52 protein-coding genes (1 of these 52 running past the window's edge) are annotated in these 56,936 nt (G+C 56.9%); 29 read left to right on the forward strand and 23 right to left on the reverse strand.

All coding sequences use genetic code 11. The features are described 5' to 3' along the window. Window positions 1-315: 315 nt before the first annotated feature. A complete protein-coding gene (locus tag AC6I8T_RS02020; protein WP_208724650.1) occupies window positions 316-1,587 on the forward strand; it encodes an MFS transporter in 1,272 nt (423 codons plus the stop codon). Between the two features lie 69 nt (window positions 1,588-1,656). On the opposite strand, the gene AC6I8T_RS02025 is transcribed toward AC6I8T_RS02020, so the two are convergent. Beyond that, complete coding sequence (locus tag AC6I8T_RS02025; protein ID WP_497833457.1) at window positions 1,657-2,817, reverse strand: Gfo/Idh/MocA family protein; 1,161 nt, start codon at window positions 2,815-2,817, stop codon at window positions 1,657-1,659. Between the two features lie 281 nt (window positions 2,818-3,098). On the opposite strand from AC6I8T_RS02025, the gene AC6I8T_RS02030 reads away from it, so the two are divergent. Next, window positions 3,099-3,965, forward strand: coding sequence for a glucosamine kinase nucleotide-binding domain-containing protein (locus AC6I8T_RS02030; RefSeq protein ID WP_437180275.1), 867 nt, complete (start codon window positions 3,099-3,101; stop codon window positions 3,963-3,965). Window positions 3,966-3,993: 28 nt separating this feature from the next. After that, window positions 3,994-5,115, forward strand: a complete 1,122-nt coding sequence (locus AC6I8T_RS02035) for an ROK family transcriptional regulator (protein ID WP_021184155.1) — start codon at window positions 3,994-3,996, stop codon at window positions 5,113-5,115. 378 nt (window positions 5,116-5,493) lie between these two features. Here the strand turns inward: AC6I8T_RS02035 and AC6I8T_RS02040 are convergent, their stop codons facing one another. Together AC6I8T_RS02040 and AC6I8T_RS02045 are read right to left on the reverse strand one after the other, a co-directional pair. Then, on the reverse strand, window positions 5,494-6,585 hold the full coding sequence (locus AC6I8T_RS02040; protein WP_021184157.1) for an ABC transporter ATP-binding protein: 1,092 nt from the start codon (window positions 6,583-6,585) through the stop codon (window positions 5,494-5,496). A 12-nt stretch (window positions 6,586-6,597) separates the two neighbouring features. Further along, on the reverse strand, window positions 6,598-7,197 hold the full coding sequence (locus AC6I8T_RS02045) for a GNAT family N-acetyltransferase (RefSeq protein ID WP_021184158.1): 600 nt from the start codon (window positions 7,195-7,197) through the stop codon (window positions 6,598-6,600). Between the two features lie 528 nt (window positions 7,198-7,725). Here AC6I8T_RS02045 and AC6I8T_RS02050 point away from each other — a divergent pair. From AC6I8T_RS02050 to AC6I8T_RS02065, 4 genes are all read left to right on the forward strand, one after another. Beyond that, entirely contained in the window at window positions 7,726-9,066 is a 1,341-nt protein-coding gene (locus AC6I8T_RS02050) for an ABC transporter substrate-binding protein (RefSeq protein WP_021184160.1), read from the forward strand. A 57-nt stretch (window positions 9,067-9,123) separates the two neighbouring features. Beyond that, a complete protein-coding gene (locus tag AC6I8T_RS02055; RefSeq protein WP_013507566.1) occupies window positions 9,124-9,996 on the forward strand; it encodes a carbohydrate ABC transporter permease in 873 nt (290 codons plus the stop codon). Beyond that, complete coding sequence (locus tag AC6I8T_RS02060; protein ID WP_497833458.1) at window positions 9,996-10,811, forward strand: carbohydrate ABC transporter permease; 816 nt, start codon at window positions 9,996-9,998, stop codon at window positions 10,809-10,811. The genes AC6I8T_RS02055 and AC6I8T_RS02060 overlap by 1 nt, the downstream gene beginning before the upstream one ends. A gap of 78 nt (window positions 10,812-10,889) precedes the next feature. Continuing rightward, window positions 10,890-12,215, forward strand: a complete 1,326-nt coding sequence (locus tag AC6I8T_RS02065; protein ID WP_497833459.1) for a glycoside hydrolase family 28 protein — start codon at window positions 10,890-10,892, stop codon at window positions 12,213-12,215. An 840-nt stretch (window positions 12,216-13,055) separates the two neighbouring features. Here AC6I8T_RS02065 and AC6I8T_RS02070 read toward each other — a convergent pair. Further along, a complete protein-coding gene (locus AC6I8T_RS02070) occupies window positions 13,056-14,126 on the reverse strand; it encodes a tartrate dehydrogenase (RefSeq protein ID WP_021184163.1) in 1,071 nt (356 codons plus the stop codon). An 85-nt stretch (window positions 14,127-14,211) separates the two neighbouring features. Between AC6I8T_RS02070 and AC6I8T_RS02075 the strand changes: the two genes are divergently transcribed. From AC6I8T_RS02075 to AC6I8T_RS02090, 4 genes are all read left to right on the forward strand, one after another. Beyond that, on the forward strand, window positions 14,212-15,117 hold the full coding sequence (locus AC6I8T_RS02075; protein WP_021184164.1) for a LysR family transcriptional regulator: 906 nt from the start codon (window positions 14,212-14,214) through the stop codon (window positions 15,115-15,117). Between the two features lie 344 nt (window positions 15,118-15,461). Beyond that, on the forward strand, window positions 15,462-16,883 hold the full coding sequence (locus tag AC6I8T_RS02080) for a sodium:solute symporter family protein (RefSeq protein WP_208725483.1): 1,422 nt from the start codon (window positions 15,462-15,464) through the stop codon (window positions 16,881-16,883). A gap of 1 nt (window position 16,884) precedes the next feature. Next, a complete protein-coding gene (locus AC6I8T_RS02085) occupies window positions 16,885-18,069 on the forward strand; it encodes a sialidase family protein (protein WP_497833460.1) in 1,185 nt (394 codons plus the stop codon). Further along, on the forward strand, window positions 18,066-18,746 hold the full coding sequence (locus AC6I8T_RS02090; protein ID WP_497833461.1) for an SDR family NAD(P)-dependent oxidoreductase: 681 nt from the start codon (window positions 18,066-18,068) through the stop codon (window positions 18,744-18,746). The genes AC6I8T_RS02085 and AC6I8T_RS02090 overlap by 4 nt, the downstream gene beginning before the upstream one ends. 75 nt (window positions 18,747-18,821) lie before the next feature. Here AC6I8T_RS02090 and AC6I8T_RS02095 read toward each other — a convergent pair whose 3' ends face one another. Beyond that, on the reverse strand, window positions 18,822-20,780 hold the full coding sequence (locus AC6I8T_RS02095) for a sigma-54-dependent Fis family transcriptional regulator (RefSeq protein WP_497829948.1): 1,959 nt from the start codon (window positions 20,778-20,780) through the stop codon (window positions 18,822-18,824). 196 nt (window positions 20,781-20,976) lie between these two features. Between AC6I8T_RS02095 and AC6I8T_RS02100 the strand changes: the two genes are divergently transcribed. The 4 genes from AC6I8T_RS02100 to AC6I8T_RS02115 all read left to right on the forward strand — a co-directional run bounded on the left by AC6I8T_RS02100 (window position 20,977) and on the right by AC6I8T_RS02115 (window position 25,010). Further along, window positions 20,977-21,996, forward strand: a complete 1,020-nt coding sequence (locus AC6I8T_RS02100; RefSeq protein WP_497833462.1) for a Gfo/Idh/MocA family oxidoreductase — start codon at window positions 20,977-20,979, stop codon at window positions 21,994-21,996. Next, a complete protein-coding gene (locus AC6I8T_RS02105) occupies window positions 21,996-22,775 on the forward strand; it encodes a TIM barrel protein (RefSeq protein WP_497833463.1) in 780 nt (259 codons plus the stop codon). Before AC6I8T_RS02100 ends, AC6I8T_RS02105 begins: the two co-directional genes overlap by 1 nt. A 78-nt stretch (window positions 22,776-22,853) precedes the next feature. Continuing rightward, window positions 22,854-23,771, forward strand: a complete 918-nt coding sequence (locus tag AC6I8T_RS02110) for a substrate-binding domain-containing protein (RefSeq protein ID WP_021184171.1) — start codon at window positions 22,854-22,856, stop codon at window positions 23,769-23,771. A 150-nt stretch (window positions 23,772-23,921) separates the two neighbouring features. After that, window positions 23,922-25,010, forward strand: coding sequence for a YncE family protein (locus AC6I8T_RS02115; RefSeq protein ID WP_497833464.1), 1,089 nt, complete (start codon window positions 23,922-23,924; stop codon window positions 25,008-25,010). 57 nt (window positions 25,011-25,067) lie between these two features. On the opposite strand, the gene AC6I8T_RS02120 is transcribed toward AC6I8T_RS02115, so the two are convergent. The 3 genes from AC6I8T_RS02120 to AC6I8T_RS02130 form a co-directional block, all read right to left on the reverse strand. Beyond that, window positions 25,068-25,361 (reverse strand): DUF1330 domain-containing protein, encoded by a 294-nt coding sequence (locus AC6I8T_RS02120; protein ID WP_208724661.1) that lies wholly within the window; start codon window positions 25,359-25,361, stop codon window positions 25,068-25,070. Window positions 25,362-25,363: 2 nt separating this feature from the next. Beyond that, complete coding sequence (gene yghU / locus AC6I8T_RS02125) at window positions 25,364-26,242, reverse strand: glutathione-dependent disulfide-bond oxidoreductase (protein WP_021184174.1); 879 nt, start codon at window positions 26,240-26,242, stop codon at window positions 25,364-25,366. A 449-nt stretch (window positions 26,243-26,691) separates the two neighbouring features. Next, window positions 26,692-27,570 (reverse strand): sugar phosphate isomerase/epimerase family protein, encoded by an 879-nt coding sequence (locus AC6I8T_RS02130; protein WP_021184175.1) that lies wholly within the window; start codon window positions 27,568-27,570, stop codon window positions 26,692-26,694. Window positions 27,571-27,847: 277 nt separating this feature from the next. Here AC6I8T_RS02130 and AC6I8T_RS02135 point away from each other — a divergent pair, with 277 nt between their 5' ends. The 3 genes from AC6I8T_RS02135 (at window position 27,848) to AC6I8T_RS02145 (ending at window position 31,160) form a co-directional block, all read left to right on the forward strand. Then, window positions 27,848-28,876, forward strand: coding sequence for a LacI family DNA-binding transcriptional regulator (locus tag AC6I8T_RS02135; RefSeq protein WP_208724663.1), 1,029 nt, complete (start codon window positions 27,848-27,850; stop codon window positions 28,874-28,876). Between the two features lie 180 nt (window positions 28,877-29,056). Next, window positions 29,057-29,980 carry a TIM barrel protein gene (locus AC6I8T_RS02140; protein WP_497833465.1) on the forward strand — a complete coding sequence of 308 codons (924 nt, stop codon included), beginning with the start codon at window positions 29,057-29,059 and terminating at the stop codon, window positions 29,978-29,980. Window positions 29,981-29,990: 10 nt separating this feature from the next. Then, window positions 29,991-31,160, forward strand: coding sequence for a Gfo/Idh/MocA family protein (locus AC6I8T_RS02145; protein ID WP_208724665.1), 1,170 nt, complete (start codon window positions 29,991-29,993; stop codon window positions 31,158-31,160). Between the two features lie 86 nt (window positions 31,161-31,246). On the opposite strand, the gene AC6I8T_RS02150 is transcribed toward AC6I8T_RS02145, so the two are convergent. From AC6I8T_RS02150 to nac, 6 genes are all read right to left on the reverse strand, one after another. Continuing rightward, window positions 31,247-31,984: an amino acid ABC transporter ATP-binding protein gene (locus tag AC6I8T_RS02150; RefSeq protein WP_021184179.1), complete on the reverse strand. Its 738-nt coding sequence runs from the start codon at window positions 31,982-31,984 to the stop codon at window positions 31,247-31,249. Between the two features lie 9 nt (window positions 31,985-31,993). Next, window positions 31,994-32,749, reverse strand: coding sequence for an amino acid ABC transporter permease (locus tag AC6I8T_RS02155; protein ID WP_021184180.1), 756 nt, complete (start codon window positions 32,747-32,749; stop codon window positions 31,994-31,996). Window positions 32,750-32,754: 5 nt separating this feature from the next. Then, the gene (locus AC6I8T_RS02160; RefSeq protein ID WP_021184181.1) at window positions 32,755-33,450 is read right to left on the reverse strand and encodes an amino acid ABC transporter permease; all 696 of its coding nucleotides are present in this window, start codon (window positions 33,448-33,450) and stop codon (window positions 32,755-32,757) included. A gap of 12 nt (window positions 33,451-33,462) precedes the next feature. Continuing rightward, window positions 33,463-34,215, reverse strand: a complete 753-nt coding sequence (locus AC6I8T_RS02165; RefSeq protein ID WP_013507592.1) for an SDR family oxidoreductase — start codon at window positions 34,213-34,215, stop codon at window positions 33,463-33,465. A gap of 130 nt (window positions 34,216-34,345) precedes the next feature. Further along, a complete protein-coding gene (locus tag AC6I8T_RS02170) occupies window positions 34,346-34,762 on the reverse strand; it encodes an acetyl-CoA carboxylase biotin carboxyl carrier protein (RefSeq protein WP_497833466.1) in 417 nt (138 codons plus the stop codon). A 109-nt stretch (window positions 34,763-34,871) separates the two neighbouring features. Then, window positions 34,872-35,795 carry a nitrogen assimilation transcriptional regulator NAC gene (nac, locus tag AC6I8T_RS02175; protein ID WP_013507594.1) on the reverse strand — a complete coding sequence of 308 codons (924 nt, stop codon included), beginning with the start codon at window positions 35,793-35,795 and terminating at the stop codon, window positions 34,872-34,874. A gap of 493 nt (window positions 35,796-36,288) precedes the next feature. Between nac and AC6I8T_RS02180 the strand changes: the two genes are divergently transcribed. After that, complete coding sequence (locus AC6I8T_RS02180; protein WP_208724667.1) at window positions 36,289-37,491, forward strand: pyridoxal phosphate-dependent aminotransferase; 1,203 nt, start codon at window positions 36,289-36,291, stop codon at window positions 37,489-37,491. 122 nt (window positions 37,492-37,613) lie between these two features. Here the strand turns inward: AC6I8T_RS02180 and AC6I8T_RS02185 are convergent, their stop codons facing one another. Genes AC6I8T_RS02185 through AC6I8T_RS02200 form a run of 4 tightly spaced genes read right to left on the reverse strand, consistent with a single transcriptional unit; the run spans window position 37,614 to window position 40,938 of the window. Next, window positions 37,614-38,381: a 5-oxoprolinase subunit PxpA gene (locus AC6I8T_RS02185; protein ID WP_021184185.1), complete on the reverse strand. Its 768-nt coding sequence runs from the start codon at window positions 38,379-38,381 to the stop codon at window positions 37,614-37,616. Window positions 38,382-38,402: 21 nt separating this feature from the next. Further along, window positions 38,403-39,389, reverse strand: coding sequence for a 5-oxoprolinase subunit C family protein (locus AC6I8T_RS02190; RefSeq protein WP_497833467.1), 987 nt, complete (start codon window positions 39,387-39,389; stop codon window positions 38,403-38,405). Beyond that, window positions 39,386-40,087: a 5-oxoprolinase subunit PxpB gene (pxpB, locus tag AC6I8T_RS02195; protein ID WP_415173156.1), complete on the reverse strand. Its 702-nt coding sequence runs from the start codon at window positions 40,085-40,087 to the stop codon at window positions 39,386-39,388. Before pxpB ends, AC6I8T_RS02190 begins: the two co-directional genes overlap by 4 nt. A gap of 11 nt (window positions 40,088-40,098) precedes the next feature. Then, window positions 40,099-40,938, reverse strand: a complete 840-nt coding sequence (locus tag AC6I8T_RS02200; RefSeq protein ID WP_021184188.1) for a transporter substrate-binding domain-containing protein — start codon at window positions 40,936-40,938, stop codon at window positions 40,099-40,101. A gap of 247 nt (window positions 40,939-41,185) precedes the next feature. Between AC6I8T_RS02200 and AC6I8T_RS02205 the strand changes: the two genes are divergently transcribed. Continuing rightward, complete coding sequence (locus tag AC6I8T_RS02205) at window positions 41,186-42,082, forward strand: DMT family transporter (RefSeq protein WP_021184189.1); 897 nt, start codon at window positions 41,186-41,188, stop codon at window positions 42,080-42,082. Between the two features lie 32 nt (window positions 42,083-42,114). Here the strand turns inward: AC6I8T_RS02205 and AC6I8T_RS02210 are convergent, their stop codons facing one another. After that, window positions 42,115-42,810, reverse strand: a complete 696-nt coding sequence (locus AC6I8T_RS02210; RefSeq protein ID WP_021184190.1) for an RraA family protein — start codon at window positions 42,808-42,810, stop codon at window positions 42,115-42,117. Between the two features lie 11 nt (window positions 42,811-42,821). After that, the gene (locus AC6I8T_RS02215; protein ID WP_021184191.1) at window positions 42,822-44,333 is read right to left on the reverse strand and encodes a sialate:H+ symport family MFS transporter; all 1,512 of its coding nucleotides are present in this window, start codon (window positions 44,331-44,333) and stop codon (window positions 42,822-42,824) included. Window positions 44,334-44,742: 409 nt separating this feature from the next. Here AC6I8T_RS02215 and licT point away from each other — a divergent pair, with 409 nt between their 5' ends. Then, window positions 44,743-45,606, forward strand: coding sequence for a BglG family transcription antiterminator LicT (gene licT / locus AC6I8T_RS02220; protein WP_021184192.1), 864 nt, complete (start codon window positions 44,743-44,745; stop codon window positions 45,604-45,606). Between the two features lie 70 nt (window positions 45,607-45,676). On the opposite strand, the gene AC6I8T_RS02225 is transcribed toward licT, so the two are convergent. The 3 genes from AC6I8T_RS02225 to AC6I8T_RS02235 all read right to left on the reverse strand — a co-directional run bounded on the left by AC6I8T_RS02225 (window position 45,677) and on the right by AC6I8T_RS02235 (window position 50,121). Beyond that, window positions 45,677-47,071 carry a glycoside hydrolase family 1 protein gene (locus tag AC6I8T_RS02225; RefSeq protein WP_021184193.1) on the reverse strand — a complete coding sequence of 465 codons (1,395 nt, stop codon included), beginning with the start codon at window positions 47,069-47,071 and terminating at the stop codon, window positions 45,677-45,679. A gap of 15 nt (window positions 47,072-47,086) precedes the next feature. Next, complete coding sequence (bglF, locus tag AC6I8T_RS02230) at window positions 47,087-48,952, reverse strand: PTS beta-glucoside transporter subunit IIABC (protein WP_497833468.1); 1,866 nt, start codon at window positions 48,950-48,952, stop codon at window positions 47,087-47,089. 218 nt (window positions 48,953-49,170) lie between these two features. Further along, window positions 49,171-50,121: a LysR family transcriptional regulator gene (locus AC6I8T_RS02235; RefSeq protein ID WP_021184195.1), complete on the reverse strand. Its 951-nt coding sequence runs from the start codon at window positions 50,119-50,121 to the stop codon at window positions 49,171-49,173. A 147-nt stretch (window positions 50,122-50,268) separates the two neighbouring features. Between AC6I8T_RS02235 and AC6I8T_RS02240 the strand changes: the two genes are divergently transcribed. The 8 genes in view from AC6I8T_RS02240 to AC6I8T_RS02275 are tightly spaced (at most 23 nt apart) and all read left to right on the forward strand, a layout consistent with a single transcriptional unit that may run on beyond the window. After that, window positions 50,269-51,225: a PDR/VanB family oxidoreductase gene (locus tag AC6I8T_RS02240; RefSeq protein WP_208724672.1), complete on the forward strand. Its 957-nt coding sequence runs from the start codon at window positions 50,269-50,271 to the stop codon at window positions 51,223-51,225. Continuing rightward, window positions 51,222-52,427, forward strand: a complete 1,206-nt coding sequence (locus tag AC6I8T_RS02245; RefSeq protein WP_208724673.1) for an amidohydrolase family protein — start codon at window positions 51,222-51,224, stop codon at window positions 52,425-52,427. Before AC6I8T_RS02240 ends, AC6I8T_RS02245 begins: the two co-directional genes overlap by 4 nt. After that, window positions 52,417-52,872, forward strand: a complete 456-nt coding sequence (locus AC6I8T_RS02250) for a RidA family protein (protein ID WP_021184198.1) — start codon at window positions 52,417-52,419, stop codon at window positions 52,870-52,872. The genes AC6I8T_RS02245 and AC6I8T_RS02250 overlap by 11 nt, the downstream gene beginning before the upstream one ends. A 14-nt stretch (window positions 52,873-52,886) precedes the next feature. After that, the gene (locus tag AC6I8T_RS02255) at window positions 52,887-53,765 is read left to right on the forward strand and encodes a creatininase family protein (RefSeq protein WP_208724674.1); all 879 of its coding nucleotides are present in this window, start codon (window positions 52,887-52,889) and stop codon (window positions 53,763-53,765) included. Window positions 53,766-53,779: 14 nt separating this feature from the next. Next, on the forward strand, window positions 53,780-54,751 hold the full coding sequence (locus AC6I8T_RS02260) for an ABC transporter substrate-binding protein (RefSeq protein WP_497833469.1): 972 nt from the start codon (window positions 53,780-53,782) through the stop codon (window positions 54,749-54,751). Then, window positions 54,748-55,581, forward strand: a complete 834-nt coding sequence (locus tag AC6I8T_RS02265; protein WP_497833470.1) for an ABC transporter ATP-binding protein — start codon at window positions 54,748-54,750, stop codon at window positions 55,579-55,581. The genes AC6I8T_RS02260 and AC6I8T_RS02265 overlap by 4 nt, the downstream gene beginning before the upstream one ends. Beyond that, complete coding sequence (locus AC6I8T_RS02270; protein ID WP_208724676.1) at window positions 55,581-56,381, forward strand: ABC transporter permease; 801 nt, start codon at window positions 55,581-55,583, stop codon at window positions 56,379-56,381. The genes AC6I8T_RS02265 and AC6I8T_RS02270 overlap by 1 nt, the downstream gene beginning before the upstream one ends. Before the next feature lie 23 nt (window positions 56,382-56,404). Continuing rightward, on the forward strand, window positions 56,405-56,936 hold the 5' end (the start) of the coding sequence (locus AC6I8T_RS02275) for an FAD-binding oxidoreductase (protein ID WP_497833471.1). It continues 860 nt past the right edge of the window; the window shows 532 of its 1,392 coding nt (coding positions 1-532); it begins with the start codon at window positions 56,405-56,407; its stop codon lies beyond the right edge, outside the window.

Below are 56,936 nucleotides of genomic sequence, written 5' to 3' on the forward strand. Positions count from 1 at the left end.
GAAGATCACCTTTTTTATCTGTCTCTGCTAAAGAGATATTAGGTATTATTAATACATTAATTAACGTCTTATTGCCCTTCTCTGGTGGTTTACGCTATTTCCTCAATAAAAAATAAGCCTGCTAATATTCAGAGCTCTATGCTTGGATTTTTTTTATATAACCAACTGTTTTTAAAGAGCACGCCTTGCCGTTGCCTGAGCCGCCAAAATCCCGCACTCTGTCGCCTGAAAAAGATAAGGAAAACCTCAGCGAGGTTTTTTCATAAGGCTTGTGCAACGACACTGGCCGGAACTGCAATTCAGGATGGGATAAATATGGGTTCTCTGACATCAGCAGCGGATGGCTCGCTGCTGCGGCACAGGTCGTTTGTTGCTTTCTGGCTGGCGCGCACCTGTTCCTCATTTGGTTTTCAGATGTTTTCCGTTGCCGTCAGCTGGCAAATCTACTCGCTGACCAACAGCGCGATGGCGTTGGGGATGATCGGCCTGATGCAGTTTCTGCCATCGGTGCTGTTGGCGTTACCAGCCGGACATCTGGCCGATCAGTTCGACCGGCGGCGAATTGTGCTGCTGGGACAACTGGTCGAGTGGGGAGCGCTGCTGGCGTTAGTGGCGCTGACGTTATTCAACTGGGCAGATAAAACCGCTATCTGGAGCCTGGTATTTCTGATTGCCGTCGCCAAGGCGCTGGAGTGGCCGGCATTATCCTCGATGCTGCCCGCGCTGGTGCCGCCACAGATTCTGGCTCGCGCAACGGCGGCTAACGCGGTCGGTGGACAGGCCGCGGTGATCATTGGGCCTACGCTCGGTGGGTTGCTGTACGTAGCCGGACCGGATGTGGTGTACGGTGTTTCGGCGTTGTTTTATTTGTTCTCACTGCTGCTGGTCAGCCGTATCCGCTATGAACGCCCGCCGCAAACGCGCCTGCCGATGAACCTCACCAACCTGTTTGCCGGTGTGCATTTCATCCGTGAACGCAAAGATGTGCTTGGGGTGATTTCACTCGATCTGTTTGCGGTGCTGCTGGGCGGGGCGACCGCGCTGCTGCCTATTTTCGCCAAAGACATTCTGCACACCGGACCCTGGGGGTTGGGGATGTTACGTGGCGCGCCGTCAGTCGGGGCGCTGGTGGTCGGTGTATGGCTCAGTCGTCACAAACTGGAAAAGCACGTCGGGATGATCATGTTTGGCGCGGTGGCCGGTTTTGGGGTGGCGACGCTTATCTTTGCGCTTTCCAGCCAGTTGTGGCTGTCGCTACTGGCGCTGGCCGCGCTTGGGGCGTTTGATATGGTCAGCATGGTGATTCGCGGCGCGTTGGTTCAGTTGGATACCCCGGACGATATGCGGGGGCGCGTCAACGCGGTGAACGCCATCTTTATTAATACCTCCAACCAGCTGGGTGAATTTGAGTCCGGGATGCTGGCGGCGTGGCTGGGTGCAGTGCCAGCTGCGGCGCTCGGCGGTATTGGTACGCTGGTGGTGGTGGCGCTCTGGATGACCCTTTTCCCGCATCTGCGGAAACGTCAGCGGCTGGAGAACGATCCGGTGGTGCCGCAGGCAACAAAAACCGGCCAACAGGCCGGTTAAGGGTATTGCCAGTCCGAACTGCCATGACAAAGCTCGCGATCAGGGGGCTGGGATCGCGAGCAGTGGCCGTCAGACGGCCGCTGTTTTCCCCAGGCTGGCATCAAATTTTTTCCAGCTTTCTGTCATATCCACCACGGTTTTCGATTTTCGCGCTTCGTCGATTTTTATCGCGGTGAGTCCCGCTTCCAGCGCGTCCACCACCGTGACCTTCAGCGGCGTTCCCTGTTTAATGTGTTTCACGATTTCTTCGGCCATCAGGGCATCAGCGCCATAGTGGCCATCGTAAGCGTTGCCGCTGTAGACGGTATCCACTTCACGTTCGCCAGTTCGGGCGTTGTGCACACGGAAGTAGTTACGTACAAAGTCGCCCTCAGCCATGCCATCGGTGCCCATGACGCAGAAACGACGGAACTCATCCGGCACGTTAAGGTTGGCGTGGAAGGCGAGGGTAGCGCCACCGGCGTATTCAATCAGCGCTGTCTGGTAGTCAACGATATCGGCGTCGCTGTCGAACACCGCATCGGTGCTTGACCAGCCGCTCGGCTTGACGTGATACAACTCGGAATCTGCCGTCACGGCACCTTGCGGCGCGTGTTGCGGGGTAAAGGATTTACGGCCACCAAAGCTGGCGACGCGCATTGGACGTTCACCCATCAATCCCTGATACAGATCGATATCGTGGCAGCATTTTTCCAGAATGTAGGGACCGGCGTATTTTTCCAGACGACGCCAGTCACGCTGGAAGAAGGCACCGTGGTACGGCTTGATATGTTCGGTGGCTTCGATGGAGGTGATTTCTCCGAGACGGTTGTCATCACGCGCTGAAAGCAGATCGTGGTACAGCGGCGAGTAACGCAGCACCAGGCCGACCAGAATGCGTTCATGCCCGTATTGCTGCACCAGCTGCGCCATCGCCATAGTCTGTTCTTCATTGATCACCACCGGCTTCTCAGTGAAGACGGTATAACCCGCGGCGAGTCCCTGACGGATATGCTCAAGATGCATAAAGTTCGGTGAACCGACCAGCAGCAGATCAAAGCCGCCATGACTCAGCAGGGCGTCGATGCTGTCGAATGCTTTGCCGGGATCGATGCCGAAGGTGTGAAGATTAGGTAAACCCGCCGGAGCCGGATCGACATAACCCACGACGGAGAACTCTGTATCGGCTTTGCTGAACTCTTTCACCACATGGGAAAGACGAAAGCCAAGACCAATAATGCCCACTTTCATGTTGTACCCCTGAAGCCCGTTGCCTGTTAGCCGCCCGACCCATCAGGCTGCTGATAATATGACCGCTAACTTATTACGGCAGAAAAACTAATGTCAATGGATATCCTGGTAAAAGAAATGCGTGTTTTTATTATTTATATGATTTTAATCATTTTTATTTGGTGTTGTGGCTTCCATATTTATTTGTTATTGCGATTTAAGTTTTTTTACCCTATCTTTCGCACATCTATATAGAGTCATTCCGTGCGGGGCAAAGCAGGAGGAAGCGCGTGCAGTCACTGATGCTGGGTATTGATGGTGGTGGTACGCACTGTCGTGGACGTCTCACCGACGCTCAGGGACAGCTGCTGGCGGAAGCGCGCGGTGGGCCTGCTAACGTCTGGTCGCAGTTTGAGGCGGCCATTGATGCGATTGATCGTGTGATTGACGATCTCTTCACCCAGGCGGCCTTACCGGCGACGGCGCGGGCGCAAACGGTGCTGGTGGCGGGGCTGGCGGGGGCCAATGTTGCCTCGGTGAAAGCCCGGCTGGAGAGCTGGCAGCCGGTTTGTCAGGCACGCTATCTCTTCACCGATGTCGAAATCGCCTGTGCCGGTGCGCATCATGGCGCGCCGGGTGCGGTGTTTATCACCGGCACCGGTAGCCAGGGGGCAGCCTGGGATGGCACGCAATTTACGCTGCTCGGCGGCTGGGGTTTTGCCCTGTCCGATGCCGGATCGGGCGCGGTGCTGGGCCAGCGCGCACTCAGGCTGGCGCTGTTGGCACACGAAGGCATTGTGCCACCTTCTGCGCTGACGCAACGCATCATGGCGCATTATCACGACAGCCCGGAACAGATGCTAATCTGGTCACGTCATGCCACTCCGGCTGACTGGGGCCGGGTGGTGCCGGACGTTTTCGCTGCCGCGCAGGCGGGAGATGTGCATGGCACGACGTTGATTCAGCAAACCGCAGCGGATATCGCGCAGATGGTGCAGCCGCTGCTGGCGCGTAGTCATGGTAATCTGGCGCTGATGGGAGGCTTAGCCGCCCCGATTCAGCCCTGGCTTCCGGCGGAGATCGCCGCGTTGCTGGTGCCGCCGCAGGGGGATGCGCTGAGTGGCGCGATCCGGCTTGCCACGCAGTTTAGCCTGAGCCAACCCGCATAACCTTTTCATTCTGCTGATAAAGAGAACCATGATCGCTCCGAACGTAACCGCCCGAATTCTGCGGCTGATTGTCGAAAATGCGCCGATCAGCCAGTCCGATCTGAAAGTGCGCAGCGGCTTGAGTATGTCAACGGTTTCGCAGGCCACCAATCGCCTGCTGACGCGGGGCATTGTGCAGGAGCTGGGGTTGCGACGCGTTTCGATGGGGCGTCCAAAAACCCTGCTCGGTCTTAATCCTGACCACGCCAGCGTGGTGGGTATCCAGCTCAACGCCGAACGCAATTTGATCGTGCTGACCGACCTTGGTGGCAACATTATTGGCGAGCAGCAGATGCCTTCCGGTGCGATGACGCCCAAGCAACTGGGCGATGCGCTGGCGAAGTTCTTGCGTGGCGTCGAGGGCAAGAAAGTGGGGGCGATTGGCCTGGCGCTTTCCGGATTGGTGGATGCCAGCAACGGATACTGCGTGCGCTCCCGCGTGCTGGACTGGGACAACGTGCCGATTGCTCGCCTGCTGGAAGAGCGTTTTTCGCTGCCGGTATTTATCGAAAACGACGCCAATGCGCTGGCGATGGCGGCGCTGGTTTTTGGTCAGCTCGGCCATGCTCAGTCGGCGATTATCGCCACCTTTGGCAAAGGCATTGGCGCAGGGATTCTGCTCGATCGCCAGCTATATCGGGGCCGCCACGGCAAAGCGGGGGAGATTGGCAATGCCCTGCTGGGCGACGGCTCCGAACGCCTGTTGGAGGATGTCGCCTCATCGCAGGCGATCCTGCAACGGGTGGCTGCCACGTTGAAAGATGAGGTGCCGCAGGCGTTGCGTGACCTCGATATGCGTCCGACTCCGGAGGTGCTGAGTGCGCTGGCGGAAGCCGGGCATCAGTTGGGGATGTCACTGGCGAACCTGTCAATTGCCTACGACCCGGATGTGGTTTATCTGGCGATGGAGCCGCAGATGGCGTCGCGTATCCTGCTGGACCATATCACCCAAAGCTTCCAGAACTATCGCCTGAAATTGACGCCGCATATGACGCCGTTGCAGTTCCTGACCGAGTCTAATCGGATGTGGGCGCAGGGCGCGGCGGGTTTTGCGGTGAATAAGTTGCTGGATTTGCTGGCCGCGCAGGCGGATGAAGAGATCGCGTCTTAAAACGGGTTTTGCTTGCATTGGCATCGGGGTGATTTCGTTCGCCACAGGCTGATGCAGTTTCAGCTCGCCGGTGCGGTGACCGAGCAAAGGGCGCCTGGCCGCGCCCTTTGCAATCCCGGGCCTCGCGCCAGCCTCTTTTTTGCGCGATTTATCGCGCCGCTACGGGTAACGTGCTGCCATTTATCGCGCAATGAAGAGAGCACCTGGCTTTCAGGCGGTGGGGTGGGCGGCATCCGCAGCGCCGAGCGCGGATTGTTAAGGCCCGCGCCTTCGGGCCTTAACCCGTCCGCCAGCACGGCGGTGCTGAAACTACCTGATGCCCGGCGGGCGGAATCTTCCCGGTGCCAGACCGCTGCTGGCCCGGCAGCCGAAACCTCCTCACCGCAACCGCATCCCCTGCTCATCAAACAACAAACAACTCCCCGCATCCAATTGATAACGCATCAGTTCGCCAATCTCATGATGAGTCGCATGGCGCTCCTCAATCACCAGCAGACGCTCCTGCCCGACATCCAGATAAAGATAATTGGTATGTCCCAGCATCTCGCTGAACGACAGCGGTGCACTAAAACTCAGCGGCGCGTTGGCATCCGGGGCGAGCTGAAAATGCTCAGGCCGCACCCCCAGCGTCACTTTCTGCCCTTCGTGGCAGGTCGCCGCCAGCTTCAGGGTTAACGCCTGAATCCCCAGCGATGGCACGCGTAGTTGCACCTGACCGGGGGCCAACGCCGCCACTTCGGCTGGCAAGAAGTTCATTTTCGGTGAGCCGATAAACCCGGCGACAAACAGGTTATCCGGGTCGCGGTACAACTCCAGGGGTGCGCCAACCTGCTCAATCTGCCCCTTACGCAGCACCACGATACGGTCAGCCAGCGTCATCGCTTCTAACTGGTCATGGGTAACGTAAATCATGGTATTGCCGAGTGAAGCGTGCAGGCGGGCGATCTCAATACGCATCTGCAAACGCAATTCGGCATCGAGGTTCGACAGCGGTTCATCAAACAGGAAAATGCGCGGATGGCGAATAATGGCGCGGCCTATCGCCACGCGTTGACGCTGCCCGCCGGACAGAGCACGCGGCAGCCGATCCAGCAATTCCGTTAAATGCAGACGCTCGGCGGTCTGGCGTATCGCCTGTTCAATCTCCGCTTTCGGGCGTTTCATCACCTCCAGCGGATAAGCGAGGTTGCCGCGTACCGTCATATTCGGGTAGAGCGCGTAGGACTGAAACACCATCGCAATACCACGCTCGGTGGCGGGTTGGTGCGTCATATCCGCCCCCTCAATCAGCAACTTGCCGTCGCTGATCTCCTCCAGCCCGGCAATCATGCGTAACAGCGTCGATTTACCGCAGCCGGAAGGGCCAACAAACACCACAAACTCGCCGCTGTTGATGGTGAGATCGATACCGTGAATCACGTTCACGTTCTCATAGGATTTCTTAACGCTTTGCAGATGCAGGCTGGTCATGCTGTGTCTCGCTTAAAGTAACTGGCCCATATAGATGGCGTTGCTGCGCACGATAGGCGTAAAGCCAAGGCGCTGATAAAAACCGCACACCTGCTCGTTTTGCAGGCTGACGCCAAGATGTACGCCGGAAACGCCGGCCTGACGCAGCAGCGTCAACAATTGCTCGATCAGCTTACGTCCCCAACCGCCTTGCTGTGCCACAGGCAACAGATTGATATGCAGATGCGCAGGCCACTGGCTTACCAGTTGCTCGGCGGCGGCATCCGGCTGACGGATGGCATCCAGCACTTTGCTGTCGAGTGGTGCGCTGGCGGGAGTGGCGCGATATTGCGTCTGCAACATCGGCCACCACTGTTGATTGAGGATGGCCTCAAACGTGCGGGTATCCGGCACCGCTACGGCGTAGCCCACCACCTCGCCGTGCTGCTCCAGCACCAGGGCAAACTCAGGGACGAAGCGCGCGTAAGGGATCACAAAGCGCAGGCCAGGCAGGGCGGGATCGGAATAAAGCGCCGTCGCATCCTTTCCCGCATTGGCGGTTTCTAAGCAAATACGCGAGAGCGCGGGAAAATCCGCCTCGGTGGCGTGACGAATAACACCTTCAGCCGTCATGGTGGAGCCTCTGTGGTCAGGAGATGAACAGTTTTTACGGTAATGAAAGCTGACTTAGTTTTCAAGGTGTAATAATTGCGTCATCCCGCAAAGCGGCACAGAAGCATAACCGCAGCGCATGACTGATGCGATGACAGTCGCGCTAAAATGCGCTGGCTGGTCCTTGCTGCGCGGGCCTTGTACCCATTCCCCTTCGTTTCTTCGTCATAACTATACGATTTTCATATGCTCTATCAGTGGCTTAATGGCTGGCAAAATCACGAGTGATTTATGCTGGTCATCATTGCTGACAGGCTGATTACCGCCAATTTTTGCTGAATTAAGCAGCATTCTCTGCTGATCGACGGGCCTTTCTTCTCACTTTTTGCACTGCATCACAGAGCAAAAATTCCGCGCCGCACAGGTTTGACTTTCTTTTGTTCATAAAGTAAGTATGGATAAGCGCGATATTTCTGCTGAATCAACCTGCGGGATCTGCGGGTGTCGAGATGAAGGGATGCCAGTCATCTGTTGGAGAAACCGAGCATTATGTGTGAGTCAACCGTACGTTCGCAGTACTTCCATCGCTCTCTGCGCACCCTGTCTCGTCTGGTTTCCGCTGGGGTACTGCTCGGCGCATCGATGGCGCAGGCCGCCAGCGTGACCCTTAACGAATGGGACATTTATAACTATCCACAGCAGACCGAAGCGGTGGATCAGGCGATTAAAGCGTTCCAGCAAAAAAATCCGGGCATTGTCATCCAGCGTTCCGTGCACTCCTTTGAAGATACCCGCATCCCGCTCAAACTGGCGCTGACCGCCGGTGATGGCCCGCAGATTGCGCAGGTCAACCAGGGCGGCGGCGATATGGGATCGCTGGTCAAAGACAAATTACTCTGGCCGCTGGATGATTACGCCAAAACCTACGGCTGGACCACGCGCTTCCCGGATTCGATTCTGAAACGCAACCGTTGGTCTGATACCCAAGATTTCGGTAGCGGCAAGTTGTACGGCGTTGCCAGCCTCGGTGAAATGGTCGGTCTGTACTACAACAAAGCGTTGCTGGATAAAGCCGGCATTGCGGTGCCAAAAACCCTGCCGGAGCTGGAACAGGCAATGGAAAAACTGAAAGCGCAGGGCACCGCGCCGATGATGCTGGGTTTGCTGGACGGCAATATGGGGCAGCAACTGCTCAGTACCCTTTGGGAAGCGCAGATCGAAAGCAGCGATCGCAAAAAACTGGATGACCTGATTTACGATGTCGGCGGCACCTTCAAAGATGACAAGTTAGTCAAAGCCGCCAACATGATGAAAAGCTGGAATGACAAAGGGTATTTCTTCCCAGGTTTCCAGGGGATTGGTCATGACGATGCTGCCACGCTGTTCCAGAACGGTCAGGCGGCCTTCCTGGTGAGCGGCACCTGGTATCTCGGTCAGTTCAAAGACAACAAAGATATTCACTTCGCGGCAATGCCGATGGGCGAGGGCGTGCAGCATGCGTTAATGGTCGGGGGCACTGACCTGGCGTTCTCCATCACCAGCACGGCGAAAAGCAAAGAACAGCAGGATGCCGCGGCGAAGTTTATCGACTACATCGTGTCGGATGAGATGGCTAACCGCTGGCTGAAAGTTGGCTTCCTGCCTGCCAGTGCCAGCAAAAATGCACAGATCCCGTCGGATAACCCGCTGCTGGCGGAAACGTATCAGGTGTGGGTGACGCTTAATGAACACGATGGCCTTGGTCACTACGTTGACTGGGCGACACCGACCATGAACGCCGAGCTGAACCAGAACGTGCAGCTGCTGCTGGCGGGACGTCAAACCGCTGACCAGATGGTCACCAACTTCGACAACAACTATCAACGTTACCTGAAAACCCTTAAGCACTGATAAATCCGGTCCGGCAGCGATGCCGGACCGCAGACAGGCCCGCAAGCGAGTACGGTTATGCTGAACAAATCTGCCTGGCGCAATGCGCTCTATCTCCTGCCCGCGGTGCTGGTGTACGCGGTCTTTCTGTTGCTGCCGCTGCTGGCGTCGCTGGGCATCAGTTTTACCGAGTGGGACGGTACCTCGATGCCGATCTTTACCGGCATCAGCAACTATATGCGTATGTTCAGCGACCCGGTGTTTTGGGTGGCGCTGGGCAACAACGCGCTGTTGATGTTGTTCTACACTCTGCTGCCGATTGGTGTTGGGCTGCTGCTGTGCAGCTTCCTGTATGAAACGCGCAGCAACAAGGAGCGCAGCCTGCTGCGTATCTTCTTCTTTCTGCCTTATATCATGCCGATGGCGGTACTCGGCGTGGTGTGGCGTTGGCTGTACAACCCGGCATTTGGTCCGATTGACCAGTTCCTGCGCGCCATCGGATTGCCGCAGTTGGCGATCTCCTGGCTAGGCGACTTCACCTGGGCGCTCCCCGCCGTCGGCTTTGTCGCCACCTGGTACTTCTTTGGTTTTTGTCTGGTGCTGTTTATGGCTGGCCTGCAACGGATGGATCCGTCATTGCTGGAAGCAGCGGATCTGGATGGCTCCTCGCGGCGGCAGAAATTTATGCGCATCACGCTGCCGTCACTGCGCCCGGAGCTGCGCATTGCCTTGCTGCTGACGGTGATCGCCAGCCTGAAAGCCTTCGACCTGGTCTATGTGATGACGCAGGGTGGGCCGGGCACCGCCACTATGGTGACCAACATCTTTATGTATAAGCAGGGCTTCGACCTGCACTACTTTGGCTATGCCTCGGCAGTGGCGGTATTCAGTATGATGATTGTGTTGTTGATCAACGCGTTAATTCACTTTGTTATTCGGGAGCGTCACTGATGCGTGGCACGCCAGTTGTTTCTCGTGCGCTTATCTGGATCGTCGCGCTGATGACCATCCTGCCATTTCTGATGGCGCTGATGACCTCATTCAAAACCCAGATGGAGCTGTTCCAGGGGGTGTTTACCCTGCCATCTTCGCTCAACTTTAAAAACTACGTCACCGCCTGGCAGCAGGGCCATTTCAGCGTTTACTTTATGAACTCGGTTTTGGTGGTGATCCCGGTGGTGATTAGCAGCATCCTGCTGGGCATTCTGGCCGGGTTTGGTTTCGCCTGGTTGAAGATTCCGGGCAAAAAAGTGGTGGCGGCGATGCTGGGTCTGGGGATGGTGCTGCCAAGTGAGGCCTTTATCATTCCGCTGTACCACGAGTTGCGCTGGATGGGGCTGACCAATACTTATCTGGCGCTGATCCTGCCGCAGATTGCGCTGTCGCTGCCGTTCACCACCCTGATGATCGCCACGGCGCTGCAACAGGTGCCGCGCGAGTTGGTGGAGGCTTCAGTCATGGATGGCGCGTCACGGCGCAAAATTTTGTGGGGCATTCTGGTGCCTGCCATCTGGCCGACGTTGTCCACCCTGGCGCTGCTGCTGTTTATCTGGACGTGGAACGAATTCCTGATCCCACTGATTCTGGTTAACAAAGACGAGCTGCGTACCCTGCCGATTGGCATGATGTTCTTCCAGAATAAAAACACCATCGATATCCCGGTATTGATGGCTGGCGCGATGATCGTGATCCTGCCGCTGGTGGCGGTGTTCCTCATCTTTCAGCGCAAATTTATCAGTGGCGTGACCGAAGGCGCGGTGAAATAAGCACCTTGTCCATCAGCGAAAGGTTTTCGCGCCATGTGCATGCTGCAATGGCCTTACGCTGCAACTCAGGAGAACCGCATGCACCTTTCACTGGCTGATTTTCACCCCGTCGCTGACGGCGAAACCCTCGATACTGATTGTTTTCAACGTGCGCTGGATCAGCTGGCGCAGCAGGGCGGCGGGACGCTGACGGTGCCAGCGGGCCGCTATCGCCTCGGCACCCTCACGCTGGGTTCCCATCTCAACCTGCATCTGGCGGCGGGTGCCACCTTGCTGGCAAGCCAAAGTGTCGAGGATTATCAACGCTGTCTGGCGCAGAGTCAGGCCGAGCTGTCACAGCATGTGCTGTTGTATGCGGTCGGCCAGCGCAATATCAGCATCAGCGGTAAAGGGGTGATTGATGGCGATGGTGAAGCCTGGTTTGCCGCCGAGAAGGATGAGCAGGGTTATCGACAGCCACGTCCTCAGCGCCCACGGATTATCGTGTTTGAAGATTGTGAGCAGGTGACGCTGCGGGAGTTCACCATTGTGCAGGCACCGATGTGGACGGTTCATCTGGTGAGCTGCCGCCATGTGCATATCGAACACCTGACGATTGATAACGCCATGACCATGCCCAATACCGATGCGCTGGATATTGATAGCTGCGAAGCGGTGTTTGTCAGCAACTGCTACCTGAGTGCGGCAGATGACGCCATTTGCATCAAAACCACGCAAAAACCCGCCCCTCTGCGGCGTGCAGCGCGGCAGATTATGATCAGCAATTGCCAACTGCGTTCTTACAGTTGTGCGTTCAAGATCGGCACGGAAACCTTTGATGATGTGGAAGATGTCACCGTCAGCGGCTGCACCATTTTCGACTCCAATCGGGCGATTGGCCTGTTGTCGCGCGATGGCGGCAGTTTCCGCCGCCTGTTATTCAGCAATCTGACGCTGGCCTGCTACCTTGCGCCACCCTGCCACTGGGGCAAAGCCGATGCGCTGTTTGTTTCGGTACGCGCCCGCGATCCGGCGATCGTGCCGGGCGTTATCGAACAACTGCAATTCAGCAACGTCAGTGGCGTGATGGAAGGGGCCATCAATCTGCATAGCGAGGTGGCAGGGCAGATCCGCGAGGTGATGCTGAGCAACGTGCAGTTGCGTCAGGTGGCCGCTGAAGGACAGGGATATTACGATGTGCGCCCGCCGTGTAATCCTGAATCACCAACGGGGATGGGACTGGATAATGCCTACAAGCTGGATAGCCAGACCGGGCAGGCGTTTGGGGTTGTGGCTTATCCACATGGTCTGCCGGGCCTGTATGCGCGCGGGGTGGAGAACCTGCAATTGCATAACGTCACCATTGTGCGCCCACAGCCATTGCCGACCGGCTGGCATAGCGAAACGGTACAGATTTTGCCGTAAGGCGATGGACACTTTGCGCGATAAATCACGCCGCGACGATAACATCGCGCCCTGCTGTAATGGCGCGATAAATCGCACCGCTACGTTAACATCATGAAATTACACCGCGACGATAACATCGCGCCCTGCTGTAATGGCGCGATAAATCGCACCGCTACGTTAACATCATGAAATTACACCGCGACGATAACATCGCGCCCTGCTGTAATGGCGCGATAAATCGCACCGCTACGTTAACATCATGAAATTACACCGCGACGATAACATCGCGCCCTGCTGTAATGGCGCGATAAATCGCACCGCTACGTTAACATCATGAAATTACACCGCGACGATAACATCGCGCCCTGCTGTAATGGCGCGATAAATCGCACCGCTACGTTAACATCATGAAATCACGCCGCGACGATAACATCGCGCCCTGCTGTAATGGCGCGATAAATCGCACCGCTACGTTAACATCATGAAATTACACCGCGACGATAACATCGCGCCCTGCTGTAATGGCGCGATAAATCGCACCGCTACGTTAACATCATGAAATCACGCCGCGACGATAACATCGCGCCCTGCTGTAATGGCGCGATAAATCGCACCGCTACGTTAACATCATGAAATTACACCGCGACGATAACATCGCGCCCTGCTGTAATGGCGCGATAAATCGCACCGCTACGTTAACATCATGAAATCACGCCGCGACGATAACATCGCGCCCTGCTGTAATGGCGCGATAAATCGCACCGCTACGTTAACATCATGAAATTACACCGCGACGATAACATCGCGCCCTGCTGTAGCGGCGCGATTTATCGCGCGGTTTTTGCTGACAACGCGTGATTACAGCGCGGCGGCAATCGCTGCGCCCAGCTCCTCGGTTGATGCCTTGCCGCCCAAATCGCGCGTCAGGCTGGTGCCCGCCGCCAGCGTGCGTTCAATGGCATCCAGCACCGCCGCACCGGCTTCGGCATAGCCCAAATGTTCCAGCATCATTGCACCACACCAAATCTGTCCAATCGGGTTGGCGACGCCTTTGCCTGCGATATCCGGCGCGGAGCCGTGTACCGGTTCGAACAGACTCGGGAATTTCCCTTCCGGGTTGATATTGGCTGAAGGCGCAATGCCGATGGTGCCGGTACAGGCCGGGCCGAGATCCGACAGGATATCGCCAAACAGGTTGCTCGCCACCACCACATCGAACCAGTCCGGGTGCAGCACGAAGTTAGCGGTCAGGATATCGATATGATATTTATCGACTTTAATCTCCGGGTAGCTGGCTGACATGGCTTCCACACGACTGTCCCAGTACGGCATGGTGATGGCGATACCGTTGGATTTTGTGGCCGAGGTCAGGTGTTTTTTCGGTCGTTTCTGCGCCAGCTCGTAGGCAAATTTTAGAATACGATCGACGCCGGTACGGGTCATCACCGTCTCCTGAATCACCACTTCACGCTCGGTGCCAGGGAACATGGTGCCGCCGACGCTGGAATATTCGCCTTCAGTGTTTTCACGCACCACGTAGAAATCGATATCGCCCGGTTGACGGTTTGCCAGCGGCGCTTTGACACCCGGCATCAGACGCACCGGACGCAGGTTGACGTATTGATCGAACTCGCGGCGGAACTGCAACAGCGATCCCCACAGCGAGACATGATCCGGTACCACATCCGGCCAGCCTACGGCACCGAAGTAGATCGCATCAAAGGTTTGCAGGGTAGCGAACCAGTCATCCGGCAACATCTTGCCATGCTGCTGCCAGTACTCGGCGCTGGCGAAATCAAACCATTGCCACTCCAGCGGAATATTGAATTTTTTTGCTGCCGCGTCCATGACGCGGATGCCTTCTGGCATCACTTCCTTACCAATGCCATCGCCAGGGATGACGGCGATTTTAAATGTTTTGCCGCTCATAGGGTCTCTCGCAGGTTGCTGTTGATGTTCTGCCCGCAGTATAACTTTGCATCATGGGGAAATAATTAGCCTGAGCAGCAAGCCAATGTTGAATAAAAGTAGAGAATCGCGCACCTCCACCGACGACCTGGCGTTTTTCGTGCGTATCGCCACCCTTGGCAGCCTGACGGCAGCAGCGCGTGAGCTGGGACTCTCGTTACCGGCGGTGAGCAAACGCCTGAGCCAGTTGGAGCAGCGGCTGGGGGTGCAGTTGCTACGTCGTACCACCCGACGGCTGGAACTGACGCCGGAAGGAAAACGCTACCTGGAGGGCGCGCGCCCACTGCTGGATCAACTGGCGGAGCTGGAGGAGTCGGTCAGCAGCCAGACGGCGGTGTTGCGCGGCTCATTGAATATCAATGCGTCATTCGGGTTCGGTCGCCGCCATGTTGCGCCGCTGGTGTCGCGCTTTGCGGCGTTGCACCCGGAATTGTCACTCAGCCTGCAACTCAGCAGCCAGCCGTTAAGTTTCCTTGATGCGCACATCGATATCGATATCCGTGTCGGTGAGCCGCCGGATGCTCGTTTGATGGCACGCAAGCTACGGACCAATCCGCGCGTGCTGTGCTGTGCCCCAGCTTACGCGGCGCGTTGTGGCCTGCCCGACAGCGTGGCGGCGCTGGCGCAGCATAACTGTATTTTGCTGCGTCAGTACGAAAGCGATTTTGCCCTGTGGCGGCTGACGGATGGCAGGCAGCAGCTGACGCAAAAGGTGCGCGGAACCCTGGTCACCAACGACGGTGAAGTGGCGATGCAACTGGCACAGGACGGGCATGGCATTCTGCTGCGTTCGTGGTGGGATGCGCAGCACAGCATTAACAGCGGCGAGCTGCTGCATGTATTGCCCGACTGGAGTGCGCCAGACGGCGATATCTTTGCCGTCTGGCAGCCGCAGCGCCAACTGCCTGCACGTATTAGCGCCTTTGTGGAGTTTTTGCAGCAGACGCTATAAAGGCTACATTCCGTAGCGGCGCGATTTATCGCGCTCTTTTGACCTTTGGTTATAAAAAACCGCGCGATAAATCGCGCCGCTACGTTGGATAATGCAAATCACCGATATGATTATTTCCAATCAATATTGAGTGTTTGTGAGCACGATCAAACAAATCATTGCCCTTATCGCCTATAAATTGCCACTTCGCTGCGTGATCTCATTCTTTGTTGACTGAAATGAATCACAATGCGCAATGGATGGCGTTCGGTGCAAAGACACCACAAAGAGAAAAATGCCATCGCTATAACGGCGTGCGTGAAGCCCAGCGCCTGCCACGACCCTACGTTATCGATGAGGCTGAAATGAAACAATTCTCTACAGAAGGGATGGTGATTATTGTCGGGATTGTGATCGCATATATCCTGTTTACCACCTGGCTGACCTGGCGTTTGCGCAGTAAAAACACCGGTGATTTTATGGCTGGCTCGCGCGCCATGCCGGCGTTTATCGTCGGGGTGATGCTGATGTCAGAATATATTGGTGCTAAATCCACCATCGGCACCGCCCAGGCCGCCTTTGAGGATGGTTTTGCTGCCTCCTGGTCGGTAATCGGTGCGGCGATAGGCTTCCCGCTGTTTGGTATGCTGCTGGTCAAACGTATTTATAACACCGGGAAAATCACCATTTCCGGGGCGATTGCCGAACGTTACGGTAACTCGACCAAAAACATCATCTCGCTGATCATGATTTACGCTCTGCTGCTGGTGAACGTGGGTAACTACGTCAGCGGCGCAGCGGCCATTTCCACGGTGCTGAACCTCAATCTCACTACCGCTGCGTTCATCACGGCGGTGGTCAGTACCTTCTATTTTGTCTTTGGCGGCATGAAAGGCATCGCCTGGGTGACGCTGCTGCATAGCGGCCTGAAATACATCGGTATTATGGTGATTCTCGGCGTGGCGCTGCATATGACCGGTGGTGTCAGCCCGATGATCAAACAGATGCCACATTTCTACTGGACCTGGGATGGTAACGTCGGGGCCAGCACCATTTTTGCCTGGCTGATCGGCACCATCGGTTCCATCTTCTGTACCCAGTTTGTGATTCAGGCGATTGCTTCCACCAAAAACGCCGCGTCGGCGAAGCGCGCCACCTGGGTTGCCTTCTTCTTTTGTATGCCGATTGCCATCGCCATCGCGCTGATCGGCGTGGCGGCAAAATTCCTGCATCCTGATATCAAGAGCCTGTATGCGCTGCCGGTGTTTTTACAGGATATGAGCCCGTGGCTGGCAGGCATTGTCACTACCTCGTTGGTGGCATCGATTTTCGTCAGTGTCAGTACCGTCGCGCTGGCGATTGCCTCGCTGGTGGTGAAAGATTTTTATGTTCCGTACCGCAATCCGACCCCGGAGCGTGAATTTCGTATGACGCGCTGGTTGTCGCTGGTGATTGGTTTCCTGCCGCTGATCTTCGTTTTGTTCGTGCCTGAAGTGCTGAAGCTGTCGTTCTTCACCCGTGCCATCCGTCTGTCGATCTCGGTGGTCGCTATCATCGCGTTCTACCTGCCATTCTTTAAAAGTACACGCGGGGCAAATGCCGGGCTGATTGCCGCCTGTGTGGTGACGTCGGTGTGGTATTTGTTGGGCGATCCATTTGGTATCAACAACATGTATGTAGCACTGCTGACCCCGGCGATTGTGATGGTAATTGACCGCCTGATCCCGTCGCGCCAGACGCAAGATAAAAATGCCCCGAAACGAACCATGCAAAACAGTGGAGCCTGATATGACCGACTTAACCCTTACCGTCGAACGTAACGGTAACCTTCATCCGCACGCGCAGGACGCGCAGCAGCTCACCGCGATGCTGCCTTCGGTCTGTCCACAGAACCATGCTGCTAATCTGCTGCCGCTGCCGAATGGCGACCTGCTGTGCGTCTGGTTTGGCGGCACGCAGGAAGGGGTCGCGGATATCTCGGTCTGGTGTTCACGGCTGGCGAAAGGCAGCGATCAATGGAGCGAGGCAGAGAAGTTGTCGGACGATCCGACGCGATCGGAACAAAATCCTGTGCTGTTTCTCGATCCGCAACAGGTGCTGTGGCTGTTGTGGACTGCACAGAAGTCCGGCAATCAGGACACCGCGATTGTGCGCTATCGCCAGTCACGCGATTTTGGCCGTAGCTGGAGCGCTATCGATACCTTGCTTGATCAACCTGGTACCTTTATCCGCCAGCCGATCGTGGTGCTGCCGAATGGCAACTGGCTGCTGCCGGTGTTCTATTGCCGCACCCAGCCGGGGGTGAAATGGGTCGGTAACGATGATGTCAGCGCGGTGAAAATCTCCAGCGATCAGGGCAAAAGCTGGCGCGATGTGGCGGTGCCGGACAGCCTCGGCTGCGTGCATATGAATATCACCCTGTTGCAGGATGGTAGCCTGCTGGCGTTGTATCGCAGCCGCTGGGCAGATCACATCTATCAAAGCCGTTCTCATGACGGTGGTGAAAGCTGGAGTGCGCCGCAGGCGACGGAACTGCCAAATAATAACTCCTCGATTCAGGTCACCACGCTGCACAACGGCCATCTGGCGCTGGTGTTTAACGCCATGAGCGCCAAAGACGCCAGCGAGCGCCGCCTGTCGTTGTATGACGAAATCGACGATGAGGAGGAGGGGGACGTCGCAGTGGCGGCGGAGCCGGTGGTGCACAGTGGCCGCACCGCATTCTGGGGTGCGCCGCGTGCGCCGATGACGCTGGCGATCTCGGCGGATGGCGGGCGGAGCTGGCCCTGGCTGCGCAACCTCGATGAGGGCGATGGCTACTGCATGACCAACAACTCCCAGCAGAAATTAAACCGTGAGTTCTCCTACCCCAGCATTAAGCAGAGCGAGGACGGTGCGCTGCATATTGCTTACACGTATTTCCGTCAGGCGATTAAGTACGTGCGCGTTGATGAATCCTGGGTTGTCTCATGAGCCGCCATGCGCTGGTGACCGGTATCAGTTCCGGGATAGGTGCGGCGATTGCCGACCATCTGTTGCAGCAGGGCTGGCAGGTGACCGGCTTCAGCCGCAGCGAGGTGAAAAAAGATCATCCGGCTTTTACCTCGGTCAGCGTCGATTTGTTTGACGCTGTGCGACTGAAGCAGGTGCTGGCGATGTTGCCCGGCGTTAATGCGCTGGTGCATGCCGCAGGGATGATGGCGGCTGCGCCCTTGGGCGCGCTGGATGAAGAAGCCAGCAGCAGGCTGTGGTATCTGCATGTGCAGGCGGCACAAATCATGGCTAATGCGTTGCAGCCCGGCATGCAACGGGGCGATCGTATCCTGCTGATTGGCAGTCGTACCTCACGCGGCGCAGCAGGGCGCAGCCAGTACGTCAGTACCAAGGCGGCGATGGTCGGTATGGCACGGAGCTGGGCCGCCGAGCTGGCGCCTCAGGGGATTACGGTGAATGTGATTGCGCCGGGTGCTACCGAGACGCCAATGCTGCTGCAACCTGGCCGCGCCAGCTCACCGCCAAAACTGCCGCCGATAGGGCGCTATATCAAGCCGGAGGAAGTGGCGGCGTTGGCCGGATTTGTGCTGTCGCCCGCCGCAGATGCCATCACCGGGCAGGAGCTGGTGATATGTGGCGGGGCGTCCCTGTCATAACCGAAACGTAGCGGCGCGATTTATCGCGCGCCTGTAATTTGATGCTGCGGCGGAAAAGCGCGATAAATCGTGCCGCTACAATCGCCGACGTAACGATGCCAGGTCCACCTGCCACTGATTCAGCTTGTTGTACAACGCGGTGCGCGAAATCCCCAGCAGTTGCGCCGACTGGCGCAGATTGCCCTGCTGCTCCGCCACTACCTGCAACACATGTTGGCGCTCATTTTCCTGCAATGAAGGCAATTGCACGGCTGGCTGATGGCGCTGTACCATTTCATCCGGCAGGTCTTGTCTGCCAATCTCCAGTCCCTCACACAGATTCACCATGCGTTCGACCAGATTCTCCAGTTCACGCACGTTGCCCGGCCAATGCCACGCCTGCAAGCAGCGCATTGCATCCGGCGACACCTGGGGCGCGATGCGTTTCAGGCGCGCGCACAGTGCCAGAATAAAGGTATTCACCAGGCCGGGAATGTCCTCCTGGCGCTCGCGCAACGGGGGGATCTCCAGTGACACCACGTTGAGGCGATAGTAGAGATCGCGGCGAAACGCGCCTTTTTCCACGGCATCCAGCAAATTGCAGTGGGTGGCGGCGATAATCCGCACATTGACCTTCAGCGGATTGGCAGCCCCGATACGCATCACCTCGCTCTCCTGCAATACGCGCAGCAGGCTGGTCTGCGCCTCCAGCGGCATCTCTCCAATCTCGTCCAGAAACAGCGTACCGCCATCGGCCAGCTCAAATTTGCCTGGCGATCCGCCGCGCCGTGAACCGGTAAAGGCACCATCGACATAACCAAACAGTTCGCTTTGCACCAGGTCTCGCGGTAGCGCACCGCAGTTAAGGGCGATGAACGCCTCCTGCTGGCGCGGGCTGGCGTTGTGAATCGCCTGCGCAAACAACTCTTTGCCGGTACCGCTCTCACCGGTCAACAACACGGTACTGTCGGTGCGGCTGCTGGCGCGTGCTTTCTGAATCGCCTGCATCACGCGTGGCGCATGGCCGCGAATCATCTCAAAGGTGTAACTGGCGCTGACTCCCATCACTCGGCGGGTAATGGCGCGGATACGCTGGTTCTCGCGCAGTGATAACACGCGTCCCCCATCCGGTGCGGGCATCAGCGAAATCAGGCAAGGGATCGACTGCACGCCATCGGGCATAAATTGCAGCTCGCGGTCGTTGCAGAATGGCATGGTCAGCAGCGATGCTCCCTGCGGCTGCAACAACACATCGATCGGCCCGGCATCAGGATCCAACCCGCTAAAGATCTGTCGGGCGTAACGGTTCAGGGTTTTGATCCGACCGTGGCGATCGCAGACGATCACCCCTTCATTCAGGGTTTCAAGGATCGACTGCTGCTCGGCCAGCAGACGGCGCAGCATCAACTGTTGCCCGACCGCTTCTGCCGCCGCCTGCACCGTACCCAGCGTGTGTGCATTGAAGTTATCGGGGGTGGCGGTCAGCGTCAGCACGCCAATCAACTGACCGCTGGCATCACGCACCGGAGCGGCAGCGCATTGTCGATGGCGTTTACGCAGATCGAATTTCCAGTTCTCACCGCTCAGTACATACACCAGCCGTTGTTCAATCAGGCAGCGAGCCGTGCAGTTGGTGCCCAGTACCTCTTCACGCAGAATGCTGCCGACAGGCGTCATATCCGCGCCACAGAAATGCAGCGTCACACCCTGCGCATCGGTCAGGTTGATATGCCCATCCGGGTTATAGGCCAGCAGGTTCTCCATAATGCTGCGCGCAACCAGGATCAACTCGGCGTTGTGTTCGAGAATCGCGGCCAGCTCCTCAGCGGGCGGGGCGATATAGGTAAAATCCTCCGGATCGGTACCGCGCTGCTGCGAGCGTTGCCACGACTGCAAAATGCTGCGCCGCATCCAGCCGGGTTGCTCACCGCGCTGAAAGCTGTGCCAGCCCTGCCACAACAAATTATCCCACTCGCCGACTTCCGCGCCGCCTGGCAGGCTGAAGATCGGATCGCTTTCATCTTTAAACGGCAAGCGGTCGCTCAGAGATCGCATAACGCACTCCGGTGATGGATGGAATGTCCATTTTATTTACATGTGAAGTTGACATGTAAATTTTGTTGCCAGTTTGTGAGCTGTATCTGTGTGGTGTCTCACACATTTCGCCGATTTCCACCTGGCATTGGCTTTGCAATAACCCCGGTACAGGCCGCATCCATTCGGGATGCCCCAAAATAACAAGGAGTTAGCAATGAGTTTTGATTCCAAACCTGTACGCGTTGGCTTGATTGGGGCCGGTCGCATGGGTAGCTTCCACGCGGAAAACCTGGCGTACCGGGTACCGGGAGCGACGCTGGCCGCCATCGCCGATCCCCAGCCTGGCGCGGCGGAACGGTTGGCGCAGCAACTGGGGGTGGCGAAAGCCTTTAGTGACCTGCACGCGTTGTTGCAAGACCCGGAGATTGATGCGGTGGCGATTGCCGCGCCAGCACGTACCCATGCCGAATGGGTGATTGCAGCGGCGCAGGCGGGTAAGCATGTGTTTTGCGAGAAACCGATGGCGGTGACGATGGATGAAGCCGACCGTGCCATTGCCGCAGCGAAAAGTGCCGGTGTGGTGTTGCAGGTGGGATTCAACCGTCGTTTTGACTCAGGGTTTGCGGCGGCCATCGCCGCGGTGGAAGCCGGAGAGAATGGCGTCACCCAACTCAGCCGTTCGGTGACGCGTGACCCGGCGTTGCGCGATCCTTCCCCGATCCCACCGTGGACCATCTTCCTCGAGACGTTGATTCACGATTTCGACACCCTGCTGCACTTCAATCCGCATGCAAAGCCGGTACAGGTCTATGCGTTGGCTGATGCGCTGGTGCGGCCGGATTTTAAAGATAAAGGGTTACTGGATACCTCAGTGGTGACGATTCGTTTCGACAATGGGGCGATTGCTACCGCCGAAGCCAACTTCCAGGCGGTATACGGCTATGACGTGCGGGGCGAAGTATTTGGCAGCAAAGGGATGTTGCAGGCCGGGCACATCAATGCCAACCACTGCGTGCGTTATCACGCGGGTGGCATCGCGATTGATACCTCACGGCTGGACTCCGACCTGCTGCGTGAAGCCTATGTGGCAGAGATGACGGAATTCGCGCGTTGCATTCGTACCGGCGCAACCCCGCGTGCCACCGGTGAAGATGCACGCAACGCACTGGAAATCGCGCTGGCCTGTATTGAGTCCGTGCAACGCAACCAACCGATCACGCTGGGAGGTCGCTAATGGCGAGCTATCAACTGTCTGTCTGCGCCGAGATGGTGTTTCTCGATCTGCCGTTTATTGAACGCGTTAAACGTATTCATGCGTTGGGTTTTGGCGTCGAAATCTGGGGCTGGGCCAATAAGGATATTGAAGCGCTGGCGGCTACCGGGGCGCGTTTTACTTCCATGACCGGCTATCTGACCGGCAACCTGACCGACGATGATGCCATCGCTGAGTTGTTACAAAGTGCCGAAGCCTCGCTGGCGGTGGCGGCGCGGCTTAACTGTCCGGGACTGAACCTGCACGGCACCGGGCTGGATGACCAGGGGCTGCCGGTCAAACCGGTAGAGGTGGTGACTGGCGCGATGTGGCTGAAAGCCGCTGACACGCTACGCAAAGTCGCCCAACTCGGCGAACGGGCAGGACGCGTGTTCACGCTGGAGAACCTTAATCTGCCGGTTGACCATCCCGGTACGCCGTTTGCCCTGGCCGCCGATACCCTGGCGCTGGTGGAGGCGGTGAACAGTCCGGCGTTGAAGATGAATCTCGACCTGTATCACGCGCAGATTGGCGAAGGCAACCTGATCGAACTGATCCGTCGCGCTGGCCCGGCGATTGGTGAGATCCAGGTGGCTGATGTGCCGGGGCGTCAGCAGCCGGGCACCGGGGAAATCAACTATCGCGCCATTGCCCGCACGTTGCACGAGATCGGCTATCAGGGCACGGTGGCGATGGAGGGATGGGCCAGTGGCGACAGCACTGCCGCGCTGACACAGTTCCGCGATCACTTCAGTTTATAAGAGTTACCCTGCCGGGTATTTGCCTGTTGCCCGGCGTTAAAACACAACAATAAAATCTCAACCCTACAGGAAACTATCATGAAAATCAGAAGCTTATTTATCCTGCTCTGTTCGTTGTTGTTCAGCCTGAGTGTTAGCGCAAAGACCTTCACCGTTGGTGTGGCCCTGGCTAACTTCGACCTCAATTTTGTGTCCATTTTACGCACCCAGATGGAAGCCGAACTGAAAGCTAATCAGCTCAAGGGTCAGTTTGTGGATGCCAAAGGCGATGTGGCGCTCCAGGTGCAGCAGGTGGACGATTTTATCAACCAGGGGGTGGACGCGATTATCCTCAATCCGGTGGATACCCAGGGGGTGCTGCCGATGATCACCGCCGCGAAGAATGCCGGTATTCCGCTGATCTTCGTTAACCGTAAGCCGGAGGTGAAGCTGCCTGCGGATATGGCCTACGTCGGTTCAGATTCTGCGTTGGGTGGAGAAATGCAGATGGAGGCGCTGGCGAAAAAGATGAATTACAAAGGCAACGTGGCGATTCTGATGGGCGCGCTGTCCAACGAGGAAGCGCGTGAGCGTACCAGGGCGGTAGAAGCGGTGATCGCCAAGTACAAAGATATGAAGGTGGTCGAGAAGCAAAGTGCGAAGTGGCAACGCAATGAAGCGGTGGATGTGGTGTCGAGTTGGCTGCTTAACCAGCGTCCGATTGATGCCATCGCTGCGAACAACGATGAGATGGCCATTGGCGCGATTATGGCGCTGAATCAGGCGAAGAATGAAAAGATCCTCGTTGCGGGTATTGATGGCACACCGGACGGGCAGCAGTTCGTGAAGAACGGCAAAATGGTGCTGACGATTTTCCAGGATGCTAAAGGGCAGGCAACGGGGGCGGTGCAGGTGACCAAAGCGTTGCTGGATAAGCAAAAAGTGCAGGTTTACAACTGGGTGCCTTATAAAACCATTACGCCGGAAAATTACACGCAGTTTGTGGCGGCGAATTAATATTGCGCGATAAATCGCGCCGCTACGGTTCTTGCTGGCTTGTAGCGGCGCAATTATTGCGCTGTGACGAATAATCAGCGTTACGTTTACTCGCCAATCGTTAATACGTATGATTCTCATTCTTTTTATAACTCCCTGATGGAGCTAAGAATGAAATCCTTGTTCAATCTGCGTATCGCGGGCGTGGCGCTGGCCGTGGTGACGGCGCTCAGTCTGACGGCCTGCCAGGCACCGGCAAAAAAAGCCGCTGCCCCGGTCGTCGCCCCACAACCGGTTGCCAGCAATGTGCAGCAGCGCGTACTGGCGGAAGGCCTGTATGAGATGGCGTATGTTCCTGGCAGCACAGCTTCGCTGTATGTCGCCAGTGCCCAGAGTTTTAAAGGCGTCAACGGTGGGGTGATCTACCGTCTTGATCCGGCCACGCTGAAAACCCTCGGCGAAACCCATACCGACCTGAAAAACTTCGGCATGACGATGGAGCCGGACGGCAGCCTGCTGTATGTCACCAATACGCTGGATGGCGGGATTTCAAAAGTTGATGCGCAAAGCGGCAAGGTGTTGCAGCGTCTGAAGTTTGGCCTGATCAATGACAAAGGCTTCCCGACGGGCGCGCGTGAAATCATGCTGCATGATGGCCTGCTGTATATCGGCGGAGTCGCCGATCCGGGCCTGATCTGGGTGGTGGATGCCAAAACCTTTAAGCTGAAAACCACCATTAAAAATGCCGGGAAGTGGGTCACCGGTCTGCTTTACTCCTCAGTGACCAATCGTATCTATGCGGCCAACGGCAGTGGCGAGATCCTGGTGATCAACCCGCGTAATCACAAGATCGAACAGCGCTGGACGCCGGGCGACGACAAAACCTACCTGCTGCTGAATCTGGCGGAAGATCCGGCCACCGGCCGCCTGTTTGTCACTGACAACTCCAAAGCGAAAACCACGCTGGTATTTGATGAGCATACTGGCAAGGTGATCAAGCGTATCGACGGGGACGCGCTGGGTATTAAGTTCAATACCAAACGCAATGAGATCTACATCAGCCAGCGTGAATCGGGCAAAGTGCTGCAACTCGATGCCACCAGCTATGCGGTGAAAAATAGCTGGACGCTGCCGACCCATCCCAACAGCTTGCTGGTGTCGCCGGATGGTCAGACGTTATTCGTGACGGTGAAGCAGGGATTCAACAAAGATCATTCTGCGAAAGGACCGGATAGCGTGGTGCGTATCCCGTTGAATTGACAGGTAAAGGGCGGTGGTGACACCGCCCTCAATGAATAAGCGCGATAAATCGCGCCGCTACGCTGTGACGCCCTGCACCAGCAACACGCGATAGTTCGCCCCTTTCAGACGATGTTCTTTCGCTTCCTGGTAGGCCGGGCTGTAATACCAGCCTTTTGCCGCATCAATATCCGGGAACTCCAGCACCACCACGCCCTCGGCTTGTGGACCTTCCAGCGTTTCCAGCGCGCCGTAAAAGGCGAGCGGATTAATCGGATGATCACCGCGTGCTTCCCCCGCTTTCTGCGCGTAGGTGGCCATTTCGCTGTCGTTCAGGGTTTCATCGCGGATAAAAATCACATATGCGCTCACTGTTACTCTCCTCGCGCCTGGCGTTTGTCTTCGGTGTTGGTATCAAAATCGGAGGCATCATGGCGTTCCAGCAACTGATCTTCCGGCGCGGCACCAAAGGCGCGGTTCACCTTACGGCCACGGATGACCGCCGGACGCTGCGCAATCTCTTTCGCCCAGCGCACCACATTTTTATATGACTGCACATCCAGGAACTCAGCGCCGTCGTATTGATTATTCAGTATCAGGTTGCCGTACCACGGCCAGGTGGCGATATCGGCGATGCTGTATTCGTCGCCGCCCAGATAGCGGTGATCCGCCAGTTGACGATCCAGCACGTCGAGCTGACGTTTCGCTTCGAGGGTAAAGCGGTTGATGGCGTATTCGATTTTTTCCGGCGCGTAGAAATAGAAATGGCCAAAACCGCCGCCAAGGTAGGGGGCTGAACCCTGCAACCAGAACAACCAGTTCAGCGCTTCGGTGCGGCCCGCCACATCTTTCGGCAGGAAGTGACCAAATTTATCCGCCAGATACAGCAGGATGTTGCCGGACTCAAACACGCGCAGCGGCGGGTTAACCGAGTGGTCGCGCAGTGCCGGGATTTTAGAGTTAGGGTTGACCTCAACGAAGCCGCTGGAGAATTGATCGCCCTCGCCGATGCGAATCAACCAGGCATCGTATTCGGCTTCTTTCACGCCGAGCGCCAACAGTTCTTCCAGCAGGATGGTAATTTTCTGGCCGTTTGGCGTGCCCAGCGAATAAAGCTGAAGCGGATGTTTGCCGACCGGCAGGGTCTTCTCATGCGTCGGCCCGGCAGTCGGACGGTTGGTTTTCGCGCCGTTGCCTTTGGCTTCCGGGTCCCAGGTCCAGACTTTTGCGGGCTGATACTGATGTTCCGACATAGTGATTTCGCCTTGTTGTGGTTGCATTTTTTGCTGCCACTGAGTGTAGCAGCCGCAGTCACAGGCGATTTAACCGCGCTGGCGGTGAGATGCAAAGTCCGGTGTTGAGGTGGGGTTGGTGCGTGCTGATACCCTCACCCCGGCCCTCTCCCATGAGGGAGAGGGAGATGTGCCATATGCTCGAACGGTTCCCATGAGGGAGAGGGAGATGTGCCATATGCTCGAACGGTTCCCATGAGGGAGAGGGAGATGTGCCATATGCTCGAACGGTTCCCATAAGGGAGAGGGAGATGTGCCATATGCTCGAACGGTTCCCATAAGGGAGAGGGAGAAGTGCCGTATGCTCGATCGGTTCCCATGAGGGAGAGGGAGAAGTGCCAAATGCTCGATCGGTTCCCTCTCCCGCTTGCGGGAGAGGGTTAGGGTGAGGGTAACAAAGCGCACCTAACTCAAAGCAACTCGCGTTCAATCAGCTCGCGGGTTTCCACCGCCTGGTACTTCATTTTTTCCGGATAACCAAACAACGCTGCCGAGATAATCGATTCGCCGCCGACCTTAAAAGTACGTTTGGCAAAATCCATCTCGCGTAACGCTTCGAACAGTGCATCGAAATTGACTTCACCTTCACCCACGCCGACATGCTGGTGGATGGTGGCATCAACCCCCGGCGGGTTGACGATATAGCGGCAATGTTTGGTGTGGTTCATGGTGTCGGCAATCAACATATGCGACAGATCGTCACCGGCATAATGCAGCATGCTTTTCACATCGCCTTTGCCTTTGTCGTAGAAAAAGGTGTGCGGCGCGCTGTAGATATACTTCACGTTATCGCTGCGGAAAGATTTCACGATATCAGCGGTTTCGTTGCTCTCCTCGCAGAAATCCCACGGGTGGGCCTGGATTTCCACGCGAATGCCTTCGCGTTCGATAATGGGCAGCAGATCCTCCATCGAACGGTAGAACATTTCTTCGCAAATCTCCGGTTCATTGGGATTGCCGGACAGCTCGGTATTGATCACCGGCACGCCCATTTCCACGGCGATCTCGATCATCCGCTTCCAGTTCTTCACCGCCGCCTGACGGCGGGCTTCGTCCGGGCCAGACCAGCGATACACCACGATAAACGAGGAGATCTCCACACCGGTGGAGCGCAGCGCGTTCTTATATTCGGTGATGATTTCGCGGCTGGCTTTCGGGTGTTTATAGAACGGGTTAATTTGTGGATGGGGCGACTGTTCGATGTATTTGTAGCCCCATTCCGCCACCTGCTGCACCATGCGGGTGATCCCCAGGTCGCGGATTACATCCACGTCAAAAGCGATTTTCATTGTTTTCTCCTGCGCGTTAAGCCGGTTGCTTTAACGCTTTGCTGAAGCAAATCCACCCCTCACCACAAGCGTTGTCAGGCAGAATAATTATCAAACATTTATTCCGAAAAGTAGGTTGTCTTGTAATTTTCGTTTCATTTTTGCGATGGTGGTCAAATTTATGAGGGATTCTCTATCAGAAATTACGATTATATGACGATTCCTGGCGCGAATTATTCGCACTTTTGATGTCATCCGGGTATTATTTTTTGATAATTTTCTATCACGGATATCTTGTATGAGTAAAATCACCATGAATGCGATTGCCGCCGCTGCGGGTGTCGGTGTTGCGACGGTTGATCGCGTGCTTAACCGTCGTGCGCCGGTGCGCGCTGCCACCGAGAAGAAGGTGCTGGAAGCGGCGGGGCGTCTGGGTTATCGCGCTGACCTGATGCCGTTACTCAGCAGCCGGGCTTTAACGCCTGCTGTCGCGTTGCGTATGGGGTTTATTCTGCTGGCAAAAAATTATTCGTTTTATCAGTCGCTCACTGACGCGTTACGTCAGCAGACACAGCCGTTACATCCCGCCGGTAGCGAAGCACAGTTTTGCTGGCACGATATTGACGATGTGGATGCGGTGGTGGCCTCGCTGCATACGCTGGCGCAACAGGTGGATGTCATCGGGCTGGTGGCGCTTGACCATCCGCTGATTCGCCGGGCGATCGAAACGGTATCGCGTCAGGGCGTGCGGGTATATGCGCTGTTTTCCAACTTCTCCCCCTGTGGTCATGCCGGTTATTTCGGGCTGGATAACCAGAAGGCCGGACGCACCGCAGGCTGGATGGCGACGCATCTGTTGCATCAGCCGGGACCGGTAGGGGTGCTGGTGGGGGACCACCGTTTTACCTGCCAGGAGAGTTGTGAAATCAGTTTCCGTTCTTACCTGCGCGAGCAGGACAACGCGCGTCAGGTGCTGGAACCACTCAAAACCCATGAGTCGATTGACGGGGGTTATCTGGCAACGCGTCGTTTGTTGGATGAACATGCCGATCTGGCGCTGATTTTTGCGCCGTGCGGCGGGATTGAAGGGGTCATTCGCGCGCTGCGCGAGCAACCGCAGCGTCGCGTGGCGCTGATTTGTCATGGCCCGGTCAGTGACGGCGATCTGGCATTGATTGATGGCACCATCACGGTGATGCTGCGTCATCGTATTGAGGGTCTGGCAACTACCCTGGTGCAAACCCTGCAACAGCATCAGGCGGATGGCAGCGAGCATTTTATGCAGGTCACACTGCCGTTCGATATTGTCACACGGGAGAATTTGTAAAAACGCGCGATAGCCGCTGCTTAGGCGTAGCGGCGCGATTTATCGCGCCAAATGATAGATAACCTATCATTTAAATGATAATTAATAACTTGATCGCTATCAAAAAATGAAAGTTTCATGCTTGTTGTGGATGAAATTTTTATTTGATACTTGCTGCATCAATCACAGCAAGGAACGATCATGACTATCCATATCGCCAATGCGCCCTGTAGCTGGGGCGTCGATGATCCGAAAAATCCTTACCTGCCGCCGTGGCAAAAAGTCCTGAGCGAAGCGGCACAAGCCGGGTATCGCAGCATTGAGCTGGGGCCGTGGAGCTATCTGCCGGTGGAGGCCAGCGAGCTACGCCAGCAACTGGAACATTACGGGCTGTCGCTGGTAGCGGGCACAATTTTCGACGATCTGGTCAGTGCAGCCAATTTCCCGGCGATGGTGGAACTGACCCACAATATCTGCCGCAATCTCTCCCAGGTGCCGACGGCTGAGAAAACCCATGCGCAGAACGCGCCGGCTCCCTATCTGGTGATAATCGATTTTGGTAATCCGCAGCGCGCGAAATATGCCGGTCAGTCGGATAAAGCGCCACGCCTGTCCCCGGAAGACTGGCAACGCATGATGCAGCACATCACCACCCTGAGTGAGATCGCCTGGAGTGAATATGGCGTACGCGCGGTGATCCATCCTCATGCCGGAGGCTGCATTGAATTCGCCGATGAACTGGAACAGTTGGTGCAGGATATCCCGCACGAGGTGGCGGGTTTGTGTCTCGATACTGGCCATCTGTACTACTCAGGCATGGACCCGATTCCCTACCTCAATCGCTACTGGGATCGCATCGATTATCTGCACTTCAAAGACGTGAACGAGGCGGTATGGCGCGATGTTATCGCTCGCGGCATCGACTTCTTTGCTGCCTGTGCCGAAGGGGTGATGTGTCCGATTGGCAAAGGGGCGATTGACTATCCGGCGGTGCGCGCCTTCCTTGCGGAACGCGATTATCAGGGCTGGATCACCATCGAACAGGAACGCGATCCGCGCCATGCTGACACCAGCCTGCGCGACGTCACAGCCAGCCTGCACTATCTGCAATCAGTCGGATTCTGAGGACAACATCATGATTAACGGTACAAAAGCTCTCGATCGTTCACTGCGCTGGGGTATGGTCGGCGGCGGTGGCACCAGCCAGATTGGTTACATTCACCGTTCTGCCGCGCTGCGCGACGGCAATTTTGTCTTACAGGCTGGGGCGTTTGATATCGACGCCGTGCGGGGCCGGGCCTTTGGCACAACGCTGGGGGTGGCGGAAGATCGCTGCTATGCCGATTACGAGACGATGTTTGCTGCTGAAGCGGCACGCGCCGACGGCATTGAAGCGGTGTCCATCGCCACGCCTAATAACACCCACTTTGCTATCTGCCGGGCGGCGCTCAATGCCGGGCTGCATGTGGTGTGTGAAAAGCCGCTGTGCTTCAGCGCTGCCGAGGCCGACGAGCTGGAAAGACTTTGCGCTGAGAAGAAAAAAATCATCGGTGTGACCTACGGTTACGCCGGACATCAGTTGATTCATCAGGCGCGGGAGATGATCGCCGAAGGGCTGCTGGGTGAGATTCGCATCATTAATATGCAGTTTGCTCACGGCTTTCATAACGAGGCCGTGGAGCTGCAAAATGCCAGCACCAAATGGCGCGTCGATCCTCGTTTTGTCGGCCCCAGCTATGTGCTGGGCGATTTGGCGACGCATCCGTTGTTTATCGCCGAAACTATGGTGCCGAAGCTGAAAGTTAAACGCCTGCTGTGTAGCCGCCAGAGTTTCGTCAAAAGTCGGGCACCGCTGGAAGATAACGCCTTTGTGATGATGGAGTATGACAACGGCGCGGTAGGCACCATGTGGGCGTCGGCAGTGAACTGTGGTTCGATGCACGGCCAGAAAGTGCGCGTGATTGGTGAAAAAGCCAGCCTCGAGTGGTGGGATGAACAGCCAAACCAGCTTCGTTATGAAGTGCAGGGGCAGCCGGTGCAGATCCTGGAGCGCGGTATGGGGTATCTGCACAGCCGCGCTTTAGAGGAAGATCGTATTGGCGGGGGGCATCCTGAAGGGCTGTTTGAAGCCTGGTCCAATCTCTATCGCCGTTTTGCGCTGGCGATGGATGCGACTGACCGGGATGACCAAACCTTCCTGCGCGATTTCTGGTATCCCGATGTGCATGCCGGGCTGATGGGGGTGCGCTGGGTGGAGCAGTGCGTGCAATCCGCCGATGCCGGTGCGGTGTGGGTTGATTGCTGAATCGAACCTTCGTACGCGCAATAAATTGCGCCGCTACAAACCGTGCATGCAGAACCGTAGTGGCGCGATTTATCGCGCCCTTTACATCAATGCGAGCGCAAATCGCTTAAGAAGCGTTGCGCGCGCGGGTGCTGCGGCTGGGTGAAGAACTTGTCCGGCGTGGCCTTTTCCAGAATCTGCCCCTGATCCATAAACCAGATGGTATCCGCCACTTCACGGGCAAAGTTCATCTCGTGGGTGACGCACATCATCGTCATCCCCTCCTGGGCCAGGCCGCGCATCACCGATAGCACCTCACCCACCATTTCGGGATCGAGTGCTGATGTCGGTTCATCAAACAGCATCACCGGTGGCTTCATCGCCAGCGCACGGGCAATCGCCACGCGTTGTTGCTGACCGCCGGAAAGCTGCGCCGGATAAGCATCCGCCTTGTGCGACAGGCCAACTCGTTCCAGCAGTTCCCCCGCTTGCTGACGTGCCTCTGAACGCTTCACGCCCAGTACCTTCATCGGTGACATCATAATGTTCTCGGCCACGGAAACGTGGGGGAACAGGTTGAAGCTCTGGAACACAAAACCGATACGGGTACGCAGCTGATTCAAACGCGTGCTGCTGCCGTGGATATCGATACCGTCAAACACAATCTGGCCACCTTCAATTGGCTCCAGGCGATTAACGGTGCGGATCAGTGTCGATTTACCGGAACCGGAGGGGCCACAGACCACCACCACTTCGCCGGGATTGATCTCGGCACTCAGGTCAGTCAGCGCCTGATACGCGCCGTACCATTTGTTGACCTGATTAAACAGAATCATCGGTCTCATAGCGGTTCCTTATTGCGATTGGGTTTTAGTCATCATCACCGCCGGTGCTACCGTGGGCGTCTCCACCGGTGACTGACGACGTTTCTGCGCAAGGCGCGCTTCGAGTTTGTTGGCGAGCCACGTCAGGCTGAAGCAGATGATGTAGTAGCTCAGCGCCACGATGGCGAACACCTGGAAAGGTTTGGTCAGTAACTGGTTGCTGACCTGGTTGGCCGCAAATGTCAGCTCCGGCACGTTAATCACGTAGCCGAGGGTGCTGTCCTTGATGATCGAAACCAGTTGGCTTACCAGACTTGGCAGGGTGTTAAACAACGCCTGCGGCAGGATCACCAGACGCAGGGTCTTGATGTGGCCCATGCCTAATGCACGCGCTGCTTCGTACTGCCCGTGCGGTAACGCCTGAATACCGCCACGCACGATCTCGGCGATATAGGCGCTCTCATAAATCACCAGCGTACACAGCATGGTGGAGAAGCCGCTGATGTTGTGACCAATCAACAGCGGTACGCAGAAGTAGGTCCAGAACACCACCATCATCAGCGGGATGCCGCGCAGCAGATAGACCCAGCAGGTGGCGGGCCAGCTCAGCCAGCGCCACGGCGACAGACGCGCCAACCCCAGCAACACGCCCACAGGGAAGGCCAGCAATACCGCCAGCAGCGAGATCACCAGGGTACAGAGCACCCCGCCCAGTGGCCCGTTCGGGTACTGGCCCATTAACAGCAGCATGCCGTTGTCATGCAAAATGGTGAACATCTCAAACATCGCCATTACCTCGCATAGACGCGTTGAAAGCGGCGGGCCAGTAGCGCGCCAAGGCCCATCAGCATCAGGGAGAAGAACAGATAGCCAACGGTTGCCACAAAATAGGACTCGAAGGTGCGGAAGGTCTGGTTCTCAATATCGCGGGTGACATAGGTCAGTTCCGCCACACCAATCACCATCGCCAGGCTGGTGTTTTTGAACAGCAGCACCGTATGGTTAATCAGCGCCGGTAGCGCGTTACGAATCCCCTGTGGCAGGATCACCGACCACATGGCGCGCACATAACCCATCCCCAGCGCACGCGCCGCTTCGTTCTGTCCATCCGGGATAGCGCGCAGACCGCTGCGAATATCTTCCGAGAAGTACGCCGCCTGACACAGCCCCAGCGCCACCAGTGAAAACAGAAATTCGGCGTTGAGGTTGTTAATCCACATTTGCAGCGCTTCCGGCAGCAGCGTCGGAATGGCGAAATACCACATCATTAACTGAATCAGCGTCGGGACATTGCGGTGATAAGAAACATAGGCCTTCACCAGTCCGACCGCGATGCGTTGATCGGTCAGGCGGATCACCACCAGCAGCATGGCGAGGATCATCGCCAGCAGCCAGGCACCCAACGCCAGTTCAAGAGTGACCACCGTTCCGTCAACGATCATCTGGCCGAAGTGGCCGGTTATCACACTGCTGAAATCGAGTGCCATAGTGTTACCTCATTACTCGGCGCGGTCGCCCGGTCGCATGGTGGAAAGGCCGCCCGGTACCTGCAACGTCGGGGTGATTTCGATATTGCCGATATTCACCGCCACTGGCGCAGAGAGGGCAAAGGCTACGCAGTCGGCGATATCTTTCGCCTGCGGCAGTTCAAAGCCATCGATAAAGCGACGGCGCGCTTCTTCGTGATCGCCAGAGACGTTGCCGAAAATATCGGTGGCGACGCGGCCCGGACAGATCTCGGTGATACGCACACGTTTGCCATAGCAGTCGACGCGCAGCTGACGCGACAGGGCATGGACCCCGGCTTTGGTGGCGTGGTACACCGAGTTGCCGCCAAAGTTGTAAATTGCGGCGATGGAGGTGATGTTGAACACATGACCACGGTCGCGTGCCACCATGCCCGGCACCAGCAGCCGGCACAGGTGCAGCACGGCGCGCAGGTTGACATCCACCTGGGTTTCAATCACGTTTTCGTCGGCATCCAGAATCGAACCCGGATGCGACAGCCCGGCGTTGTTCACCAGAATGTCGATTTGCAGGTCCTGGCACAGGGCGGTCAGTGCGCTGAGATCGCTGACATCCACCGCGTGTGGGATACAGCCGGTACGTTCGGCCAGCGCCGCCAGTTGTTCTTTGCGGCGTGCCACGGCATGAACGGTAATGCCTTCCTGGCACAGACGCTCAACAATGGCTTCACCCATCCCGGCGGATGCGCCAGTGACCAGTGCGGTTTTGTAATCTGAAAATGGCATTTGCCTCTCCTGTCATCGCCGGGCCTGGGGCAGCGGCGCGTTTCTGATCTTTTTCTGACTTTATGCAGTTATGTTCAATGGGGATAAGACATAAAAATTTTGAGGCAATAAGCGACCCTTATAACCGCGCTTATTCCTGGTTATGATCATGAATTATCAGTATTTCTTCTTCGTATTCTACCGGTGAGCCGTCGTTGATTACCACGTTTTGTACCGTGCCGTTTACCGGGCTGATGACCGGTAAATAGAGCGGGCCAACCTGCACCAGTGCGAGCACATCATCGGGTTTGACGACCTGTCCGGGCTGGACAAAATCCTGCTGACTTAGCGGATGGCGTAACCGCAGCGTACCGGGCATGGGGGCGCCGACCGGGCGCAGCGCGTTCGGCGGTGCGGGAATCGGTTGAGGCGCAGAGGGGGGCACAGCGGCAAAGGTCATTTTTACCGACCACGCCTTGCCGCCCAACGTGAGGTGGCTCAGCCCGGCGGTTTGCATTTTGCGCGCGACGGCACGCAGCGTCGGCAGCGGTATTGCAGTTTTTTCCATAGGGTTCCCGTCAAAGAAAGCCCGCCGGAGCGGGCAGCTAACGCAGTCAATCTAGCGCGTTCGTCAGACGGGCAGTAAGAGGGTTTCGCTTTGCGGTAATAAGCGAGGCTTATCCCACCAGCGTCAGGGGATGGTTTTCCACGTTGCGCCGTGACATCAGCGACAACAGAATCGATTTAACGGCTTCTGCCGGTTGCGACAGCGGCAGATGATCGGACATGCAGAACGACAACGAGGCTTGTACATCTGGCTCGACAATCTTCGCCATCCACGAGTCTGAGGTTTTCAACATCGCCCGCGCAGCGGATTCGGGCATGATGGTGGCACCCAGACCGGCAGTCAGTGCGGCGTTAAGCGTGGTTTGTGATTCGATCTCGCACTTAACACGATATTGCAGGTTATTCTGCACAAAGGCATCGTCCAGCACCTTACGCATGATGTTATAGATGCGCGGCAGGAACAGATCGTACTGCGCCACTTCTGCCAGACGGATCTCTTTCATCGGTTTCGCCAGGCTGAACGGACAGACGAAGCACAGATCTTCCTTCATCAGCGGCATAAAACGCAGGCCGTGGATATTGCGATGGTCATAGATCACCGCCATGTCCATGCGACCGTTCATGATCAGCTCGCTCAGCGTGGTGCCGAAGTTCTCGTTGAAATAAAGCACGATACCGGGATGCTGCTGCTGCACTTCCATCATCAGCGGCAGGGCGAGATTTTGCGCTGCCGTGCCGGGCGCAAGGCCGACTGAGACGCTGCCGCTGAGCGACGCCCCGACACGATCAATCGCACTTTGCGCCTGTTCGCACTGGCGCAAAATGGACTGGGCGTGAGAATAGAGCGTTTTACCCGCTTCGGTAGGGGTGACGCCGCGCTTGGTGCGGATCAGCAATTGTTGGTTCACTTCCCCTTCCAGCGTTGCCAGCTGCTGGCTCAGGGCGGGCTGGGCGATATGCAAAATATCGGCGGCCTGCGTCAGACTGCCGACATCGACAATCTTGACGAAGTATTTAAGACGGCGAAGATTCATGGTCACTCCCTCCAACGGAACGCATATCAGCATCAAGCAAAGTTGATGCCAGAATAAGGTTTAGTGATTGAACTCAGGCAGGAGGGTACGGCGCACATGCCTCCTAAGGCTTTTGCTGAGTTGACTTACTGCCTGCTCAACAAATGTTCAGACAGGATGTTTTGCACAATTTTGGTGCATTTTCCCATTAGCGTTACCAATGGCTGATGGGAGCAATGCGCCACGATGGCGCGCGTAGCGGCTTGAAAGTAACAGTTTTTTAACATATCTGGCGCGCGCGCTGCGTGACCCGCCGCGCATTTCCGGGCAATGCGCTGACTTTGCTGCAAAAGTGTGCAGCCGGTCCTGTCATCGTTTTGTGTTATATCACCACAACAAAGCACTATTAGCGGTGGTTGTGGGCGAAAACCTATGCTCAGAGAACTTTGCTGGCCGCGCGCGTTTTGGCGTGCCGCGCCGTTTCTGCTGACACTGAGAGAGGGAAGTGTTCCCCATGCCTGAGATAGCCGATCGACTAAAGAATGTGACTGTTTCCGCCTCCGTCGCCATGACCCAAAAAGCACGCGATCTCGCGGCGCAGGGCATTGATGTGGTGGCACTCTCCACCGGCGAACCCGATTTTCCAACGCCGGACCACGCCATTGAGGCGGCTTATGCGGCGGCGCGCGCGGGGGATACCCGTTATCCACCCACCGATGGCACGCCAGCCCTGCGTAAAGCGATCCAACTGAAATTTAAACGTGATAACCAGCTGGATTATGACGTCAGCCAGATCCTTACGGCTGGCGGTGCCAAGCAGATCATCTTCAACGCCATTCTGGCGACCATCAATCCGGGCGACGAAGTGGTGATCCCGACGCCGTCATGGATCAGCTATGCCGATATCGTGAAATTCGCCGGTGGTATCCCGGTGCCGCTGCCGTGCGCCCAGGAGAATGGTTTTAAACCGCTTCCGGCGCAGCTGGAAGCGGCGATCACCGATAAAACCAAATGGCTGCTGCTCAACTACCCCAGTAACCCGACCGGTTCAGTGGCGAGCAAAGCAGAGTTGCAGGCGTTGGGAGAAGTGCTGTTGCGTCACCCGCAGGTGTGGATCATGACGGATGATATCTACGAACATCTGATTTATGACGACGTGCGTTTTTATACCCTGGCGCAGGTTGAACCGCGTCTGTATGACCGGGTGCTGACGGTGAATGGTGTGTCAAAAGCGTACTCAATGACTGGCTGGCGTCTCGGCTTTTGCGGCGGCCCGGCTCCGTTGATCAAGGCGATGAGCAACGTTAATACCCAGAACAGTGGTGGCGTGACCACCCTGACTCAGGCCGCCGCAGTGGCGGTGCTGGAAGGCCCACAGGATCTGTTGCAGGAACGTGCACGTATCTACCGCGAACGTCGCGATTACGTGCTGGAACGTCTGACCTCAATTGATGGTCTGCGTTGCCATAAGCCACAAGGCGCGTTTTATCTGTTCGTTAATATCGCGGGTTATATCGGTAAAGTCAGCGCGGGTGGCCGTCAGATCAACAACGATGCCGATTTCGTACTGGCATTGATTGAGGAGCAACATGTGGTGACGGTGCAGGGGGCGGCTTACGGCATGAGTCCGTTTATCCGTCTGTCCTACGCCACCAGCATGGAACGTTTGCAGACAGGCTGTGATCGTATTGCGGCGTTTTGTGCCGGTTGCCGGTAAGGATTGCCTTAACCCTCACCCTAACCCTCTCCCGCAAGCGGGAGAGGGGACAGACCGAGCAAATCTTGCATCTCTCTCTCTTCTCCCTCTCCCGCTTGCGGGAGAGGGCCGGGGTGAGGGTATCAGGCCAGCACTTCAGTCGCCGGAGCCACCTGATGACCACTGGCTTCGATCTCGCTGCGCACGATGGTGGCGAGCGCCAGTGAACCGGGTGTATCGCTGTGGACCAGAATTGAGCGGGCGCGTACCGCGATCTCTTCACCTTCAAGGGTGGTGACGGTGCCGCGTTGCAGAAACTGGCGCACACGGGCGCGCAGCGCGCTTTCTTCTTTAATCACCGAGCCGGCGATACCACGCGGCACCAGACGCCCCTGGGCATCGTAAGCGCGGTCGGCGAGGAACAGCGTCAGGGTTTTCAGACCGGCGGCCTGCGCAGCGCGTTCAATAATGGTATCCGGCTGGGCGAAGATAATCAGCGAGCTATCAATACGCGCCACCAGCTCCATCACTTGCTGCGCCAGCGCGGCGTCACGGTTAACGATATTGCCCATCGCTGCGTGGAAGCTGAAATGGGCAACCTGAGTGCCTTCGGCACGGGCAATCGCCATCAATGCACCCAGCTGATACGCCACCTGCTGGCAAATTTCGTCAGCGGAAAAAGGCAGTTCACGGCGGCCAAACCCCTGGCGATCCGGCAGGCCCGGATGTGCACCAATCCCCACGCCATGCTGCTTCGCCAGACGGACCATGTTGGTCATGATCGTGGGATCACCGGCATGAAAACCGCAGGCAATATTGGCGGATGACACCACCTGCATCAGTGCGGCGTCATCACACAGTTGATAAACGCCGAAGCCTTCTCCCATATCGGAATTGACATCAATCTTCATCGTTTTGGTTCCTTGCCAGGGTTAAACGCCCACGGCCTTGCGCAGCGGCAGGCAGCTCAGACGCAGCCGGGTGAGCCAGCGCGTCACTTCTTGTTCGATGGCGATGGCTTCACGCGCATCACTTTTTACCAACTGAATGGACTGGCCGGGCAGTATCTGACCGAGTCGCCACAGATCCTGCTCGATCACCCCGGCGATCTTGGGATAACCACCGGCGGTATTGGCATCGCTTAACTGGATGATCGGCTCACCGGCCGGAGGCACCTGTACGATTCCGGGGATCAGGCCATAGGATCGCATCTCCACCGTGTGTGACGGGAAGATCGGATCTCCTGCCAGCCGGTAACCGGTACGGTTACTTTGGTTGGAAACTTGCCAGGATTGCTGCCAGAAACGCGCGGCGTCTTCAGCAAACAATGCGTACTCGCCGGAGGGAATGGCGCGTAACTGGATCTCACCGGCGTTATTACGCGGGAACCAGGTACCCAACGCGCTTTCCGGAGGTTCGATACCGATACCCGCCTGCGGTAATGCCGGGCCGGTTGTCGCGCCAAGGGGTAACTGGTCGCCACGCTGCAATGCCCGGCCATGATGACCACCGAAGGCACCGCGCAGCGCGGTACTGCGCGAATCCAGCACCACGGGCACATCGATACCACCGGCAATGCACAGATATCCACGGGCGCCGCTGCGCGGGTAGCGTAGCTCCAGCACCTGACCGGCGCGAACGCCGCAACCCCACCAGGGCGGCAGAGGGTTGCCATCCAGCGTGGCGCGACAGTCAGCGCCGGTCACGGCGATGTTGGTATCCTGCAAAAAGCGCACGCGAAATGGAAACAGTTGCACTTCAATCGCGGCGGCATTTTCCTCGTTACCGAGCAGCAGGTTGCCTGCCCGCAACGCCAGTGGGTCCATCACACCGCTCACCGACACGCCCATATGGCGATAGTTGAAACGGCCTAAGTCCTGCACCGTATTGAGCGCACCGCTTTGTTCAATCTCAATCACAGTTCAATCCTCTGCGGCAGAAAGCGAATGCGATCGCCGGGGGCCATCAACGCCGGTGAGTCCGCCAGGGGATCAAACACCTCCAGTTCGGCATAGCCAATCGCGTTCCAGCCATTCGGGCCGGTCAGCGCCGAGACGCCTGCCTGCGCGCCGCCAATGGTGACGGTGCCTTTCAGCATGCTGAGCGACGGTACTTTTTTGCGTGGCGTTGCCAGCTGCGGGTCCAGTCCATGCAGATACCCAAAGCCCGGCGCGCTGCCGAGGGCGAATACCGTGTATTCGCTTTGATGATGACGACGTACCACTTCGCGCGCGCTGAAACCGGTATGTCGGCAAACGGCATCGAGATCGATCGCGTGTTCGCCACCGTAATCCACCGGAATCTCAATCAGTTTGCCCTGCGGATGGATGGCCTGCGCCTGTTCCCAGGCGGCATGCAGTCGGGCGCGCACCGCAGTCTCATCGGGGGGAATCTGGCGAAACAGCACCAGCAGATTGGTGACCCCAGGGATCAGTGATTCAACGTCTTCGCCACTGGCGAGCAATCGTGCCAGCGACCAGACGCGACGTTGTGAGGGCAAATCAAAACCGCCCGGTGCTTCCACCAGCCAGGCGCGTGCGCCAATGGTGGAGAGGGTAATGGTAGAGGAGCAAGCCAGCGCGGGAGCGCTGGCGGGCTTGATATCAGATGGCGACATCACGGGCATGGTTATTCCAGCGGTTCAAATTTCAGACTGGAGAGCGGCTGAACGCGCTCCTCACGCACCATTTTGTATTCGGTCTTTGGCCCAATCCAGGTGTCCCAGATTTTGTCGATGGTGCCGTCATCGTCCATCGCTTTCAGGCCGCTGTTGACGCTGGCTAACAACGCTGGCTCGTCACGTTTCATGCCGACACCAATCGGTTCCAGCGCCATCGGTTCTTTGATCATCGCCAGATCGATACCGTCTTTTTTCGCCTGGGTGATCATCTTGATACCGGTCATGGTGTTGGTGACAAAGCCCAATGCTTTGTTCTGTTCCACCGCGAGGAAAGCCGAGGCGGTGTCCTGGAAGGTCACTGCTCGTGCGCCTTTCAGGTGGATAGATTGTTCTGAGGTGGTGCCTTTGGTGGCGCTGATGCGCTTACCTTTAAAGTAACTCAGCGGCTTGTCGGCCAGCGGCGCTTTCACCAGCAGCATCTCTTTGGCGACATAGTACGGGTCGCTGAACTGGATCTGGTTGCCACGGGTTTTGGTGTAGGCAAGGTTAGCGATCAGGACATCGGCGCGGCCAGTGGCGATCACTGCGATACGCGCTTCCACGGAAGTCGGCACCAGGGTGACTTTGACCCCCATCTGTTTTGCCAGCGCGTTGCACAGGTCAACGTCCATGCCAGCCAACTGGCGAGTTTGCGGATCCGGCGAGGAGAAGGGTGGCACGTCGGAATAGACTGCGCACTTAAGTTCGCCGCTCGACTTAATGTTTGCCATCAGGTCAGCATGGGCGGAAGAGATAGCCAGCAGCGGCAGCAGCGCCAGCCCGATGGTGGTACGTCTTTTCATGGTCATGTGATTCCCCTCGGTAATCCGTCAATATTCGCGTTTCCTGGACTATATCGGCTTTGTTTTGCGGCGAATAAGAGGGAAACCCTGTCGCGCGATAGCGAAATGCTATGACGGTGGACGATAAGTTATTGCTATTCAGGCAGAGCAAAATAGTGTTATCGCGGCCCGCAGTCTCTCCATATGGTATGCGCGTTGTCCTCTCGGCAATCAAGTCGGTTGCGAGTGGTAGAGAGAGAATAGGGTCAAAGCAATGAATGCCAGATTAGGCGTAGTACTGAAGATAATGGCGGCGCTGTGTTCAACGCTGATGTTGGCGTGTGTGAAAGGGTTGAACGGCACCATACCCACCGGGGAAGTGATTTTTTTCCGCAGTTTTGTCGCGCTGTTTCCACTGCTGATATGGTTGAAAATTCAGGGGAACGTGCTGGAAAACCTGAAAACCCGCAATCTGTTCGGTCATCTGATTCGGGGTTTTTCCGGCACTGGTGGCATGTACTTTAACTATCTGGCGCTGGTGTATATCTCGCTGGCGGATGCCACTGCACTGAGCTACGCCGCGCCGCTGTTTACCGTGATCATGGCGGCGGTGCTGCTGAAAGAGCGGGTCAGGGCATCGCGCTGGCTGGCGGTGATGGTCGGCCTGTCCGGCATTTTGATCATGCTGTCGTCCAAACTGACGCTGTTCTCCGCCAGTGCCGCTCATGCCAGCGCGGGTATCGGCGTGTTGTGCGCGCTGGTGGCTGCGGTCTGCACCGCCACCTCCAACGTGCAAATTCGTTTTCTGAATGGCATCGAAAAACCCGGCGCGATTGTGTTCTATTTTTCACTGATGACCACGGTGATCGGCCTTGCCACTATCGTGTTTGGCTGGACCATACCCAGTGGCACGCAACTGCTGCTGCTGGTTGGTTGCGGGCTGTTTGGCGGTCTGGCACAGATTCTGGTCACGCTCAGCCTGCGTTACGCGGATGCTTCGCTGCTGGCCCCGTTTGATTACACCACCCTGGTATGGTCGATGGTGGTAGGTTACCTGTTCCTTAATAGCCTGCCAGGTCCCACCACGCTGTTTGGCGCATCGATTGTGGCGCTGGCCGGGATTTTTGCCGTGTGGCGTGAGCAACGGCAGCGGAAGTTGGCGCTGGTGTAAAAACGCGCCGCATCCTCGCGGCGCGATTCCTGTTAACGATAAATATCGTCAATAATCTCCACCTTCTTACTGCGCAGCGTCTCATCCAGCCAACCGCGCTCCAGTGAGCCGGTTTTCGCCAGCTCAAAGTTGCGCTCATCCACCTGTAAATACGCCAGCGCATCTTCCAGGATACGTGCTGCATCCTGGCGTGGGATCACAATCACGCCATCAGCATCACCGAGGATGATATCGCCAGGAGAGACATGGATTTTGCCGCAGGCGATAGGCACGTTGATCTCACCCGGTCCGTCTTTAAAGGGGCCACCCGGCGTGACTCCGGCTGCGTAGATCGGGAAATCCATGCGTGATAATCCGTCGATGTCGCGCACCGGGCCATCCAGCACAATCCCTTCCATGCCGCGCTGCTTTGCATAGGTCGCCATGACTTCACCCATCAGCGACTGGCTGCGATCACCTTCGTTCGACAGAATAATCACATCGTTGCGCCCGGCGATATCCAGCGCTTTGTGTAGCATCAGGTTGTCGCCTGAACGGGCTTTTACCGTCACTGCCAGACCACACATAATCGGTTGTTGTGGGGCCGTTTTCAGGCTGATCTCCGCTGACAGGGCGGGCAGGCGGCTCATACAATCTGCGACCACGGCAGCTGGCAGGGTGCGGAAGGTTTCCAGTAGCGGTTCAGCATCAGCCGGGCGACGTAAATAAATGCGGTTTCCTGCGGTCATGTTCTCTCCTTTCAGGGTTTGCCTGAGTTAAGCGGGGTAAGATGCTGGGCGGCACGTTCTTCACGGGTGAACGCGCCAGCAAGTGGGGTGCCATCGACGGTGTCGTAGTGACGCAGCGCCTGCGGTTTTAACCAGCGCTGCACGCGCGACGGCATATCAAAGCCAATCAACAACATCACGACGAAGGTCAGGCCAAACGACAGGCCGCCAAGCGCGCTACCCAGTGAGGCGTGCTGCGCGATGAGCGCACCCAGCACCGGCGCGAGTGCACCGCCGAGTGAGCCGATGTTGTAGATAAAGCTGAGGTTGGCTGCGCGCTGCTCGGTATCGAAGTAGCCGCTGATCATCTTCGCCAGCAGGCCGCCGACGCCCTGGCTGAACAGTTGTTGCAGGAAGATCAGCAGACACAGTAACCAGACGCTGGAGCCGTTGAGCATAAATACCGGGATGATGATCATCTGGGCGATCAGCAGACTCAGTACATAGGTTTTGCGCGTACCGATGCGATCGGCGGCGATCCCCGCCACGCAGCAGCCAAGGCCCATGCCGAAGCGGCTAAAGGAGAACACCAGCGCGACCACTTCTGGCGAGTAGTGCAACTCGGTTTTCAGGTAAGTAGGCAGCAGCGCGTGGATCGGCCAGCCGTAAAGAAACACGCAGACGATAGTGACGGTGAGCATCAGGCTGGTGGGCCAGCGCTCGCCGCCGCTCTGCACCAGAAAACGGATAAAGATTGCCGCGATGATCACCGCCAGCACGCCGGTCACCACCCCGGAGGTCTGGTGGTCGAAGCAGAAGTAGAGCGACACGGCGGCGGCCAATCCCAGCAGCAGGTTGAGGGTGTTACGTAAGCGGTTTGGCCCACGAAACAGCGTGTCGATCATGGTTTCCGCGGGTTTGGCAGCTTTGGCTTTGGCCGCCGCCCACTCTTCGGCTTCCGGAATGGCGCGGCGCAGCCACAGGGCATAAAACACCGGGATAATGCCGAGGTAAAACAGCGAGCGCCAACCCCACAGCGGAACCACCCAGCTATACGCCAGCACCGACAAAATAGCCCCCGCAGAAAAGCCGGAATTGAGGAAGGCGCTGGCTTTATTGCGCATATCTTTCGGCCAGGTTTCGATGGCATAGGCAGAACTGGTGCCATATTCACCGGCCATGCCGATTCCGACCAACACGCGTGCAATAAACATCCAGGTATAATTGGGTGCGATACCGCAGGCGAACGTGCCACCGGCAAATAATATAATGCTGGTGATCATCGCACTTTTACGGCCATATTTATCGCCCATAGCACCGAGTGCCAATCCACCAAACCAACGCAAAATAAATGCGGCAGAAATTAACGCCGCCGCTTCCGCCGTGGTGACATTAAATTCCGCCATTATTTCGGTCAGGACTAAGGTAATAATGACGAAGTCAAAACCGTCCAGCATATAACCCATCCATGCGGCCCAGAATGCCTTCCATTGCTGGCGATTCAGCCGTTTATACCAGGGTAATAGCGTCGTTTCTTCAGGCATGGCTGACTCCTGATGTTATTTATAGGGTAAGGGAAATAAGGGGCGTGCGGGCACGTCCGGTTCAGGGTGTTTATTTTTCTGTTTGATGAAGCCTACCGGATAAATAGCGTGTTACGGATGTTGTGTTACGGCTAACGGTGGAGTGATCACGAAATAAAAATCAGGGTTGATTTAACTCAATGATAAATAAATTTATTGAATTTTATTATGGGGGAATAAATTTATTGTATGGCCCTCTGCTATCATCAGTGAAAAGAAACGGAGCCGGGTCACATTTATCCCGATTTCAGCTTGCCGTGTGATGCCAGGCATTTATGATGGAGCGGATTGTTACTGTGTTCCTCCACACAGGCAAAACCTGACAGCTCGCTTCGCGGGAGGTCAGGTTTTTTCGTTTTCAGGGTGCCAAATGAAGATTGCGAAAATACTTAATAATAATGTGGCCATCGTGCTGGGCGAGCAGGGCCAGGAACAGGTGGTGATGGGACGCGGGTTAGCGTTCAACAAGCGCATTGGCGATCCGTTGGATGCGCAGTTGATCGAAAAAGTGTTTGCGTTGCAAAACCATACGCTGACCAATCGCCTGAGCGAGCTGCTGTCGGAGATCCCGATCGAGGTGATCACCACCACCGAATTGATCATCGCGCGTGCCAGGGAGCAACTGGGATCGAAATTGCATGAAAGTCTGTCGATCGCGCTATGCGATCACTGCAACTTTGCGATTGAACGACATCGGCAAAATTTGCCGATCCGCAATGTGTTGATCTGGGAGATCAAAACGCTCTATCCCAACGAGTACGCGCTGGGGCTGGAGGCACTGGCGATCATTGAGAAACGCCTCGGTGAACGTCTGCCAGAGGATGAGGCCGGTTTTATCGCCATGCATCTGGTGAATGCCCAGCTTGATAACGATATGTCAGATGTCGCGCATATCACGCGGTTTATGCAGGATATTTTGCAGATTGTGAAGTATCGCCTGCAACTCGATTATCGCGTTGAAAGCCTGAGCTATAACCGCTTTGTTAACCATCTGAAATTTTTCGCGCAACGTATGCTGGGTAAACGCGGCGTGTGCAGCGAGGATGAATCGCTCCATGATGTGGTGCGCGACAAGTACCCGGAAGCGTACCAGTGCACCATCAAGGTTGATCAGCATATTCAGCAGAAATACCACTATGCCTTGTCGAATGAGGAGCGGATGTTTCTCACCATCCATATCGAGCGGGTGCGTAAAGAGACGCGGGCGTTGCAAATCGGGGACGATGAAGCCTGATTCGTAGCGGCGCGATTTATCGCGCGTCTTTTAAAACAGGCGCGATAAATCGCACCGCTACGTGTTTGTGTTACTTCAGTGAGGCACCGTGGCTGCCAATCACTTCCTGATACCAGAAGAAACTTTTCTTACGTGAGCGCACCAGCGTACCGTTGCCGTTATCATCGCGATCGACGTAGATAAAGCCGTAGCGTTTGGAGAACTCTGCTTTTGAAGCGCTGACCAGATCGATCGGTCCCCAACAGGTGTAGCCCATCACTTCCACGCCGTCCTCAATCGCTTCACGCACCTGCACCAGATGGTCATTGAGATACTGAATGCGGTAGTCGTCGTTGATGCTGCCATCGGCTTCGACCTTGTCTTTCGCGCCAAGACCGTTCTCCACGATAAACAGGGGTTTCTGGTAGCGGTCGTACAGCAGGTTCATCAGGATACGCAGCCCTTCCGGGTCAATCTGCCATCCCCAGTCGGAACTGGCGAGATGCGGGTTTGGCACCATCGACAGAATGTTGCCGCGCGCTTTCTGATTCTCTTCTTCATTGGTGGTGACGCAACCGGTCATGTAGTAGCTGAAGGAGATGTAATCGATGGTGTTTTGCAGGTCGCGTTTGTCCTGATCGGTAATGTTGATCTGGATCTGACGGTCGGCAAAGAAGCGTTTCATATAGGCCGGATAGTAGCCACGTACCTGCACATCACCGAAGAAAAGCCATTCACGGTTCTGCTGCATGGTTTCCATCACGTCCGCCGGGCGGCAGCTGAGCGGGTAGAGCAGTGCGCCGAGCAGCATGTTACCGATTTTGCCGTCTTTAACGATTTCATGGCAGGCTTTGACCGCACGGCCACTGGCGACCAGTTGATGATGGATGGCCTGATAAATCGCCTGCTGGTCACTCTCTTCCGGCAGACCGACGCCGGTAAAGGGCGCGTGCAGCGACATATTGATTTCATTGAACGTCAGCCACAGTTTCACCTTGTGCTGGAAACGGGTGAATACCGCGCGCGCGTAACGCTCGAAGCAGTCGATAGTGGTGCGGCTGCCCCAGCCGCCGTATTTTTTGATCAGCCCATACGGCATTTCATAATGCGACAGCGTGACCAGCGGCTGAATGTTGTATTTCGCCATCTCGTCGAACAGGCGATCGTAAAAGGCCAGCCCTTCTTCGTTTGGCTCGGCTTCGTCGCCCTGTGGGAAGATGCGCGTCCAGGCAATTGAAGTACGCAGCACGGTGAAGCCCATTTCGGCGAACAGTTTGATGTCTTCCGGGAAGCGGTGGTAGAAATCAATCGCGGTGTCTTTGATACCGAAATCACCGGCGTGGCGTTCAACGCGATCGCCAAAAATGCCTTTCGGTTGCAGATCGGAGGTGGATAAGCCTTTGCCACCGGTCTGATACGCGCCTTCTACCTGGTTGGCGGCTACGGCACCGCCCCATAAAAATCCATCCGGGAAACGTAAGGTCATCTTGTAACTCCTCAATTATTTCACCGCACTGAGCAACGGCGCACAGGCCGTTACCGTTGACGGTTGCAGGGATAAAACATCAATAAATTCATCGCTGTTACTGACCACCACCGGGGTGGTGAGATCGTATCCGGCCGCCTGAATGGCGCTCAGGTCGAACTCCAGCAGCAGATCGCCCACTTTCACCACATCATCGACGGCGACGTGTGGAGTGAAAAATTTGCCGTCCAGTTTGACGGTGTCGAGACCGACATGAATCAAGACTTCCGCACCGTCGTCTGCGGTCAATCCAATGGCGTGGTGGGTGCGGAAAAATGATGACACCACACCATCAATCGGCGACACCACGCGGCCATTATCCGGCACAATTGCCACACCTTTGCCCAGCAGGCCGCTGGCGAAGGTTTCATCTTTGATCGAATCCAGCGCCATTACCTTGCCCGAGATCGGGCTAAACACGGTTTGCATGCGTACCGGCGAGGCGTCGCCTGCCGGAGTCGGGGCGGTTTCCACTACCGGGGCGGGAGTGGGCAGGCCAAACAGCCAGGTGGCGACGGTGGCGAACAGCAATGCCACGATGGCACCGGCAAAAGAGGCGTAGACGCTGGCGTCGATGCCGCTGGGCGGCACCACCTGAATAAAGGTGAAGATGCTGGGGAAACCAAACGAATAAATGGTGGTATGCCAGAAACCAAGGATTGCGGCACCCAGTGCGCCACCGATGCAGCCAAAGATAAAGGGACGACGGTTGGGCAGGGTGATGCCGTACACCGCCGGTTCGGTGATGCCGAAGATGCTGGCGCTAAAGGCAGAACCGGCCATCGCCTTCACTTTGGCTTCATGGGTACGCAGCATCACGCCGAGGGTGGCGCCAGCCTGGCCGAGCACTGCTGGCATCAGCAGCGGCAGCAGGGTGTCGTGGCCGAAGTTAGTGAGGTTATTCAGCATGATCGGTACCAGCCCCCAGTGCAGACCGAAGATCACGCACACCTGCCAGATGGCCCCCATCACCGCACCGGCGATGGTCGGGCTGAGGCTGTAAATCCACAGATACCCCTCCGCCAGCATGCGGCTCAGCCAGGTGGCAGCCGGACCGATGGCGAGGAAGGTCAGGGGCACGGTGATAATCAGGCACAGCAGCGGGGTGGTGAAGTTACGCACCGCGCCAGGGGAACGCGGATGTACCACCCGTTCAACCAGGCTGGCAACCCAGGAGGCAAAGATAATCGGGATCACGGATGAGCTGTAGTTGATGATCTCCAGCGGGATGCCGAAAAAGCGTAGATTCTCGCCCTGCTGCTGCTGTTCCAGCGCGGTGAGGATCAGCGGATGGACCAGCGCAGCGGCGATAGCCATGCCGACAAACGGGTTGCCGCCAAATTTTTTGCTGGCGCTGTAGCCAAGCAGGATCGGCAGGAAATAAAACAGGCCATCGCTGGCGACAAACAGCAGCTTGTAGCTGCCGCTCTCCTGATGCATGACACCCAGCACCAGCGCCAGGGCCAGCAGTCCTTTGATAATACCGGAGGCGATCATTACCCCGATAAACGGGGTGAAGATGCCGGAAACCAGATCGATAAAGCGGGCGAACAGCGTTTGTTTGGGGGCATCGGCACGGTCGCTGTTGTCGTTTTCCAACCCGTGACGACTGGCTACCTGCTGATATACCTCGCCAACGTGGTTGCCAATCACCACCTGATACTGGCCGCCGCTCTCCACCACCATGATGATGCCGGGATTATTCTTCAACGCCGCGGTCTGGGCTTTACCCGGCTGCTTGAGTTTAAAGCGTAAGCGTGTGGCGCAGTGGATCACGCTGATGATGTTGGCTTTACCGCCGACACCTTCGACAATTTCGTCGGCCAGTTCCTGATATGGCATACCTACTCCCGCTGATAATCGCTGTTGTTCTCGGGTTGTCCCGGATTGGAGGCAAAAAAAAACCTAAATCGCACCGCGCTCGAAAACTGAATGCGGTGCGATTTAGGTTTTGCCTGATTTGCAGTAACAATCCTGAATCGCGCCCATCTTCAGCAATCAACGGCAGGCTGGCAAGAGGGGAAAGGGAGAAAGTGTGAGCCGAGTCAAAAATCCCGCTGTTACGGGGCGGGCGGAGGGGCAGTGGTTTGCCCCGCCAGGGCTTCTTCGTTCTGCATCAGGGCGAAAAACGACTCCAGTTCACGCAGCATCATTGAGGCGGCAATCGATAGCTGACGCTGCGGGGCGACGCACAGCGACAGGGTAAACGGCTTCAGCATGCCATCTATCAGCGGGATAAATTTCAGTTCACCACGGCGGTATTCATCCACAATATCCAGCCAACACATCAGGCTGATGCCCACGTCATCGCGAACCAGCGAACGCAGCATATGGATATTGTTGGTGCGGCCTACCTCATTCAGGGTGATGCCGGAGCTGTTGATCAGGGCCTCAAGCGGCTCTGCCAGCATCAGGGGGGCGGCGGGAACGATAAACGGCCAGGATTCACAATGGCTGAAGCGGATAGTTTCCAGCTTGGCCAGCGGGTGTTGGCTGCTGACCACAATACCCAGGCGTAAATCCGCAAACGACTTCACCAGCAGCTCGCGCGAGCTTTGTGGATTGAGCATGATGCCAAAATCGGCGTCGCCATTGGTCAGCGCGTTAGCGATATGGATGTTGCTCATGGTGGTGAGCGTAAAGGAGATACCGGGATACTCGGTGCGAATGCGTTGCAGAATGGCCGAGAAAAAGCCGCGGTTGATGGCATCAATGGTGGCGATATGCACATGACCGTGACGCAGGCCGCGCAGATCATCGAGCTGGGTACAGACGCGACCAAACTCTCGCTGCCAGTTCCTGGCAGCATTCAGCAAAATTTCCCCGGCTGCGGTCATACGTAATCCTGATGGATGACGTTCAAACAGCGGCATATCCAGCTGCTGTTCCACCCGCAAAATCTGTCGATCGATGGAGGATGCCGAGACATGCAGCGTCTCGGAAGCCTTGCGCAGTGAACCCTGGCGGGCCACCTCGGTGAAGTAGATCAGAAACCGGGAGAAGGCGAACATAGCGGGTGCTCTCTTTTTTGCAACGCATCGTGCGAATTAAACAGATGGACGCTTACACACAGGCAAAATAATAATCGCAATCACGATAAAAACAAGACTACGCGCGGCCTCCCGGCTGATGACGTGTCCGTCGTATGCAGGATTATTATGAAGCAGGCAGAGAATCTGGCTGTCACCGTCATCGCAAAGCAGTTCAACGGTGCTGGCAATGTATTACTGACCCTGGCGTCTGCCAGCGGCCACCCACTACCGGTGTTTACCCCCGGTGCCCATATTGATGTGACCATTCCCGACTGTGGCAAGCGGCAGTATTCGCTGTGCTCGGCCGCCGGGGAGGCACACTATCAAGTTTGCGTCCGTCTCGATCAGGCATCGGGCGGCGGCTCTCGCTGGCTGCACCATCAGGTGCAGACGGGGACGCGTTTAACCATCTCCGCACCACGCAACCATTTTCCGCTGCCGGAAGCGCCGCGTACATTGCTGTTTGCGGCGGGTATCGGCCTGACACCGTTGCTGGTGATGGCTGAGCACCTGGCGGCGCAGAATGCCGAGTTCACGCTGCATCTGTTTCTTAAACGTCACGATGAGCTACCGTTTAGTGCGCGTCTGGACCAGCTTGGCTCGCGGGTGGTGCTGCATTACAGCAGCGAGGGCGATAGCCTGCGCCAGCGAGTACCAGAAGACCTCAAAGTAGCGCACAACAGCGTGCTGGTGAGCTGTGGACCGGCGGGTTTTATGGAGCATCTGCATCAACTGGCGCAGCAACATGGCTGGCGTGACGATCAACTGCATAGCGAAAAATTCAAACCTGATGTCACCACGCAATCGATTGCTGGCGACGTGTTCACGGTAGAAATCGCCTCCAGCGGTGCGCGTCACACCATCAATGCCGATGAAAGCATTGCTGAAGTGCTGGAGCGTGCAGGGATCGACATCGAACTCTCCTGCGAGCAGGGCATGTGCGGAGCCTGTATTACCGGCGTGCTGAGCGGTGAGCCGGATCATCGCGATGAAGTGTTGAGTAAGAAAGAGCGCGCGGCGAATGACTGCATCGTGCTGTGCTGCTCACGCGCCCGTACCCCGTTACTGGTACTTGACCTGTGAACGCGTATCCAGGCGCGACAGGCGCGCGTTTACCCCGCTGGCTGCTCCCGCAGGACTGGCCGATGCATGGCGATCATCCAGTGCTGGCGACACTACATTTTCGCGAAGATGGCACCCATATCGAGCCAGATCGTGACGTTAGCGGCTATCTGGCGCTGAACGGCGCGCTGGTGCTGCCGCCGTTGATTGAACCTCACGCCCATCTCGATAAAACCTTCACCGTGCAGCGCAGCCCGGCGTTGCAACCGGGCCTGCTGGCGGCGATTGCTGCGATGCATCAGGACCGGGCGCGCTGGAGCGCGGACGATCTGCGCCAACGCGCCCGCCAGGCGCTGAACTGGGCGGTGGAGGCTGGCGTGGGCCTGCTGCGTACCCATATCGACTGGTTCTCAGCCGATGCGCCTCTGGCGTGGCAGATCGTGGGCGAAATGCAGCATCCGCTGTGCACCCTCGAACGCGTGGCGTTGGCCCCGCTGACCTTTTTTGCCGATGCCGACCAGGCGGAACATATAGCCGCACAGGTTGCTGCCAGCGGTGCGCTGCTTGGCGGTTTTATTCACAGCAGCAACTGGGATGCGCAGGCATTTACCCATCTGTTGCAGGCGGCAGAACGCTGGCGGCTGGATATTGATCTGCATATCGACGAAGAACTGAGCCACGACGCGCAAGGGTTGCGCTGGCTGGCGCGTTATTTGCAACACCATCCGTTTAGCGGACGTATTACCTGTAGCCACGGTTGTGCACTGGCGCAGCAGGAGGACGGCGAGGCGATCCTCGATGTGCTGGCGCAACACCGCGTCACCCTGATTGCGCTGCCGCTGACCAACCTGTTGTTACAGGACGCGGTGCCGGGACGCACCCCGCGCCAGCGCGGTTTAACCCTGATTAAAGAGGCGCAAACGCGTGGTATGCCGGTGTTGCTGGGGGCGGATAACGTGCAGGACGCGTTCTGTCCGGTCGGCAGCTACGACCCACTCGATACGCTGTTTAGCGGGTTACTGAGTGCGCAACTTGGCGCGGCTTTTGATGAAGCATCGGCCCTGATTTGCCAGCGTGCGGCGTTACATGACGGTGCAACTCTGCTGGCTAACGATTTTGTCATTTTCCCTGCTGCCGAAGCGGCAAGCTGGCCATTGCGCAGCCGCCACCGCTATCGGTTGAAACAGGGGATCTGTTATGGAGAGTCCACCAATGACGCTTGAAGCTGGGGCGGGTAAACCGCTGGCGAAGTATGCCGCGTGGCGACGCGCGGGCGATTTTATCTTTCTCTCCGGCATCATCCCGGTGAATCCGCAAACCGCGCTGATTGTGCGCGGTTACGACGATATCCCCGCCGAGGCGCAGCAACTGTTGGGGCGTACCGGCGAGTTTTCCACCGATATCAAAGAAGGGCCAATTCTGGCGCAGAGCTGGTACGTGCTGGAGAGCATCCGCACCACCATCGAAAGCGCAGGCGGCCAGATGAGCGATGTGATCAAGCTGGTGCAGTACTTCCGCAATCTGGACCACTTTCCTCACTACAGTCGGGTGCGCAAGCTGTTTTACCCCGATACGCCACCGGTTTCTACCGTGGTACAGGTCAGCGAAATGCTGCCCAGCCCGGATGTCTTAATTGAAGTTGAAGCGACGGCGTGGTTGCCGCAATAACACGAGGAAGCGAGATGTTACATGGTTATATTCCGGCAAACCGCTTTTTGCCGTATCTGAGCTGGACCGATATCGCCACGCTGGAAGACAAAGCCAACACGGTGATCGTACTGCCGACCGGGGCGATTGAGCAGCATGGCCCGCATCTGCCGTGTGCGGTAGACAGCGTGATCTCCTCCGGGGTCGTCGGCCATGCACTGGCGCGTTTACCGGCAGAAATTCCGGCCTACGCCATTCCGCCCATCACCTATGGCAAATCGGATGAGCATCTGCATTTCCCCGGCACCCTGACGCTGACCGGTGAGACGCTGCTGCATACCATTCTGGAGATTGGCGAATCGCTGTACCGCGCCGGTTTCCGTAAGTTCCTGATGGTAAACGGTCATGGCGGTCAACCGCAGCCATTGCAGATGGCGATGCGTGAACTGCGTCTGCGCCACGGCGACATGATCATCATCATGCAGGACACTTTCAAAGTACCGAACTGCGCCGAAAGTTTTATGGACGAGAAAGAGCGTCAGATGGCGATGCACGCCGGTCATGCCGAAACCGCCCTGATGCTGGCGCTGGCACCCGATACGGTGCAGATGGAGAAAGCCGTCGCCAACTATCCACCGGCGTTCCCATGCCCGACACTCTCCAGCACCCGCCCGATGGCAGCCTGGGCTTCGTATGATTTCGGCCCCAGCGGCGTGATTGGCGATCCGTTGCCTTCCACCCCAGAGCAGGGCGAGGCGATCCTTGAGTCGCTGGCCATCAGTTGGGCGCAGGTGATCACCGAAGTGCACCAAATGACCTGGGTAACCCGTGCCGAACCGGCGTGGGGCAAAGGGCAGTGGCAGGGCAAAGTTTTAGACCAAAACGACGCAGCATCATTATTACAACCGCGCTAATTCGGGGATCGGCTATGAAAAAAACATTGAGCATTGTCGCCGCGCTTGCTGTGGCACTGTCGGCACCAGGTATGGCCGCCGAGAAATTTACCTTTATGACCAACTGGTATGCTCAGGCCGAGCATGGCGGTTTTTATCAGGCTCAGGCGCAGAATCTGTATCGCGATGCCGGGCTGGATGTCACCATTAAAATGGGCGGCCCGCAGGTGCACACCATGCAGCTGATGGCTGCTGGTCAGGCTGACTGCATCATCAGCGATAACATGCAGGCGCTGGAGTCCTGGCAGCAGGGCGTGGAAGCGGTGCCGGTTGCCACCACTTTCCAGCACTCGGCGATTGTGTTTATTACCCACCCGGATGTGAAAAGTCAGGCTGATTTGCAGGGTAAAACTTTCCTGTTAGCCGCAGAAGCCTATACCTCGTACTGGCCGTGGGCGCAGAGCGCACTCAACCTGAAAAACGCGCGCGTACGTCCTTATACCTTTAGCGTGCAGCCATTCCTCGCGGATAAAACGCTGGTGCAGCAGGGCTACGTGACCTCCGAACCGTTCGCGGTGCAGAAGGCCGGTGCACAGGCCAATGTTTACCCCATCAGCGACTGGGGCTACCCGCCGTATGGCAACAGCATCGTTTGTATGAAATCGACCATCGAAAAACGTCCGCAGGCGGTTGCAGCCTTCGTCAAAGCCTCAATGCAGGGCTGGAAAAACTATCTGGAGAATCCGGCTGTGGGCAACGTGCTGATTAAGAAAGAAAACCCGCAGATGACCGACGATCAGATTGCCTTCAGCATCGCGCAGATGAAAAAGTATCAGATGCTGACCGGCGGCGATGCGCAGACCGGGGGTATCGGCATCATGACCGTACCGCGCCTGAAGCAGACCTGGCAACTGCTGGTGGACAACAAGCTGATCGACCCGGCGAAAGTACCGTTTGACGGCAGCTACACCCTGAAATTCATTCAAGACGTGAAGGTTATGCCATGAATGCCGCCAGCCGACTGACCCTGATGAGCAATGATGCGCAAGCGGTGCCGCTACATGCGGCCGCTCCGGCGATTGAAGTGCTCTCCGCTGAGAAAATTTACCCGAACGGTACGCGTGCCTTGCTGCCGGTAGACCTGACGATTCGCCAGGGCGAATTTGTCTCGCTGCTTGGTCCGTCTGGCTGTGGCAAAAGTACCTTGCTGAAAATGATCGCCGGGCTGATTGAGTCGAGTGATGGCAAGTTGATGCTGTTTCGGCGCGATCGCCGGGAAAAACAGCACGATCTGCCGTTATCGTTCGTGTTTCAGGAGGCGACGCTGATGCCGTGGAGCAACGTGCACAAGAATGTGCGCCTGCCGCTCGACTTAGCTGGCGTGCCGCGTGCCGAAGCCGACACCCGCGTGCGGGAGATCCTTGAACTGGTCGGTCTGGGGCAGTTTGGTCATGTGCTGCCGCGCGAGTTGTCCGGCGGTATGCAGATGCGTGTGTCGATTGCGCGTGGTCTGGTGACGCGGCCAAAGGTGTTGCTGATGGATGAACCCTTCGGAGCACTGGATGAGATCACCCGTAACAAGCTGGACAGCGACCTGCTGCAACTGTGGCAGGAACAGAAGCTGACGGTGGTGTTTGTCACTCACTCGATTCAGGAAGCGGTGTTCCTGTCGCAGCGGGTGATCATGATGGCCGCCAGACCCGGGCGCGTGGTGGATGATATCAGCATTGATGCGCCGTTCCCGCGCGATGATGAGTTCCGTGTCAGCCAGCAGTTTACGCAGTATGCGCAGCAGTTGCAGCGCGGTCTGTTTGCCGCCAGTCAGGAGAGCAAATAATGAAGAAGCCCTTAGCCGCGCAGCGTAAGTTTCAGCAGTGGTTGTTCCCGGCGCTGTTCGCCATCGTACTGTTATTGTTGTGGCAGTTTCTGGTCACCACGCTGAAGGTGCCCGCCTTTCTGGTGCCGTCGCCGGTGGTAGTGGCGCAGAGCCTGGTGCAGAACTTCCCGACGCTGTTTATGTCCTTGCTTTACACCCTGAAGATCACCGTGATCTCCTTTGTGGTGGCGATTGTGATTGGCTCCATCGTGGCGTTTTTGCTGGTGCAGAACCGCTTTATCGAAAGCGCGTTGTTTCCTTACATCGTGTTTTTACAGGTAACGCCGATTGTGGCGATTGCGCCGCTGATCATCATCTGGGTGAAAGACACCACCATGTCGCTGGTGGTGTGCGCCACGCTGATGGCGGTATTTCCCATTATCTCCAACACCACCCAGGGACTGCGTAGTGTCTCGCCGGGGTTGTTGAGCTATTTCAAACTGAACCATGCGTCGCGTTTGCAGATTCTGCTGCGCCTGCGTATTCCTTCGGCGTTGCCGTACTTCTTTGGCGCGCTGCGTATCTCCAGCGGCTTGTCGCTGATTGGCGCGGTGGTGGCGGAGTTTGTTGCTGGCACCGGTGGCACCGATACCGGGCTGGCGTACCAGATTTTGCAGGCCGGCTATCAGCTCAATATTCCGCTGATGTTTGCCGCGCTGCTGCTGATTTCTCTGGCGGGTTTCCTGCTGTTTGCCCTGATGTCGTGGCTGACGCGCCGCGTATTGGCGGCCTGGCATGAGAGCGAACTTAGCCCGACCTGATACCTCAACTACAGGAAAGAAAGATGTCTGATTCCGATCGTCAGTCTGCACTGGCGGCGCTGGTTGCGGCGTTGCCTGAACTTGACTGGATTAAAGAAGCGCCGAAGGTCAAACGCCTGTCGCGCGATTTTCACTGGTTCAGCCCGGTGCTGAAACCGCAACTGGAAGAGAAGTTCGCCGAGCTGGCGGTGCGCCCGCGAGATGAGCAGGAGCTGGCGGCGGTGGTGGCGGCCTGTACTGCCCGCCGCATCCCGCTGAATCTGCGGGGTGGTGGCACCGGCAACTACGGTCAGCTGATTCCGCTTAACGGTGGGTTGATGGTCGATATGACCAAACTCAACGCCGTGGTGAGCATGGGGCACGGCACGGTCTGTGCGCAGGCCGGGATTCGCCTCGGTGATCTGGAAGCCCATACCCGGCCGCTCGGTTGGGAGCTGCGTTGTATGCCGTCCACCTGGAAGCTGGCGACTCTTGGCGGTCTGTTTGGCGGCGGTTTTGGTGGCGTGGGTTCCATCAACTATGGCCCGCTGGCAGCACCTGGCAATGTGTTGTCGG

The sequence above is a fragment of the Pantoea sp. X-Soil-OKNW-556 genome (assembly GCF_059730695.1).

Bases quoted from the DNA above. Each gene is read 5' to 3' on its own strand.
- AC6I8T_RS02030 (WP_437180275.1), top strand. From the start codon at position 3,099: ATGCTGGGTATTGATGGTGGTGGTACGCACTGTCGTGGACGTCTCACC.
- yghU (WP_021184174.1), bottom strand. From the start codon at position 26,242: ATGTCGGAACATCAGTATCAGCCCGCAAAAGTCTGGACCTGGGACCCG.
- AC6I8T_RS02255 (WP_208724674.1), top strand. From the start codon at position 52,887: ATGTTACATGGTTATATTCCGGCAAACCGCTTTTTGCCGTATCTGAGC.
- AC6I8T_RS02060 (WP_497833458.1), top strand. From the start codon at position 9,996: ATGCGTGGCACGCCAGTTGTTTCTCGTGCGCTTATCTGGATCGTCGCG.
- AC6I8T_RS02115 (WP_497833464.1), top strand. From the start codon at position 23,922: ATGAAATCCTTGTTCAATCTGCGTATCGCGGGCGTGGCGCTGGCCGTG.
- AC6I8T_RS02260 (WP_497833469.1), top strand. From the start codon at position 53,780: ATGAAAAAAACATTGAGCATTGTCGCCGCGCTTGCTGTGGCACTGTCG.
- AC6I8T_RS02075 (WP_021184164.1), top strand. From the start codon at position 14,212: ATGTTGAATAAAAGTAGAGAATCGCGCACCTCCACCGACGACCTGGCG.
- AC6I8T_RS02130 (WP_021184175.1), bottom strand. From the start codon at position 27,570: ATGAAAATCGCTTTTGACGTGGATGTAATCCGCGACCTGGGGATCACC.
- AC6I8T_RS02020 (WP_208724650.1), top strand. From the start codon at position 316: ATGGGTTCTCTGACATCAGCAGCGGATGGCTCGCTGCTGCGGCACAGG.
- AC6I8T_RS02240 (WP_208724672.1), top strand. From the start codon at position 50,269: ATGAAGCAGGCAGAGAATCTGGCTGTCACCGTCATCGCAAAGCAGTTC.
- AC6I8T_RS02045 (WP_021184158.1), bottom strand. From the start codon at position 7,197: ATGACGGCTGAAGGTGTTATTCGTCACGCCACCGAGGCGGATTTTCCC.
- AC6I8T_RS02235 (WP_021184195.1), bottom strand. From the start codon at position 50,121: ATGTTCGCCTTCTCCCGGTTTCTGATCTACTTCACCGAGGTGGCCCGC.
- AC6I8T_RS02140 (WP_497833465.1), top strand. From the start codon at position 29,057: ATGACTATCCATATCGCCAATGCGCCCTGTAGCTGGGGCGTCGATGAT.
- AC6I8T_RS02095 (WP_497829948.1), bottom strand. From the start codon at position 20,780: ATGCGATCTCTGAGCGACCGCTTGCCGTTTAAAGATGAAAGCGATCCG.
- AC6I8T_RS02065 (WP_497833459.1), top strand. From the start codon at position 10,890: ATGCACCTTTCACTGGCTGATTTTCACCCCGTCGCTGACGGCGAAACC.
- AC6I8T_RS02040 (WP_021184157.1), bottom strand. From the start codon at position 6,585: ATGACCAGCCTGCATCTGCAAAGCGTTAAGAAATCCTATGAGAACGTG.
- AC6I8T_RS02185 (WP_021184185.1), bottom strand. From the start codon at position 38,381: ATGAAGATTGATGTCAATTCCGATATGGGAGAAGGCTTCGGCGTTTAT.
- nac (WP_013507594.1), bottom strand. From the start codon at position 35,795: ATGAATCTTCGCCGTCTTAAATACTTCGTCAAGATTGTCGATGTCGGC.
- AC6I8T_RS02080 (WP_208725483.1), top strand. From the start codon at position 15,462: ATGAAACAATTCTCTACAGAAGGGATGGTGATTATTGTCGGGATTGTG.
- AC6I8T_RS02145 (WP_208724665.1), top strand. From the start codon at position 29,991: ATGATTAACGGTACAAAAGCTCTCGATCGTTCACTGCGCTGGGGTATG.
- AC6I8T_RS02055 (WP_013507566.1), top strand. From the start codon at position 9,124: ATGCTGAACAAATCTGCCTGGCGCAATGCGCTCTATCTCCTGCCCGCG.
- AC6I8T_RS02085 (WP_497833460.1), top strand. From the start codon at position 16,885: ATGACCGACTTAACCCTTACCGTCGAACGTAACGGTAACCTTCATCCG.
- AC6I8T_RS02090 (WP_497833461.1), top strand. From the start codon at position 18,066: ATGAGCCGCCATGCGCTGGTGACCGGTATCAGTTCCGGGATAGGTGCG.
- bglF (WP_497833468.1), bottom strand. From the start codon at position 48,952: ATGCCATATCAGGAACTGGCCGACGAAATTGTCGAAGGTGTCGGCGGT.
- licT (WP_021184192.1), top strand. From the start codon at position 44,743: ATGAAGATTGCGAAAATACTTAATAATAATGTGGCCATCGTGCTGGGC.
- AC6I8T_RS02270 (WP_208724676.1), top strand. From the start codon at position 55,581: ATGAAGAAGCCCTTAGCCGCGCAGCGTAAGTTTCAGCAGTGGTTGTTC.
- AC6I8T_RS02110 (WP_021184171.1), top strand. From the start codon at position 22,854: ATGAAAATCAGAAGCTTATTTATCCTGCTCTGTTCGTTGTTGTTCAGC.
- pxpB (WP_415173156.1), bottom strand. From the start codon at position 40,087: ATGTCGCCATCTGATATCAAGCCCGCCAGCGCTCCCGCGCTGGCTTGC.
- AC6I8T_RS02035 (WP_021184155.1), top strand. From the start codon at position 3,994: ATGATCGCTCCGAACGTAACCGCCCGAATTCTGCGGCTGATTGTCGAA.
- AC6I8T_RS02050 (WP_021184160.1), top strand. From the start codon at position 7,726: ATGTGTGAGTCAACCGTACGTTCGCAGTACTTCCATCGCTCTCTGCGC.
- AC6I8T_RS02100 (WP_497833462.1), top strand. From the start codon at position 20,977: ATGAGTTTTGATTCCAAACCTGTACGCGTTGGCTTGATTGGGGCCGGT.
- AC6I8T_RS02215 (WP_021184191.1), bottom strand. From the start codon at position 44,333: ATGCCTGAAGAAACGACGCTATTACCCTGGTATAAACGGCTGAATCGC.
- AC6I8T_RS02265 (WP_497833470.1), top strand. From the start codon at position 54,748: ATGAATGCCGCCAGCCGACTGACCCTGATGAGCAATGATGCGCAAGCG.
- AC6I8T_RS02160 (WP_021184181.1), bottom strand. From the start codon at position 33,450: ATGGCACTCGATTTCAGCAGTGTGATAACCGGCCACTTCGGCCAGATG.
- AC6I8T_RS02155 (WP_021184180.1), bottom strand. From the start codon at position 32,749: ATGTTTGAGATGTTCACCATTTTGCATGACAACGGCATGCTGCTGTTA.
- AC6I8T_RS02105 (WP_497833463.1), top strand. From the start codon at position 21,996: ATGGCGAGCTATCAACTGTCTGTCTGCGCCGAGATGGTGTTTCTCGAT.
- AC6I8T_RS02165 (WP_013507592.1), bottom strand. From the start codon at position 34,215: ATGCCATTTTCAGATTACAAAACCGCACTGGTCACTGGCGCATCCGCC.
- AC6I8T_RS02025 (WP_497833457.1), bottom strand. From the start codon at position 2,817: ATGAAAGTGGGCATTATTGGTCTTGGCTTTCGTCTTTCCCATGTGGTG.
- AC6I8T_RS02135 (WP_208724663.1), top strand. From the start codon at position 27,848: ATGAGTAAAATCACCATGAATGCGATTGCCGCCGCTGCGGGTGTCGGT.
- AC6I8T_RS02200 (WP_021184188.1), bottom strand. From the start codon at position 40,938: ATGACCATGAAAAGACGTACCACCATCGGGCTGGCGCTGCTGCCGCTG.
- AC6I8T_RS02170 (WP_497833466.1), bottom strand. From the start codon at position 34,762: ATGGAAAAAACTGCAATACCGCTGCCGACGCTGCGTGCCGTCGCGCGC.
- AC6I8T_RS02180 (WP_208724667.1), top strand. From the start codon at position 36,289: ATGCCTGAGATAGCCGATCGACTAAAGAATGTGACTGTTTCCGCCTCC.
- AC6I8T_RS02210 (WP_021184190.1), bottom strand. From the start codon at position 42,810: ATGACCGCAGGAAACCGCATTTATTTACGTCGCCCGGCTGATGCTGAA.
- AC6I8T_RS02070 (WP_021184163.1), bottom strand. From the start codon at position 14,126: ATGAGCGGCAAAACATTTAAAATCGCCGTCATCCCTGGCGATGGCATT.
- AC6I8T_RS02205 (WP_021184189.1), top strand. From the start codon at position 41,186: ATGAATGCCAGATTAGGCGTAGTACTGAAGATAATGGCGGCGCTGTGT.
- AC6I8T_RS02225 (WP_021184193.1), bottom strand. From the start codon at position 47,071: ATGACCTTACGTTTCCCGGATGGATTTTTATGGGGCGGTGCCGTAGCC.
- AC6I8T_RS02250 (WP_021184198.1), top strand. From the start codon at position 52,417: ATGACGCTTGAAGCTGGGGCGGGTAAACCGCTGGCGAAGTATGCCGCG.
- AC6I8T_RS02150 (WP_021184179.1), bottom strand. From the start codon at position 31,984: ATGAGACCGATGATTCTGTTTAATCAGGTCAACAAATGGTACGGCGCG.